The sequence below is a fragment of the Rhodococcus sp. p52 genome, assembly GCF_000763325.2.
Taxonomy (GTDB): domain Bacteria; phylum Actinomycetota; class Actinomycetes; order Mycobacteriales; family Mycobacteriaceae; genus Rhodococcus; species Rhodococcus pyridinivorans.
This window is the reverse complement of sequence record NZ_CP016819.1, coordinates 2,342,692-2,398,167: the sequence shown is the minus strand read 5'-3', so window position 1 is coordinate 2,398,167 and position 55,476 is coordinate 2,342,692. Positions and strand designations below refer to the sequence as shown.

At 68.8% G+C, this 55,476-nt stretch carries 59 protein-coding genes and 1 tRNA gene (2 of these 60 cut by a window edge); 23 read left to right on the top strand and 37 right to left on the bottom strand.

Features of this window, described 5'->3' with window-relative positions; translation table 11 throughout:
• From IM25_RS11235 to IM25_RS11220, 4 genes are all read right to left on the bottom strand, one after another.
• On the bottom strand, positions 1 to 234 hold the beginning of the coding sequence (locus IM25_RS11235; protein ID WP_033098246.1) for a sulfatase-like hydrolase/transferase. The gene continues 1,446 nt to the left of window position 1, outside the view; 234 of the gene's 1,680 nt are visible here — the first part of the coding sequence; its start codon is at positions 232 to 234; the stop codon falls past the left edge of the window.
• Between the two features lie 141 nt (positions 235 to 375).
• The gene (locus IM25_RS11230) at positions 376 to 804 is read right to left on the bottom strand and encodes a DoxX family protein (protein ID WP_019288774.1); all 429 of its coding nucleotides are present in this window, start codon (positions 802 to 804) and stop codon (positions 376 to 378) included.
• Positions 805 to 883: 79 nt separating this feature from the next.
• The gene (locus IM25_RS11225) at positions 884 to 1,960 is read right to left on the bottom strand and encodes a maleylacetate reductase (protein ID WP_065996041.1); all 1,077 of its coding nucleotides are present in this window, start codon (positions 1,958 to 1,960) and stop codon (positions 884 to 886) included.
• 40 nt (positions 1,961 to 2,000) lie between these two features.
• Positions 2,001 to 2,831 (bottom strand): TatD family hydrolase, encoded by an 831-nt coding sequence (locus tag IM25_RS11220; protein ID WP_033098244.1) that lies wholly within the window; start codon positions 2,829 to 2,831, stop codon positions 2,001 to 2,003.
• 22 nt (positions 2,832 to 2,853) lie between these two features.
• Here IM25_RS11220 and metG point away from each other — a divergent pair, with 22 nt between their 5' ends.
• The 5 genes from metG (at position 2,854) to IM25_RS11195 (ending at position 9,244) form a co-directional block, all read left to right on the top strand.
• A complete protein-coding gene (gene metG / locus IM25_RS11215) occupies positions 2,854 to 4,434 on the top strand; it encodes a methionine--tRNA ligase (protein ID WP_033098243.1) in 1,581 nt (526 codons plus the stop codon).
• Between the two features lie 87 nt (positions 4,435 to 4,521).
• Positions 4,522 to 5,661, top strand: coding sequence for a DUF2786 domain-containing protein (locus tag IM25_RS11210; protein WP_019288778.1), 1,140 nt, complete (start codon positions 4,522 to 4,524; stop codon positions 5,659 to 5,661).
• A 134-nt stretch (positions 5,662 to 5,795) separates the two neighbouring features.
• Positions 5,796 to 7,001, top strand: a complete 1,206-nt coding sequence (locus IM25_RS11205; RefSeq protein ID WP_084294996.1) for an NAD(P)/FAD-dependent oxidoreductase — start codon at positions 5,796 to 5,798, stop codon at positions 6,999 to 7,001.
• Positions 6,998 to 7,879 (top strand): RNA polymerase sigma-70 factor, encoded by an 882-nt coding sequence (locus IM25_RS11200; RefSeq protein WP_006553810.1) that lies wholly within the window; start codon positions 6,998 to 7,000, stop codon positions 7,877 to 7,879. Before IM25_RS11205 ends, IM25_RS11200 begins: the two co-directional genes overlap by 4 nt.
• Positions 7,880 to 7,891: 12 nt before the next feature.
• Complete coding sequence (locus tag IM25_RS11195; protein WP_006553809.1) at positions 7,892 to 9,244, top strand: aminodeoxychorismate synthase component I; 1,353 nt, start codon at positions 7,892 to 7,894, stop codon at positions 9,242 to 9,244.
• On the opposite strand, the gene IM25_RS11190 is transcribed toward IM25_RS11195, so the two are convergent.
• The 3 genes from IM25_RS11190 to rsmI form a co-directional block, all read right to left on the bottom strand.
• Positions 9,208 to 13,182, bottom strand: a complete 3,975-nt coding sequence (locus IM25_RS11190) for an nSTAND1 domain-containing NTPase (protein ID WP_065996040.1) — start codon at positions 13,180 to 13,182, stop codon at positions 9,208 to 9,210. The two genes, IM25_RS11195 and IM25_RS11190, sit on opposite strands and share 37 nt — an antisense overlap.
• Before the next feature lie 286 nt (positions 13,183 to 13,468).
• Entirely contained in the window at positions 13,469 to 14,872 is a 1,404-nt protein-coding gene (locus IM25_RS11185) for an alanine/glycine:cation symporter family protein (protein ID WP_065996039.1), read from the bottom strand.
• 252 nt (positions 14,873 to 15,124) lie between these two features.
• Positions 15,125 to 16,012 carry a 16S rRNA (cytidine(1402)-2'-O)-methyltransferase gene (gene rsmI / locus IM25_RS11180; protein WP_052040135.1) on the bottom strand — a complete coding sequence of 296 codons (888 nt, stop codon included), beginning with the start codon at positions 16,010 to 16,012 and terminating at the stop codon, positions 15,125 to 15,127.
• A gap of 23 nt (positions 16,013 to 16,035) precedes the next feature.
• On the opposite strand from rsmI, the gene IM25_RS11175 reads away from it, so the two are divergent.
• The gene (locus IM25_RS11175; protein ID WP_033098241.1) at positions 16,036 to 17,613 is read left to right on the top strand and encodes a dolichyl-phosphate-mannose--protein mannosyltransferase; all 1,578 of its coding nucleotides are present in this window, start codon (positions 16,036 to 16,038) and stop codon (positions 17,611 to 17,613) included.
• 31 nt (positions 17,614 to 17,644) lie between these two features.
• Here IM25_RS11175 and IM25_RS11170 read toward each other — a convergent pair whose 3' ends face one another.
• The 5 genes from IM25_RS11170 to mscL (IM25_RS11150) all read right to left on the bottom strand — a co-directional run bounded on the left by IM25_RS11170 (position 17,645) and on the right by mscL (IM25_RS11150) (position 21,526).
• Positions 17,645 to 18,445: a T3SS (YopN, CesT) and YbjN peptide-binding chaperone 1 gene (locus tag IM25_RS11170; RefSeq protein WP_006553805.1), complete on the bottom strand. Its 801-nt coding sequence runs from the start codon at positions 18,443 to 18,445 to the stop codon at positions 17,645 to 17,647.
• Positions 18,446 to 18,533: 88 nt separating this feature from the next.
• Complete coding sequence (locus IM25_RS11165; protein ID WP_019288786.1) at positions 18,534 to 18,980, bottom strand: hypothetical protein; 447 nt, start codon at positions 18,978 to 18,980, stop codon at positions 18,534 to 18,536.
• Complete coding sequence (locus IM25_RS11160; protein WP_065996038.1) at positions 18,977 to 20,587, bottom strand: BCCT family transporter; 1,611 nt, start codon at positions 20,585 to 20,587, stop codon at positions 18,977 to 18,979. Before IM25_RS11160 ends, IM25_RS11165 begins: the two co-directional genes overlap by 4 nt.
• Before the next feature lie 114 nt (positions 20,588 to 20,701).
• Positions 20,702 to 21,064 carry a GntR family transcriptional regulator gene (locus IM25_RS11155; protein WP_006553802.1) on the bottom strand — a complete coding sequence of 121 codons (363 nt, stop codon included), beginning with the start codon at positions 21,062 to 21,064 and terminating at the stop codon, positions 20,702 to 20,704.
• A 12-nt stretch (positions 21,065 to 21,076) separates the two neighbouring features.
• Positions 21,077 to 21,526, bottom strand: coding sequence for a large conductance mechanosensitive channel protein MscL (gene mscL, locus IM25_RS11150; protein WP_006553801.1), 450 nt, complete (start codon positions 21,524 to 21,526; stop codon positions 21,077 to 21,079).
• 150 nt (positions 21,527 to 21,676) lie between these two features.
• Between mscL (IM25_RS11150) and arsC the strand changes: the two genes are divergently transcribed.
• Positions 21,677 to 22,024 carry an arsenate reductase (glutaredoxin) gene (gene arsC / locus IM25_RS11145; RefSeq protein WP_006553800.1) on the top strand — a complete coding sequence of 116 codons (348 nt, stop codon included), beginning with the start codon at positions 21,677 to 21,679 and terminating at the stop codon, positions 22,022 to 22,024.
• A 7-nt stretch (positions 22,025 to 22,031) separates the two neighbouring features.
• Here the strand turns inward: arsC and arcA are convergent, their stop codons facing one another.
• Positions 22,032 to 23,243 (bottom strand): arginine deiminase, encoded by a 1,212-nt coding sequence (arcA, locus tag IM25_RS11140; RefSeq protein WP_006553799.1) that lies wholly within the window; start codon positions 23,241 to 23,243, stop codon positions 22,032 to 22,034.
• Positions 23,244 to 23,343: 100 nt separating this feature from the next.
• On the opposite strand from arcA, the gene IM25_RS11135 reads away from it, so the two are divergent.
• Entirely contained in the window at positions 23,344 to 23,811 is a 468-nt protein-coding gene (locus IM25_RS11135) for an FABP family protein (protein WP_033098239.1), read from the top strand.
• 61 nt (positions 23,812 to 23,872) lie between these two features.
• On the opposite strand, the gene IM25_RS11130 is transcribed toward IM25_RS11135, so the two are convergent.
• The 7 genes from IM25_RS11130 to IM25_RS11105 all read right to left on the bottom strand — a co-directional run bounded on the left by IM25_RS11130 (position 23,873) and on the right by IM25_RS11105 (position 29,247).
• On the bottom strand, positions 23,873 to 24,721 hold the full coding sequence (locus IM25_RS11130) for an SDR family oxidoreductase (protein WP_065996037.1): 849 nt from the start codon (positions 24,719 to 24,721) through the stop codon (positions 23,873 to 23,875).
• A 138-nt stretch (positions 24,722 to 24,859) separates the two neighbouring features.
• Positions 24,860 to 25,003 carry a hypothetical protein gene (locus tag IM25_RS26060; protein WP_153811617.1) on the bottom strand — a complete coding sequence of 48 codons (144 nt, stop codon included), beginning with the start codon at positions 25,001 to 25,003 and terminating at the stop codon, positions 24,860 to 24,862.
• A 101-nt stretch (positions 25,004 to 25,104) separates the two neighbouring features.
• A tRNA-Ala gene (locus IM25_RS11125) sits at positions 25,105 to 25,177 on the bottom strand.
• 163 nt (positions 25,178 to 25,340) lie between these two features.
• Positions 25,341 to 26,159 (bottom strand): divisome protein SepX/GlpR, encoded by an 819-nt coding sequence (sepX, locus tag IM25_RS11120; protein ID WP_024103194.1) that lies wholly within the window; start codon positions 26,157 to 26,159, stop codon positions 25,341 to 25,343.
• A gap of 256 nt (positions 26,160 to 26,415) precedes the next feature.
• Positions 26,416 to 27,051 (bottom strand): GNAT family N-acetyltransferase, encoded by a 636-nt coding sequence (locus tag IM25_RS11115; RefSeq protein WP_019288787.1) that lies wholly within the window; start codon positions 27,049 to 27,051, stop codon positions 26,416 to 26,418.
• A complete protein-coding gene (gene glp, locus IM25_RS11110; RefSeq protein WP_019288788.1) occupies positions 27,051 to 28,304 on the bottom strand; it encodes a molybdotransferase-like divisome protein Glp in 1,254 nt (417 codons plus the stop codon). Before glp ends, IM25_RS11115 begins: the two co-directional genes overlap by 1 nt.
• 31 nt (positions 28,305 to 28,335) lie before the next feature.
• Positions 28,336 to 29,247: a UTP--glucose-1-phosphate uridylyltransferase gene (locus tag IM25_RS11105; protein WP_033098238.1), complete on the bottom strand. Its 912-nt coding sequence runs from the start codon at positions 29,245 to 29,247 to the stop codon at positions 28,336 to 28,338.
• A 61-nt stretch (positions 29,248 to 29,308) separates the two neighbouring features.
• Here IM25_RS11105 and IM25_RS11100 point away from each other — a divergent pair, with 61 nt between their 5' ends.
• From IM25_RS11100 to mscL (IM25_RS11085), 4 genes are all read left to right on the top strand, one after another.
• The gene (locus IM25_RS11100) at positions 29,309 to 29,911 is read left to right on the top strand and encodes a 5-formyltetrahydrofolate cyclo-ligase (RefSeq protein WP_024103191.1); all 603 of its coding nucleotides are present in this window, start codon (positions 29,309 to 29,311) and stop codon (positions 29,909 to 29,911) included.
• 84 nt (positions 29,912 to 29,995) lie between these two features.
• The gene (locus tag IM25_RS11095; protein WP_006553792.1) at positions 29,996 to 30,283 is read left to right on the top strand and encodes an FmdB family zinc ribbon protein; all 288 of its coding nucleotides are present in this window, start codon (positions 29,996 to 29,998) and stop codon (positions 30,281 to 30,283) included.
• A gap of 103 nt (positions 30,284 to 30,386) precedes the next feature.
• Positions 30,387 to 31,112, top strand: a complete 726-nt coding sequence (locus IM25_RS11090; protein WP_006553791.1) for an SAF domain-containing protein — start codon at positions 30,387 to 30,389, stop codon at positions 31,110 to 31,112.
• Between the two features lie 125 nt (positions 31,113 to 31,237).
• Positions 31,238 to 31,669: a large-conductance mechanosensitive channel protein MscL gene (gene mscL / locus IM25_RS11085; protein WP_006553790.1), complete on the top strand. Its 432-nt coding sequence runs from the start codon at positions 31,238 to 31,240 to the stop codon at positions 31,667 to 31,669.
• Positions 31,670 to 31,757: 88 nt separating this feature from the next.
• On the opposite strand, the gene IM25_RS11080 is transcribed toward mscL (IM25_RS11085), so the two are convergent.
• The 10 genes from IM25_RS11080 to mrf form a co-directional block, all read right to left on the bottom strand.
• On the bottom strand, positions 31,758 to 32,396 hold the full coding sequence (locus IM25_RS11080) for an MspA family porin (RefSeq protein WP_033098237.1): 639 nt from the start codon (positions 32,394 to 32,396) through the stop codon (positions 31,758 to 31,760).
• A 52-nt stretch (positions 32,397 to 32,448) separates the two neighbouring features.
• Positions 32,449 to 33,249: an MspA family porin gene (locus IM25_RS11075; RefSeq protein ID WP_019288792.1), complete on the bottom strand. Its 801-nt coding sequence runs from the start codon at positions 33,247 to 33,249 to the stop codon at positions 32,449 to 32,451.
• 574 nt (positions 33,250 to 33,823) lie between these two features.
• A complete protein-coding gene (locus IM25_RS11070) occupies positions 33,824 to 34,033 on the bottom strand; it encodes a hypothetical protein (protein ID WP_006553787.1) in 210 nt (69 codons plus the stop codon).
• A gap of 7 nt (positions 34,034 to 34,040) precedes the next feature.
• Entirely contained in the window at positions 34,041 to 34,538 is a 498-nt protein-coding gene (locus IM25_RS11065; protein ID WP_006553786.1) for a MogA/MoaB family molybdenum cofactor biosynthesis protein, read from the bottom strand.
• A 74-nt stretch (positions 34,539 to 34,612) separates the two neighbouring features.
• Positions 34,613 to 35,827 (bottom strand): S1C family serine protease, encoded by a 1,215-nt coding sequence (locus IM25_RS11060; protein ID WP_024103185.1) that lies wholly within the window; start codon positions 35,825 to 35,827, stop codon positions 34,613 to 34,615.
• Positions 35,828 to 35,994: 167 nt separating this feature from the next.
• Positions 35,995 to 37,398: a HAMP domain-containing sensor histidine kinase gene (locus IM25_RS11055; RefSeq protein ID WP_065996515.1), complete on the bottom strand. Its 1,404-nt coding sequence runs from the start codon at positions 37,396 to 37,398 to the stop codon at positions 35,995 to 35,997.
• 8 nt (positions 37,399 to 37,406) lie between these two features.
• A complete protein-coding gene (locus IM25_RS11050; protein WP_006553783.1) occupies positions 37,407 to 38,096 on the bottom strand; it encodes a response regulator transcription factor in 690 nt (229 codons plus the stop codon).
• A gap of 69 nt (positions 38,097 to 38,165) precedes the next feature.
• On the bottom strand, positions 38,166 to 38,339 hold the full coding sequence (rpmF, locus tag IM25_RS11045) for a 50S ribosomal protein L32 (RefSeq protein WP_006553782.1): 174 nt from the start codon (positions 38,337 to 38,339) through the stop codon (positions 38,166 to 38,168).
• A gap of 32 nt (positions 38,340 to 38,371) precedes the next feature.
• Positions 38,372 to 38,623 (bottom strand): type B 50S ribosomal protein L31, encoded by a 252-nt coding sequence (locus IM25_RS11040; protein WP_006553781.1) that lies wholly within the window; start codon positions 38,621 to 38,623, stop codon positions 38,372 to 38,374.
• Positions 38,620 to 39,837 (bottom strand): ribosome hibernation factor-recruiting GTPase MRF, encoded by a 1,218-nt coding sequence (mrf, locus tag IM25_RS11035; RefSeq protein WP_033098236.1) that lies wholly within the window; start codon positions 39,835 to 39,837, stop codon positions 38,620 to 38,622. The genes IM25_RS11040 and mrf overlap by 4 nt, the downstream gene beginning before the upstream one ends.
• Positions 39,838 to 39,938: 101 nt before the next feature.
• Between mrf and rpmB the strand changes: the two genes are divergently transcribed.
• The 7 genes from rpmB to IM25_RS11000 all read left to right on the top strand — a co-directional run bounded on the left by rpmB (position 39,939) and on the right by IM25_RS11000 (position 43,649).
• Complete coding sequence (rpmB, locus tag IM25_RS11030) at positions 39,939 to 40,175, top strand: 50S ribosomal protein L28 (RefSeq protein WP_033098235.1); 237 nt, start codon at positions 39,939 to 39,941, stop codon at positions 40,173 to 40,175.
• A complete protein-coding gene (gene rpmG, locus IM25_RS11025) occupies positions 40,175 to 40,342 on the top strand; it encodes a 50S ribosomal protein L33 (protein WP_006553778.1) in 168 nt (55 codons plus the stop codon). The genes rpmB and rpmG overlap by 1 nt, the downstream gene beginning before the upstream one ends.
• Before the next feature lie 2 nt (positions 40,343 to 40,344).
• Entirely contained in the window at positions 40,345 to 40,650 is a 306-nt protein-coding gene (gene rpsN / locus IM25_RS11020; protein WP_006553777.1) for a 30S ribosomal protein S14, read from the top strand.
• A gap of 10 nt (positions 40,651 to 40,660) precedes the next feature.
• Complete coding sequence (gene rpsR / locus IM25_RS11015) at positions 40,661 to 40,918, top strand: 30S ribosomal protein S18 (protein WP_006553776.1); 258 nt, start codon at positions 40,661 to 40,663, stop codon at positions 40,916 to 40,918.
• 173 nt (positions 40,919 to 41,091) lie between these two features.
• A complete protein-coding gene (locus IM25_RS11010) occupies positions 41,092 to 42,018 on the top strand; it encodes an AEC family transporter (protein ID WP_019288796.1) in 927 nt (308 codons plus the stop codon).
• Between the two features lie 32 nt (positions 42,019 to 42,050).
• Entirely contained in the window at positions 42,051 to 42,473 is a 423-nt protein-coding gene (locus IM25_RS11005) for a hypothetical protein (protein ID WP_019288797.1), read from the top strand.
• A 3-nt stretch (positions 42,474 to 42,476) separates the two neighbouring features.
• Complete coding sequence (locus tag IM25_RS11000) at positions 42,477 to 43,649, top strand: MFS transporter (protein ID WP_033098234.1); 1,173 nt, start codon at positions 42,477 to 42,479, stop codon at positions 43,647 to 43,649.
• A 27-nt stretch (positions 43,650 to 43,676) separates the two neighbouring features.
• Here the strand turns inward: IM25_RS11000 and IM25_RS10995 are convergent, their stop codons facing one another.
• Positions 43,677 to 45,614, bottom strand: a complete 1,938-nt coding sequence (locus IM25_RS10995) for a vWA domain-containing protein (RefSeq protein ID WP_033098233.1) — start codon at positions 45,612 to 45,614, stop codon at positions 43,677 to 43,679.
• On the bottom strand, positions 45,611 to 46,999 hold the full coding sequence (locus IM25_RS10990) for a sigma 54-interacting transcriptional regulator (RefSeq protein ID WP_065996514.1): 1,389 nt from the start codon (positions 46,997 to 46,999) through the stop codon (positions 45,611 to 45,613). The genes IM25_RS10995 and IM25_RS10990 overlap by 4 nt, the downstream gene beginning before the upstream one ends.
• A 72-nt stretch (positions 47,000 to 47,071) precedes the next feature.
• Here IM25_RS10990 and IM25_RS10985 point away from each other — a divergent pair, with 72 nt between their 5' ends.
• The 3 genes from IM25_RS10985 to IM25_RS10975 all read left to right on the top strand — a co-directional run bounded on the left by IM25_RS10985 (position 47,072) and on the right by IM25_RS10975 (position 49,231).
• Positions 47,072 to 47,701, top strand: a complete 630-nt coding sequence (locus IM25_RS10985) for a DUF4126 domain-containing protein (protein WP_065996036.1) — start codon at positions 47,072 to 47,074, stop codon at positions 47,699 to 47,701.
• 12 nt (positions 47,702 to 47,713) lie between these two features.
• Positions 47,714 to 48,679 (top strand): alpha/beta hydrolase, encoded by a 966-nt coding sequence (locus tag IM25_RS10980; RefSeq protein ID WP_024103174.1) that lies wholly within the window; start codon positions 47,714 to 47,716, stop codon positions 48,677 to 48,679.
• A 309-nt stretch (positions 48,680 to 48,988) separates the two neighbouring features.
• The gene (locus tag IM25_RS10975) at positions 48,989 to 49,231 is read left to right on the top strand and encodes a hypothetical protein (RefSeq protein ID WP_006553768.1); all 243 of its coding nucleotides are present in this window, start codon (positions 48,989 to 48,991) and stop codon (positions 49,229 to 49,231) included.
• Positions 49,232 to 49,270: 39 nt separating this feature from the next.
• On the opposite strand, the gene purH is transcribed toward IM25_RS10975, so the two are convergent.
• Genes purH through IM25_RS10955 form a run of 4 tightly spaced genes read right to left on the bottom strand, consistent with a single transcriptional unit; the run spans position 49,271 to position 54,268 of the window.
• A complete protein-coding gene (purH, locus tag IM25_RS10970; protein WP_006553767.1) occupies positions 49,271 to 50,833 on the bottom strand; it encodes a bifunctional phosphoribosylaminoimidazolecarboxamide formyltransferase/IMP cyclohydrolase in 1,563 nt (520 codons plus the stop codon).
• Entirely contained in the window at positions 50,820 to 51,467 is a 648-nt protein-coding gene (gene purN, locus IM25_RS10965) for a phosphoribosylglycinamide formyltransferase (RefSeq protein ID WP_024103172.1), read from the bottom strand. The genes purH and purN overlap by 14 nt, the downstream gene beginning before the upstream one ends.
• Positions 51,468 to 51,522: 55 nt before the next feature.
• The gene (locus IM25_RS10960; protein ID WP_065996035.1) at positions 51,523 to 53,124 is read right to left on the bottom strand and encodes a cell division protein PerM; all 1,602 of its coding nucleotides are present in this window, start codon (positions 53,122 to 53,124) and stop codon (positions 51,523 to 51,525) included.
• Between the two features lie 49 nt (positions 53,125 to 53,173).
• Positions 53,174 to 54,268, bottom strand: a complete 1,095-nt coding sequence (locus tag IM25_RS10955; RefSeq protein WP_033098231.1) for a DUF5336 domain-containing protein — start codon at positions 54,266 to 54,268, stop codon at positions 53,174 to 53,176.
• An 83-nt stretch (positions 54,269 to 54,351) separates the two neighbouring features.
• Here IM25_RS10955 and IM25_RS10950 point away from each other — a divergent pair, with 83 nt between their 5' ends.
• Positions 54,352 to 54,975, top strand: coding sequence for an IMPACT family protein (locus tag IM25_RS10950; protein ID WP_033098230.1), 624 nt, complete (start codon positions 54,352 to 54,354; stop codon positions 54,973 to 54,975).
• Positions 54,976 to 55,043: 68 nt separating this feature from the next.
• Here IM25_RS10950 and sucD read toward each other — a convergent pair whose 3' ends face one another.
• Positions 55,044 to 55,476, bottom strand: partial view of a succinate--CoA ligase subunit alpha gene (gene sucD, locus IM25_RS10945; RefSeq protein ID WP_006553762.1) — the 3' portion only. The gene runs 470 nt beyond the window's last position; only the last 433 of its 903 coding nucleotides appear in the window; the start codon falls outside the window, past its right edge — the gene reads right to left on this strand; the stop codon is at positions 55,044 to 55,046.

Below are 55,476 nucleotides of genomic sequence, written 5' to 3'. Positions count from 1 at the left end.
CTGCCGGTTGGGCAGGTTGTTGCGCGCCCAGTCGGCCGGCCAGTGCATCGGCTGGCGCTCCTGGTCGGTCATGATGATGAGGATGTTGGGACGCTGCGGTGTCCGAGGCTGTGCCGCAGATGATCCGGCGCCCACGAGGCCGGCAGCGAGGAGCGCACCCGCGCCCACGAGGAAGGTCCGTCGATTGACATTCCACGTGGTGTCGCGACGCGGAACAGCCTGCTGCACGGTCATATCGGTCCTGTCGGAGAGATCCGTGAACGCGTATGTCGTACAGGAGAATAACAAGACATATGCGTTGAGCGCGCGTCATCGGACGGAAGAGGCGCTGAGGACGATCGGGGGAAATCGTCCACAGCGCCGCGGAACCGCAGGTCAGGCCGTGCGCAGGAGCGGAACCTTCCGCGCGAGGAATCGGTCGACGCTGAACGCTCCCGCACCGACCGCGGCGAGTAGGAGGGCCCCTGCGCCGAGCGCGGCCACGAGCTCGAAACCACCGTCGCCGACGTAGATTCCGTTCTCCACGTGCACGATGAAGAACGCGCCGAGCATGAGCAGGAACAGCAGGACGCCGAAGACGGGGACGAGCACACCGAGGATGAGCGCGAGACCGCCGAGGATCTCGATCCAGGTGGCGACGAACGCCGAGACGGCCGGGGCGGGCACGCCCATTCCTTCGAAGCCGGCCTTGGTGCCTTCGTATCCCCACGAATTGAACTTCTGCAGTCCGTGCGCGAGGAAGATGACGCCGAGTACGAGTCGGGCCACGAGGATGCCGAGGTCGCGGACGAGAGGGGTCTTCATGTCGAGCCTTTCGGGTAGGAGGCCGGAGAGCCCCACTTAGTTGAAGCGACAACTAAGGTAGCAACCCTTGGTTGTAGCTTCAACCAGACTTCTGCGCCGGTTCCGGACGGGTACCGGCGAACGCCTCCCCCAGCAACCGTCGCACGCCCACCTCCGTGACCTCCCGGGGATTCGGATACGGCTTCGCCGTCGCCAGTCGTGCCGTCTCGTCCAGATCGGACTCCCGGACCCCCAGTTCCTCGAGACTCGTCGGCCCACCGGCCGCCGCCACGAGGTCGTAGACGCCCGCGGACGCCGAATCCGTGCCGAGCGCCTGCGCGACCCGCACCATGACGTGCGGTACCGACGGTTCGTTGTAGGCGAGCGCGTGGGGCAGCACGACGGTGTGCGTGGCGGCATGCGGCAGGTCGAACGAGCCGCCCAGCACGTGACAGAGCTTGTGGTGCAGCCCCATTCCTGCCGAGGCGAGACAGGTTCCGGAGAGCCACGCCGCGAGCAGCAGATCCGAACGCCCCTCGGGATCGGCCGAATCCGCACCGAGCGCCGGGATACCCCGGGCGATCGCGGCCACGGCCTCGAGCGCGAGGGCGTCGACGATCGGATTGGCCTGTTCGGAGTAGAGGGCCTCGACCGCGTGGGCCATCGCGTTGATCGCGCTGGTCACCGCCAACGGAATGGGCATCGAGGTGGTGAACTCGACGTCGTAGATCACGGTCTCGGGAAGGATGTCGGGCGACGAACGCGTGGTCTTCACCCCGTCGGCGGTCTCACCGAGAACGGGCGTCACCTCCGACCCGGCGTAGGTCGTCGGCAGGATCACCTGATCGATCCCCGTGCGGAGTGCCAGTGCCTTGGCCAGTCCTGTGGTCGAGCCGCCACCCACCGCGACGACCGCATCGACGTCGTGCTCGGTGACCCGGCCGAGGACCCGTTCGGTCACCTCGACCGGCGTGTGCATCACCGCGCCGTCGAAACGCGCGACCTGCAGATCGCCGAGATACTTCTCGACCAGTTCCGCCTGGTGCCGCACGTGCTCGCCGGCGAGCAGCAAAACGCGGGAACGATCGAGTCGACGTACTTCGTCCGCGACCCGCGAGGCGGTACCGGGGCCGAAGATCACACGTACCGGATGAGAGTTGTAGACGAAGGAGCGCATGCCCGTATTCTCACGACGGGAGTGGGGACGCGCGTGCCCTTTACGAAAGTCCGTACACCCGCTCGGCGTTCGCGGTGGTGGCCGCCGCCAGTTCCTCGGCGTCCTCGCCCCGCACCTCGGCGAGCGCGCGCACGGTGTACGGCAGGCAGTACGACTCGTTCGGCGCGCCCCGGAAGGGATGCGGGGTCAGGAACGGCGCGTCGGTCTCCACCAGCACCAGCTCGCGGGGCACGAGCGGCGCCGCTTCACGCAGGGCCTTCGCGTTCTTGAAACTCACGGTGCCCGAGAAGCTCAGCAGGTATCCGGCGTCGACGCAGCGGCGGGCCATGTCGGCATCCGACGAGAAGCAGTGGAAGATCACCTTCTCGGGTGCGCCCTCGTCGTGCAGGACACGCAGCAGGTCGGCGTCGGCCTCGCGGTTGTGGATCATCAGCGGCTTGCCGAGTCGCTTCGCGAGGTCGATGTGCCAGCGGAAGCCCTCCTCCTGCTCGGCCGGTTCGGCGCACCCGTCGAGCTTGCCGGGCCAGTAGAGGTCGAGGCCGGTCTCCCCCACCGCGACGCAGCGCGGGTCGGCGGCGAGTTTCTCGATCTCGGCGCGGGTAGCGTCGTCGAGACTGTTCGCGCGGGTGGGATGGATGGCGACGGCCGCGTGGACGCGGTCGTCCCAGTGCGCGGCCCGCACGGCGAAACGCGCCGCCTCGAGATCGTCGGCGACGGTGACGATGCGTCCGACCCCCACCACGGCGGCACGATCGACGATCGCGGAGGTCGTCGCGGCGTCCTCGGCACCGCACGCGTCGAGGTGCGTGTGGGCGTCGACGAGGGGACTCAACGGCTGCGGGGCTTCGGGGGCGGGACGGGCTGCGCTCACGCCCTATAAACTACTGGCCACCATGACTGCGTCTGATTCCTCCCGCCCGGCTGCCGGCGATCCCACCCGCCCGCCGTTCTACGTCACGACCGCGATCGCGTACCCGAACGGCGCCCCGCACATCGGGCACGCCTACGAGTACATCTCGACCGACGCGATCGCGCGGTTCAAGCGTCTCGACGGCTTCGACGTGCGCTTCCTGACCGGCACCGACGAGCACGGCCTGAAGATGCAGCAGACCGCCGCGAAGGAAGGCATCCCGGTCACCGAACTCGCGTCCCGCAACTCGGACGTGTTCGAGGCCATGGACAAGCGGCTGAACATCTCGTACGACCGGTTCATCCGCACCACGGACGCCGATCACCTCGAGGCGAGCAAGGCGATCTGGCAGCGCATGGTCGACTCGGGCGACATCTACCTCGACACCTACGCGGGGTGGTACTCGGTCCGCGACGAGGCGTTCTACACCGACGGCGAGACCACCCTGCTCGAAGACGGCTCGCGGATCTCCACCGACACCGGCACCCCCGTGGAGTGGACCGAGGAGTCCACCTACTTCTTCCGGCTGTCGGCTTATCAGGACAAGCTGCTCGAGCTCTACGAGAAGCAGCCCGACTTCATCGCCCCGGCCACCCGCCGCAACGAGATCGTCAGCTTCGTCTCCGGCGGCCTGAAGGACCTGTCGATCTCCCGCACCACCTTCGACTGGGGTGTGCCGGTCCCCGATCACCCCGATCACGTCATGTACGTGTGGGTCGACGCGCTGACCAACTACCTCACCGGCGCCGGCTTCCCCGACACCGAATCGGAGTCCTACCGCCGCTACTGGCCCGCCGACCTGCACATCATCGGCAAGGACATCACGCGGTTCCACACCGTCTACTGGCCGGCCTTCCTCATGTCGGCGGGGCTCGAACTGCCGAAGCGGGTCTTCGTCCACGGCTTCCTGTTCAACAAGGGCGAGAAGATGTCGAAGTCGGTCGGCAACGTCGTCGACCCGCTCGAGATGGTCGACCGGTACGGCCTCGACCAGCTGCGCTTCTTCCTGCTCCGCGAGATCTCCTACGGCCAGGACGGCAGCTACAGCCACGAGGCGATCGTCACCCGCATCAACGCCGATCTCGCCAACGACCTCGGCAACCTCGCGCAGCGCTCCCTGACGATGGTCGCGAAGAATCTCGAGGGCACCGTGCCCACGCCGGGCGAGTTCACCGCCGACGACGAGGCGATGCTCGCCCAGGCCGACGCGCTGCTCGCGAAGGTGCGCGCCGAGTTCGACGCGCAGGCCCTGCACCTCGGTCTCGAAGCGATCTGGCACGTCCTCGGCGAGACCAACCGTTACTTCTCGGCGCAGCAGCCGTGGGTGCTGCGCAAGACCGATCCCGAGCGGATGGCGACGGTCCTGTACGTCACGCTCGAGGTCGTTCGGATCGTGGGTCTGCTCGTCCAGCCGGTGATGCCCGATGCCGCCGCGAACATCCTCGATCTCCTCGGTCAGACACCCGAGGCACGGCAGTTCGACGCCGTCGCGACCCGCCTGGCTCCGGGCACGACCCTGCCCGCCCCGGCACCGGTGTTCCCGCGCTACGTCGACGAGGACTGAGCGTCCGATCCGGCGACGGAGAGCTTTCACCTGCGTGTTCTCCGTCGCCGCGCAAACCTGTCGGTGCCGTGCGCCACACTGCGGCGCATGCGCAGCGATAGAACACATGTTCGATCCGATGGCCTGAACGAGCACTCCCTGCTCGCCGAGCTGGGCGGTGCCTACGAGCGGGGATGGCAGCCCGCCGACGTGCTCCACGTGACGGCCCGCTCGGGTGGTCCCTCCGATGTCGCACTGACGGCGGCCACGATGCTGTTCGACGCGCAGATCCGGCGCGCGGCCGAACGCGCCCCCGTCGAGTGGGTACGGCAGCTCGACGAGATCCCCCGCCGGCACCCGCGTCCGGCCCACGCCGCCGGAGCCCCGACCCTGGCCGACGGTCTGTTCCGCGCGTTCCCCGACGTCACCCGCTTCGAGATCGAAGGGCTCGCCTTCACCTGGAAGTACCTGCCGTCCTTCGCGATCCTCACCCCCCCGCCGTCGCGATGGCCGTCCGTCCGGTCCGGCGACCCGTCTGCGCCCGCCCCGCCCGACACCCGGATCCTCGAACGCATCCGGGCACTGCTGTCGAAGGCCGAGTCCACCGACTTCCCCGACGAGGCCGAAGCGCTCACCGCGAAGGCGCAGGAACTCGTCTCGCGTCACGCCGTGGGTGCGGCGCTGCTGGCCGGACCCGACTCCGGCACAGACCCGGTCGTCGGCCGGCGCATCCACCTCGACAGCCCGTACATCCGCGAGAAGGTCCTGCTCCTCACCGCCATCGGCGACGCGAACCGCGTGCGCACGGTGTGGTTCACCCGGGTGCAGATCGCGACGATCGTCGGTACCGCCACCGACCTGCAGCAGGCCGAGATGCTGTACACCTCGCTGCTCGTGCAGGCCGGACGGGCCGTGCAGGCGGCCGGAACGGCGGGGCGGCGCGGATCGTCCGCGACCTCCTTCCGCCGCGCCTTCCTCACCGGCTACGCGCACCGGATCGGCGAACGTCTCCGCGAGGCGGACGTCCGGGCCACCGCCCACGCCGCCGCCGACGCGCAGATGCCCATCACGAAACTCGCACCCATCCTCGCCAGACGCTCCGACGCCGTCGACACCGAGTTCCGGCGGTTGTTCCCCGTCACCCGCGACTCGCGTAGCCGCGGGGTCGACGCCGACGGCTTCCACGCCGGTCGGGATGCGGCCGAGACCGCCTCGCTGACAACGGAATTCCGCACGGTCGGTCGCTGACCGGATCGATCACCGACGAGGTCGACAGCAGGAGACGGGCGTCACAGGAATTCGCGGTGGCGCCGTGTCACATCCCTGCCACGAGCGGTGTCCTATCGGTGACACCACTTCCGACAAGCGAAGGGAACAGAGCGATGACGACGCAATTCCATGTGGTGGTCGTAGGGGCGGGCTACGCCGGAGTGATGGCTGCGAACCGCTTGCTCGCCGAACACCCCGAGGTGGCGGTCACCGTCGTGAACCCGCGACCGGTCTTCGTCGAACGCGTCCGGCTCCACCAGGTGGCGGCCGGATCCGGAACCGCCACACACGAACTGTCCGATCTCCTGCACCCGCGGGTGACGCTGCACGTCGGCACGGCCGTACGGATCGAGCCCTACGCGGTGTCCCTCGCCGACGGCACGGTCCTGCCATGCGACGCGGTGGTCTACGCCGTCGGCAGCACCACGGGCTCCGGCGCGATCCCCGGTGCGGAGAAGGCGTTCTCCGTCGCCGACCTCGACTCCGCCACTGCCCTGCGCGACGCGCTCCTCGAGGCGGACGATCACGCCTCCGTCGTCGTGATCGGTGGCGGGCTCACCGGTCTCGAGACCGTCACCGAACTCGCACAGTCGCATCCGCGGCACACCCTCGTCCTCGTCGGCGATCCGGGAGCGGCCCTTCCTGTGAACACGCAGCGTTACATCCGCCACCGGCTCGACGAACTGGGCGTTCAGGTCCGGTCGGGAACGCGGGTCGCCCACATCGACGACGGCTCGGTCGTCCTCGACGACGGCTCCGAGATCCCCGCGACCCTCGTGGTCCGCACGGCCGGTTTCTCCGTGCCCGACCTGGCCCGTCGCAGCGGCCTGCCGGTCGACGACGACGGTCGTCTCCGGGTGCGCGACACCCTGCAGGCGGTCGACGGCTCGCCGATCGTCGGCGTGGGCGACGGCATGCCGGTCGTCGGCGTGGGCGACGTCATGCCGGTCGTCGGCGTGGGCGACGCAGTGGTGGTGGACGGCAACGACCACCTGCGCATGAGCTGCCAGGCGGCGATGCCGCTCGGCATCCACGGCGCCGACACGGTGTGGCAGTTGTTGCAGGGACGCGAGCCGGCACCGCTCTCGCTCGGTTTCGTCACGACCTGCATCTCTCTCGGCCGCGATCGCGGCGTCGTGCAGTTGTCGGCACGCGACGACACCCCGTCGAGGTGGGCCCTGCGCGGTCGGCTCGCAGCACCGGTTAAGGAAGCCGTCGTTCGTGGGACCATCCACACCATGCAACTCCAGGCGCGCGGACGTGCCCTGCCGTCCCGACGCGGACCGGACACCGCCGCACGCGAGAAGGCTCACGTATGACCGGCGACGACGTCTTCACCGAGCATCGGGGACTGCTGTTCTCGATCGCCTACGAGATCACCGGCAGTGTCGCCGACAGCGAGGACGTCCTGCAGGAGAGTTACATCCGCTGGGCCCGCACCGACACCGGCAGCGTCGACAATCCGCGGGCCTACGCGGCGCAGATCGTGACGCGTCAGGCGCTGAACTCGCTGCGCTCGGCGCAACGCCGCCGGGAGGACTACGTCGGGCCGTGGTTGCCCGAGCCGATGCTCACCGCCCCCGACGCAGCCGCCGAGGTCGAACTCGCCGAGTCGGTGTCGACCGCGATGCTGTTGGTGCTCGAGACATTGACGCCCGTCGAACGCGCGGTTTTCGTGATGCGCGAGGTGTTCGGTTTCGAGTACTGGCGCATCGCCGAGACGGTCGACCGTACCGAGAGTGCCGTCCGGCAGATCGCGCACCGCGCCCGCGAGCACGTCCATGCCCGGCAGCGACGCTTCACTCCCGCGGGCGACGAGACCGACCGGGTGGTCGCGGCGTTCCTCACCGCGGCCACCACCGGCGACCTCGACGGACTGCTGTCGCTGCTGGCTCCCGACGTGCGGTACCTCGCCGACGGTGGCGGCAAGGTCACTGCGGCCCGAGTTCCGATCTTCGGCTCCGCGAAGGTCGCCGGCCTGTTCCTCGGGCTGGTCCGGCATCCGCTGCCCGACATGACCATCGAGCCGGCCGTGGTGAACTCGATGCCCGGTTTCCTCGTCTACTCGGCAGGTGTCCTCGACATGGTGCTGCACCTCGAGATCGACGACCACCTGATCACCGGCGTCTACGTGGTCCGCAATCCCGACAAGCTCACGCATCTCCGGGCTCGTCCCGATGCTTCCGACCAGACATGACAAGCTGACGCCATGCGGATGGAACGACTCGGCCGCGGCGGCACCGTCGATCGCGTGCTCGGTGCACTCGCGGAACGCGCCAGGATCCTCGCGATCCCCGCCCCGGCGGCACTGTCGGGTGAATGGTTCGGGGCGGCGGCCGTGCTCGTCCCGTCCGTGTCCGTCGAATCCGTCCCACCGGCAGAGGTCTTCTCCCTCCCCGCGGACGCTCCCGGGCCCGGCGGTGCCGATCGGCGCTTCCAGCGCAGTGACGACCGGCCGCTCATCGGAGGCGGGCGCATCGGTTATCTCGCCTATCCGGATCGCATCCCGGACCGACCCGCGCTGCCCCTCGCCGCGAGCGGGTGGACCGACACTGTCCTGCGTCTCGAGGCCGACGGGTGCTGGTGGTACGAGACCCTCGGTACCGCACCCTGCCCCGACGATCTCGCCGCGGCAGTCCTCGATTCACCGTCGACCGCCGCCCCGCCGACGAACGCCACAGAGTCGACGAACGCCACGGACTGGCACATCGACTGGACACCACCGCCTCGCGACGAGCACCGCCGCGGCGTCGAACACTGTCTCGACGCGATCCGCGCCGGCGAGGTGTACCAGGCGTGCGTGTGCACGCGGTTCACGGGCAGATGGGACGGCGATCCGCTGGCGTTCTTCGCCGACGGGATCTCCCGGACTGACCCTCCGCGCGCCGCCTACCTGCAGGGATCGTGGGGTGCGGTCGCGTCGCTCTCGCCCGAACTGTTCGTCTCCCTCCACGGCGACACGCTGCGGTCGAGTCCGATCAAGGGCACCCTCCCCCTCTCCGCCGACCCCGCCGGGCTACGGGCATCGGTCAAGGACGTCGCCGAGAACGTGATGATCGTCGATCTCGTCCGCAACGATCTCGGCCGCGTCGCCGAGACCGGTTCGGTGCGGGTCGAGGATCTTCTGACCGTGCGTCCCGCACCCGGCGTGTGGCATCTGGTGTCCACCGTCGCGGCGGAGCGGCGACCGGGTGTGACGGTCGCCGATGTGCTCGACGCGGCGTTCCCGCCCGCATCGGTGACGGGCTGCCCGAAACTCCGCGCCCGGACGCTGCTCACCAGGTGGGAGGGTTCCGCGCGAGGTGTCTACTGCGGCACCGTCGGCATGTCGAGTCCGATCGCCGGCACCGAACTGAACGTCGCGATCCGCACCGTCGAGTTCGGGCACGACGACAGCGGCAACGGCGTGTGCGCGCTCGGTGTGGGAGGCGGCATCACCATCGACTCCGATCCCGACGCGGAATGGCAGGAATGCCTCGACAAGGCCGCCAGCATCCTCGCGCTCGGCGACGCGCGGGCAGCCGTTCAGCACACCTCGTCGGGAGGCGACGGCAACTCGTAACGTTCGAGGACCTCCTCGAGTCGCACCGAGGTGGAACGGCAGATGCGGGCTACGACGGCATCGGCGTCGAGCCCCCATGTGCGGAGCAGACCGTCGCCACCGGCGGCGACGATGGTGCTGTCGGGCGCGAAGGTCACCTGCCATCGTCCCGTTCCCATGTCGGTGACCGGGCCACCGATCTCGTGCATGCCGCCCGGGTCGGCGACGTCCCACAGACGGACAGTGCCGTCGTCGCTGCCGCTGACCGCGCGGGTGCCGTCGAGGGTGATGGAGACGGAGTAGACCGTGCCGGTGTGGCCGCTCAACCGGGTCTCGCGGGCGACGAAGTCACCGGACTCGGTGCGGTCCCAGACCACCACGTCGTGGTCGTCCCCGCCGGTCACCAGCACGTCGCTCGACCCGCCGAAGGCCACGGTGTTCACGCCGGTTGCGTGCCCGTCCGAGACGTTCACCCGTGTCGGGGAGCGCGGATCGGTCACGTTCCAGGCGTAGATCTCGCTGTCGGCGCTCGTGACCACGAGACTTCGACCGTCGGGGCTGATGGCAGCACTGCGCACGAGATTCTTCGGTCCCGTCAGCGGCTGGCCCCACGGCACCGGTTCGGCGGGATCCGCGATGTCCCACAACTGCACCGTGGAGTCGTCGGCGCCGGTCACGAGGGTCGTGCCGTCGGGTCCGAACGCCAGGGCGGAGGTGAACCTCGTGTCGAGCGGCACCGGATCGCCGAACGGCTTCGGTGTTGCCGGATCGCGCACGTCCCACAATTGCACGCTGCCGCCGGAGGTCGGTGCCGTGGCCAGGATCGTGCCCGAGGGCGAGAGCGCGCACACGTACGCACCGCCGAGCGGGCGCGGCAACGCGATCCCACCGGCGCGGTTCCAGTCGCCGCCCTGATCGACCCGCCAGAGCGTGACATCCGGTCCGTAGCTGCCGGTCGCGACGAGGGCTCCGGCACGATCGATCGCCGGCCTGGTCAGCGCTCCGTCGGCGACCGCCATCCGGGTCTGCGGCATCGTCCACACCCGGACGTTGGAATCCTGTCCGCCGGTGACGACGGTGGTCCCGGTCGGGCTCACCGCGAGCGTCGGGACACCGCCTCCGTGCCCGGTCAGCGGCGGGCCGATCTCGTCGAGGGTTCGTGTCGACGGGTCGACGTCCCACAGTTTCGCGGTGCCGTCCCAGGACGCGCTCGCCAGTGTGCGTCCGTCGGGGAGGAAGGCGATGTTCCAGACACCGCCGGTGTGGGCGTTCGTCGGCACCCCCAGCGGGCGGGCCGCGCGCGGATCGGTGGTGTCGAACAGGTGCAGCACACCGTCGTCGCTGCTCGCCGCGAGGATCGTGCCGTCGCCGTTGAAGCTCACCGAATGGGCCACGTCGCCGAAACCGGTGAGCGGCTCACCGAGCGGCACCGGCCGCGAGGGCGTGCTCACGTCCCATAGCCGGACGGTGCGGTCGTCGCTCGACGTGGCGAGGACCTGCCCACCGGGACGGAAGGCCACCGTCCGCACACCACCGTCGTGCTCGTCGACCAAGGTGACGGGGAACCGGCCCGATCCGGGATCCGAGGTGTCGACGAGTGCGACGTGCCCGTCGTCGTAGGGCACGGCGAGCACCCGCCCGTTGGGTGAGTACCGCACGTTGTGCACGGCGCCGTCGGCGTAGCCCTGCCGGTCGAGCACCACGCGCGGCGCGGCACGATCGGACGCGTCGTAGATCCACACACCGCCGTCACCTGCCCCGATCGCGAGGAAACGGCCGTCGGGGCTGAACGAGACGGACGCCATGTACTTCGACGACAACCGCAACGGCTCGCCCACGGCGGACGGTTCGTCGCCGTCGAGTGCCCACAGGCGGACGGTGCCGTCATCGCTCGCCGACGCGAGGGTGGCCCCGTCGGGGGAGACGACGACGCCGTAGACCGGCCCGGTGTGTCCACTCAGTGTGTACGCGAGGGGCACGGCCTGGCTGGCGATGAGCCTCGAGTACGCGACCGGGCTGTCGGGCTGGAGTTCGGCCGCGACGAGCGCCAGGTTCGCCGAGATCGTGGAGTCCTTGTCCTGCAGGGAGTCGGACAGCGCGACGATCTGCTGGAACTGCGCGGTGCTCCGTGCCGTCTCGGCCCGGCTCTTCGCGTCCCAGGCCAGTCCGGTCATGACGAACGCGATGATCGTGGACAGCGCCATCGCGGTGATGCCCACCCGCCGGGTCCGGGTCTCGCGGGCGATCTGCCGGCGGGAGGCGTCGAGGAAGGCCACCGCGGTGGGGCTGAGCGCGACCGGCCCGCGCCGGCCCTCGGGAGTGCCCGCCATGGCGAGGTGCGGATTCTGCTCGGACACGACGTCCATGCGTCCGCGCTGGTATAGCAGCTCGCGGTTGCGTCCGGAGCCGAGCCAGGTCGACGCGTCGGCCTCGATCTGCTGTCGCAGGGCGGCACCGGCGCGGTCCTGCTGGATCCAGGACTTGAGTCGGGGCCACGCGTCGATCACCGCATCGTGGATGAGTTCGACATAGTCGGCGTCGACGACGAGCACACGTGCCGACACGAAATGGTCGAGGACGCGCTTCGACGCGTCGCGATCCTCCCCGCCGACCGCGAGCAGTTCGTTCAGCGACCGCGCGATCTTGACGTCCGTGCCGGTCGTGGTGACGTACACCAGGTGGACGAGCATCGAGCGGGCACGGGCACGGTCGGAATCGTCGGCGAGACTCTCCCACGCTCGTTCGGCGCCGGCGGCGACGGATCCGCGGCCCCCGCCGGTCGCGCGGTAGGCGGCGACGGTGAGCGTGCCCCCGCTGCGCTTGTCCCACAGGGAGTCGAGCAGGTGGGACAGCAGGGGAAGCTCGGTGCCGCTGATCTCACCGTCGGCCAGTCCGGTGAGGTCGTGGAGGATGAGGTCGACGAGACCTGGTTCGAGGCGGACACCCACGAGTTTGGCGGGCGCGGTGATGACCTCGACGAGATCGTCGCGGTCGAGGGGCTGGACGGTCTTGGTCCGCCGTTCGAGGGCCCGGGCGAGCACGGGAGTGGCCACTGCCTGGTCGTAGAAGTCCGACCTCATCGTCGCGACGACGAGTGCGGGCGCGTCGCCGTCCGAACCGGTCGACGCCGTCTCGATGAGGGTGAGGAACTCGGTGCGCAGAGCGACGTCGCTGCACTGGGTGAACAGTTCCTCGATCTGGTCGACGACGATCAGCAGCAAGGACGACGACGTACGGGAGGTCGCGGCAAGCAGGGCCGCGTGGACGGCGGTGTGGTCGGCGGGGTCGCCGACGTCGGTCAGTTCGGGGAGCGCGTCGACGAGTCGTGCCACCGGGTCGGTGCCAGGGGTGAGGACCACCGGGTGGCAGTCCGGCGCGGAACACAGCTGGGGAATGAGACCGGCCTGTACGAGCGAGGACTTGCCGACGCCGGAGGCACCGGTCACCACGACCGGGCCCTGCCCGTGGGAGGCCGTCACCACGTCGGCGAGGGTCCGCACACTCTGGGCGCGCCCGAAGAACAACCGGGCGTCGTTCTGACGGTAGGAGGCGAGTCCCTTGTAAGGGCGGATCCCGGGCGGCACCGATACCGATGCCGATTCCTTGGTGCGCGGAGCGTTCGCCTGGCCGCGCGCGGCCTTCCACCAGTTCTCCCACTGCTTCAGGGAGTACAGACCGGGGGCCGGCGGTTCGGCGTTGAGCTCCCGCGCCGCGCGGATGAGGACCACGAGCACCGGATGCACCGACTCGAAGTTGGCCGGCATCCGGTTGCCGCTGCGCCAGTCGCTGACCCGCTGTACGGAGACGGTCCGGTCGCTGCCCACCGCCCGGGCGACGGTCGCGGCATCCGAGACGACCTTCTTGAGGGCGGGACGACCGGCTGCGGCGAACAGCATGCGCAACTGGTCGGCGAAGAACTGACGCTGCGCCGAACCAGGCTTTCCGCCGGTCTCTGACATCCGTTCCGCGCCCTTCGTGCTCCCGTTCCCCGCCTGCAAACATCCGCTGCGGAAAAATTCCTCACCACGTCTGAGCAGGGATGATACCGGTTCCGCGCCGGTCGGTATTCTCCGTCCCCATCAAAGACGAGGAAGAGTGGTGACCACGCAAGGTTCGGCCTTGCAGTGTGGGGCGGGGGCCTCCACGCCGATAGGGACTGACGAGGGGTAGTTCCGGGTCGGCGTGGAGGCATGCTCCACATACGTTCGGCCCCGCATCACGCGGGGCCCTTCGCGTATCCCCGGCCTACTTCACGACGTCGGGATCGTCCGTCGCGACGGGGCTGTTCAACAGATACGGATCGCGATCCAGGTAGGCCTTCGTCTCCCGCGCGATCAGACCCGACAGCACCAGCAGACCGATCAGGTTCGGCAGCGCCATGAGGCCGTTCATCACGTCCGAGAAGTTCCAGACCACCTCGAGCTGGGTGGTGGCACCGATGAACACCACGATCACGAAGATCGCGCGGTAGGGCACCACGCCGCGGCGACCGACGAGACGCTCGACGCACCGCTCGCCGTAGTACGACCAGCCGAGGATCGTCGAGAAGGCGAAGAAGACGACCGAGATGGCAACGATCCAGTGACCCCAGTCCCCACCGAGTCCGTCGGCGAAGCCGGCCGATGTCATCGCGGCGCCCTGCTCGCCGGACTCCCAGGCTCCGGTCGTGACGATGACCAGACCGGTGAAGGTGACGACGATGATCGTGTCGATGAACGTCTGGGTCATCGACACCAGGCCCTGACGCACCGGGTGGGTGGTCTGGGCGGCCGCGGCGGCGATCGCCGCGCTGCCCATGCCCGACTCGTTCGAGAAGATGCCGCGCGCCACGCCGTAACGCAGAGCGATCATGAAGACCGATCCGATGAAGCCACCGGTGGCCGCCGTGCCGGTGAAGGCATCGGTGAAGATGAGCGCGAAGGCATCGGGGATCTGCGTGAAGTTGACCGCGAGGACGATGATGCCGGCGCCGACGTAGAGGAGGATCATCGCGGGCACGAAGCCGGCGGTGCCCCTGCCGATGGACTTGATGCCGCCGAGCAGGACTGCCGCGGCGAGCACGGTCATCACGATGCCACTGAGCCAGGTCGGCACACCGAAGGTGCCGTCGAGCTGGGTGGCGACGGTGTTGGCCTGGGTCATGTTGCCGATGCCGAAGCTGGCGAGCACGGCGAAGACCGCGAACAGCAGGCTCAGGACGAGACCGGCCTTGTTGGGGATGGCGCGGGCGAGATAGTACTGCGGACCACCGCTCTGCTCACCCTTGGCGTCGGTCGTGCGGTACTTCACGCCGAGGAACGCCTCGGAGTACTTGCTGGCCATGCCGACCAGGCCGGTGACCCACATCCAGAACAGCGCGCCGGGCCCACCGAAGTAGATTGCGGTGCCGACACCAGCGATGTTGCCCACGCCCACCGTCGCGGCGAGCGCGGTGGTCAGTGCCTGGTACTGGGAGATGTCGCCTTCGGTGGCGCCTTCGTCGTGGCGAGTGATCAGACCCAGCCGCAGTGCGGGCCACAGCTTGCGGAACTGGATGCCCTTCAGCCGAATCGTGAGCACGAGGCCCGTGCCCAACAGCAGCGGGATGAGCAGGTACGGCCCCCACACCACCCCGCCCACCTCGACGAGGAAATCGTTCACCGAATCCATCCGCGTCCTCCTGATCGTCCGAAGCCCCCGACAGCGTCCGACCGGCCGGTGCCGGTGACGTCTGCGCTCGGGACCCGGCAGAGTCTAGGCTTCCGTGGCACGCAATGTCCCCGGACCCCGCGGCGCGTCCGATATGCGTTCTTCTCGATCGGTGGGCGGCAGGCCGCGTCAGTCGCGACGCGCTTCCAGCACCGCGTCAGTCGCGACGCGCTTCCAGCACCGCGTCAGTCGCGACGCGCTTCCAGCACCGCGTCAGTCGCGACGCGCTTCCAGCACCGCGTCGTACAGTTCGCGCTTCGAGACCGTCGCACCGGACGACGTCGACGCCGCTTCGGCGACGACGGCGCAGGCGTCCTTCAGCCGCATCCCGTCCTCGACCTTCCGTTCCACCTCGTCGACGAGGTCGACGGGGTCGGTGGCCACGGCAACCGCCCCTTCGAGCACCACGGTGATCTCACCGCGCGCGCCCTCGACGGCCCACTCGGCGAGTTCGGCGAGCGTGCCGCGGCGCACTTCCTCGTAGGTCTTGGTGAGTTCGCGGCAGACGGCGGCGCGACGGTCACCGCCGAGCACGTCGACGGCGTCGGCCAGACAGGCCGCGAGCCGGTGCGGTGCCTCGAAGAACACCACGGCGCGAGGCTCCTGGACGAGCGTGCCGAAATACGCGCGTCGCTGGCCCGGCTTGCGGGGTGGGAACCCGTCGAAGCAGAACCGCTCGACCGGCAGGCCCGACAGGGCGAGGGCGGTGGTCACGGCGGACGGACCGGGCAGGCAGGTCACCGGCAGACCGGCCTCGACGCACGCCGCGACGAGCCGATAGCCGGGATCGCTCACCGACGGCATGCCCGCGTCGGTGACGAGCAGGACGGTGCGGCCCTCCTCGATGTCGGTGACCAGGCCCGGCAGTCGCGACACCTCGACCTGATCGTAGAAGCTCACGACCCGCCCGGTGATGGTGACGCCGAGCGCCGCGGCGAGTGCCTTGGTGCGCCGGGTGTCCTCGGCGGCGATGACGTCGGCGGTGCCGAGAGCATCGCGGAGACGCGCCGAGGCGTCACCGATATCTCCCATCGGAGTGGCGGCCAGCACGAGCCGGCCCTCTCCCGGATTCGCGCCCTGGACCGGTTTGGCTGCCTGCATACGGCTCAGCCTACGATCGGAACGTGACCGTGACGGACCGCAGCCCTTCACAGGCCCCCGGCCGTGGTCCGTCGGCAGCGCAGGATCGTCGCCTCATCGGTCCAGGCCCGTTGGTGCCCGGACCCGAGCCCCTTCCGGGAGATCGGGCGCGGGGCTGGATCGTCACCGCCTTCGTCACGGCGCTCGCCGCGATCACGCGGTTCACGATGCTCAACTACCCCACCGATGCGAAGACGCCGGTGTTCGACGAGAAGCACTACGCACCGCAGGGCTGGCAGGTGCTCACCGGCGGCTGGATCGAGGACAATCCCGGCTACGGGCTCGTCGTGCATCCGCCCGTCGGCAAACAGATGATCGCGCTCGGCGAGGCACTGTTCGGATACACCGCGTGGGGTTGGCGTTTCTCGGCCGCTGCGGCCGGCGTCGTGCTCGTCCTGCTGGTCGTGCGGATCGTGCGGCGGCTGACCCGCTCGACGATGCTCGGCGCGATCGCCGGTCTGCTGCTCGTCGTCGACGGGGTGACCTTCGTGTCGTCCCGCCTCGGCATGCTCGACATCTTCCAGGCGGTCTTCGTCGTCGGCGCCTTCGGATGCCTGATCGTCGACCGCGACGACGTGCGCGCCCGGATGGCCCGGGTCCATGCCGAGGGCCGTGTTCTCGACAGTGTGTGGGGTCCGCGCTTCGGTGTGCGCTGGTGGCGCTTCGGCGCGGGCATTCTGCTCGGCCTGGCGGTCGGCACCAAGTGGTCGGGTCTGTACTTCATCGCGTTCTTCGGCCTGATGTCCGTGGCCTTCGACCTCGCGGCGCGCCGCGCGTACCGGGTGCAGCGCCCCTGGGTGGGGACGGCGCTGCGCGACATCGGTCCGGCGCTGTATGCCCTCGTGCTCGTCCCGCTCGGGGTGTACCTGTCGACCTACTGGGCGTGGTTCGCGAGCGAGACCGGCGTCTACCGTCACGCGGTCGGCTCGCGGATCGGCCACGACGGGATGTTCTCGTTCGTGCCCGACGCGCTGCGGTCACTCTGGTACTACAGCGCGAGCGTCCTGGAGTTCCACTCCGGCCTGACGAACTCGGCCGGCAACCAGCATCCCTGGGAGTCGAAGCCGTGGACGTGGCCGATGGGCCTGCGTCCGATGCTGTACTACTTCGCCGACGGCGAGCGGATCAGCGGATGCGACGCCGAGCAGTGCGTCAAGGCCGTGATGCTGATCGGAACGCCGGCGCTGTGGTGGGTGTCGGTGCCGGTGCTCGGATGGGGACTGTGGCAGCTGCTCGTCCGCCGCGACTGGCGGTGGGCCGCGATGCTCACCGGATACGGCGCGGGGATCCTCCCGTGGTTCGCGAGCCTCGACCGGCAGATGTACTACTTCTACGCGGTGCCGATGGCGCCGTTCCTGGTGATGGGTGTCGCGCTGGTGCTCGGCGACATCCTCGGGTCGCCGCACGCCTCGACGGAACGACGGACGACCGGGCTGCTCGTGGTGTGCCTGTATGTCGGGCTCGTCATCGCGAACTTCGTGTGGTTGTGGCCGATTCTCACGGCGCTGCCGATCACCCCGGAGCACTGGAACGACCAGCTGTGGCTCCCCAGCTGGCGCTGAGCGGAGCGCAGTCGCTCGTCCCGAGGACAGCTCAGTTGGGTTCGTCGAGCACGCTGCCCTCGGCCAGCTCGACGTCGCGGTCCCTGTCGGAGCCGTAGCGGATGCCGTCGAAGCGGCGCTCGAATCGCTCGTCGACGACCGTGAGGAAGCCCTTGAGTCGTTGGAGCAGCTCGGACAGGTGGCGGGGCACGAACGGATCGCCGAGCAGGTCGACGGTGGCGACAAGCCGGTCCTCGACGAGCACCACCTTGATGTGCGGCCACGTCCGGTTCAGTTCGGTGAGCTCGGCGAGCGCGTGGGTGCGACCGCCGGTGGGCGCGGCTCCCGGGGTGTCGTCCTCGGGGATGGCGTGCAGCAGCGGTGCCCACAGCCGGATGCTGCCGTCGTCGTCGATCACGACGAAGACCACATGGGAGTCGAGGACGACGACGAAGTCGCCGTCGGCGTCGACCGGCACAGGGCGGCCGAGGGCGTGCGCGAGCGCATCGCTCACGCGTTCGCGGAGGTCGCCGAGGGCTGAGGGCGGGTGTGCCTGCAAGAAGGCCGGATGCGGCACCTTCCCGCGACCGCGCAGCACCGACACGATGTGCCGGGCGAGCGTGTCGGCCTCGGACACGGGCCTGGTGACCGGCTCGGATCCGGTGACCTCGATCGTGGCGTGTCCCCCGGCGCTCGCGAGCACCCGCACGCAGGCCGCGGGCCCCGAGGCGGTCTCGGCGTGCAGTTCGAAGGCGTCGGGTCCGGCGAGTTCGGAGATGCGCCGGGCCAGTTGCGAGGCGTAACGGGACCAATCGCGGTCGAGGGCCTCGTCGAATCGGTCGGTGTCGGTCACGCGCACTCCTCTCGAAGAGCAACTGCCGGGCAGGCGACACCGTACTCGGGGTGGGCGACAACTCACCGCAGGCACGCGGCGTCGTGTGTCACCCGTGATGCCGTCGTCCGGCCGCCGCCCACACCGCGACTCGCGATCCGCGTTCGAGGATGTCGACGATCGCGAATCCTGCCCGTGCGAGAACGGTACTCACGGTCATCGAGACGGTTCCGGTGTCCTCCCCCGGTCCTGCCCCGTCGATCACCCACAGTTGTCCGTCGTCGGTCAGCAGCGGCGCGAGGGCGGCCGCGGCGGCGGTGTCCTCGCGGAGGTCGGGGATGTCGAGTGCATAGATGCGGTCGAACTTCTCCCGCTGCGCGAACTCGTGGGCGCGGGTCACCGAGGGTGCCACGCGCACGCGGCCGTGGGGACCGACGTTCTCGGCGACCACGGCGGAGGCGGGCCCGGCGTCGATCGCGAGGACGGACGTGCCCGGACGCGCATCGAGGACGTCGAGCAGGAACTCGACGTCCTCGATGTGGGACCGCTCGGTCATTCGACCTTGCGCAGTGTCCGTTTCCTGCGCCCGCCCGTGATCAGGGGGTCGCGCTGCAGATCCCGGTACAGCGACACGCACAGACCGATCATCACGAGGAGGAAGGGAGCTGCCGCGATGATCGTCATCGTCTGCAGGGCGTTGAGGGCTTCCTCGCCGCCGCTCCACAGCAGCAGGGCCGCGACACCGCCGGTGAGTCCGCCCCAGAAGACCACGACGCCGCGATTCGGCGCGAGGGTGCCGCGTTGACTGAGGCTGCCCATCACCATCGACGCGGAGTCCGCTCCGGAGATGAAGAAGATGGCGATGAGGAGCATCGCGACGACCGTGGCGATGCCGGTGAGCGGGAGGTTGCCGAGCACCCCGAACAGCTGTCCTTCGACGCTGTCGGCACCCGCGATGTCCAGGCCGTCCAGCTGCTGTCCGATACCGGCGCCGCCGAACACCGAGAACCAGATGAGGCTGACGAGGCTCGGGACGAGGATGACACCGACGATGAACTCGCGGATGGTGCGGCCGCGGCTGATGCGGGCGAGGAACATGCCGACGAAGGGCGCCCACGAGACCCACCACGCCCAGTAGAAGATCGTCCAGCTCGACAGCCACTCACCTGCGGCCTCGTTGGAGGCGGCCGTGCGCGCCGACATGCGGGCGAACTCCGCGGCGTAGGCACCGAGGGTGGTGGGCACGAGGTTGAGGATGAAGACGGTGGGTCCGAGCACGAACACGAAGATCGCCAGGATCGCGGCGAGCACCATGTTGATGTTCGACAGATATTGGATGCCCTTGGCGACACCCGTGACCGCGGAGGCGATGAACGCGAGCGTGAGCAGTGCGACGATCGCGACGAGCAGCATCCCCCCGGCCGTCTCGAGCCAGCCGGTGACCTCGAAGCCCGAGCCGATCTGCAGCGCGCCCAGGCCGAGCGACGCCGCGGTGCCGAACAGGGTCGCGAACAGGGCGAGGATGTCGATGACCTTGCCGAGCGGACCTTCGGCCCGGCGTCCCCGCAGCGGGATGAACGCCGAGCTGATGAGCTGCTTGCGACCCCTGCGGAAGGTGCCGTAGGCGATGGCCAGACCCACCACGGCGTAGATCGCCCAGGGATGCAGGCTCCAGTGGAACATCGAGGTCGCCATCGCGACGCCGGTGCCGCCGGTGCTGCCCGGTGGCGGCTCGACGAAGTGCGAGAGCGGTTCGGCGACACCGAAGAACATCAAGCCGATGCCCATGCCGGCGGCGAACATCATCGAGATCCAGCTGACGGTGCGGAACTCCGGCTTCTCGTCGTCCTTGCCGAGCGGAATGCGGCCGTATCGGCTCACCGCCAGCCAGAGCGCGAAGAACACGAATCCGCTCGCCGTGAGCACGAACAACCAACCGAACTCGACGACGATCCAGTCGAGGATGTTCCCGGTAACGGTCCCGAAATTGTCGGTGGCGGCCAGGCCCCACACCACGATCGCCGCGACCAGCGCGGCAGCGACTCCGAAGACCACTTTGTCGGTCTGCGGCGGATGCGCCGCGGACGCGGCTACTTCAGAAGCACGGGCGCCCGAGACCTCGTCGATCTCCTCGGACCCGGGCCGATCACCAGGGACATTCATGCGAACAAACCTTGCAAGTTTCGGGCGCCTGCGGAGCGGAATCGTCGAACCCGAGAAAATCATCACATTCCGGACGCGCCGTGCATTCTCTGCACGAACCGGAAGATCGGCAGGTCAACCCGCGCGCAGGGCGGCCGAGACGAACTCGAGGATCTCCTCGTCGGACATCCCGAGTGCCCTCACCTCGGTGACGTACTCGTTGGTGGATCGCTGGGCCCGCGTGCGGGTGGGATCGCCCGTGTCGGCGACGAACGTCCCCGCCCGCCCCCGGGCCTCGAGCACACCCACCTTCTCGAGTTCCCGGTAGGTCTTGGCGACCGTGTTCGGAGCGATGCCGAGGGTGTCGGCGAGGCCCCGGACGGTGGGCAGCTTGGTACCAGCGATCAGCTCACCATCGTGGACCAGGTCGACGATGCGTCGCCGCAGTTGCTCGAACGGCGGGACAGGCGAGTCTGGATCGATGGCGAGGTCGAACATTCTCGCAGGTTATCAGCGCTCGGTGACCTTGACGGGCGCTTCGGCCGAGGGCACCTCGGCAGGGGCGTGGTTGTAACTCCCGGTCTCGAGCAGGTCGCGGATCTGGATGAGCAGATCGGTCTCGCTCAGCGGCTCGTCCTCGGGCTCCTTCTCCGGCGCGAAGCGGGCCTTGGCCGCGTTGACCGGCACGATGAGCACGAAGTAGACGACGGCCGCGATGATCAAGAAGTTGATCGCCGCGGAGATGACGGCGCCCAGGTTGACGAAGGTCGCGTCGTTCGACGAGAGCAGGCGGAAGCCGAAGCCCATCTCATTGTCGCCACCCACAGCAGCGACCAGCGGGTTCACGATGTGATCGGTGAACGCCGTGACGATGGACGTGAACGCCGCGCCGACGACCACTGCGACGGCGAGTTCGACGACATTTCCGCGCAGCAGGAAATCCTTGAAACCTTTGAGCATCGTGCTCCGTACCTTTTCTGGTGAGAATTCGAAAAACTTCAGTGCGCGGAGATCGTAGTAACGCTGCCCACCGGCTTCAACAGGGACGAATCGGGCAACACGGCGGCGGGTGGCAGCGGGTTACGGATTGCGCCGGGGCAGAATCGGGCCATGGCAACCACGGCGACGATCTATCACAACCCGCGCTGCAGCACGTCACGCAACACTCTGGCGTTGCTGAAGGAGAACGGACTCGAACCCACGGTCATCAAATATCTCGAGACTCCGCCCTCCCGAGACGAACTGCAGGCGCTGCTCGATGCGGCAGGGCTCACACCGAGTCGAGCGATCCGGAAGAAGGAATCGCTCTACAAGGAGCTGAACCTGGCCGAGGCGTCCGAGGACGAACTGCTCGATGCGATGGTCGCGAATCCGATCCTCATCGAGCGTCCGCTGGTCGTCACCGACAAGGGCACCGTGCTCGCGCGTCCGGTCGACAAGGTGCGCGAGATCCTCTGACGAGGAGTTACAGGACCGCCCGCGAGAGCGGGCACGACATGCATCGTGGACCGCCGCGGCCGGAACCGAGTTCCGACCCGGCGATCCGCAGTACCTCGATCCCCGAATCCTCGAGGCGCGTGTTCGTCTCGACATTGCGTTCGTAGGCGACGACGACGCCGGGCGCCACGGCCAGCGTGTTGTTCCCGTCGTCCCACTGCTCACGCTCGGCGACAACGGAATCCAGACCGGTGTCGATGACACGCAGTTTCTCGATCCCCATCGCGTCGGCGGCGGCCTCGAGGAAGGGGCGCGGCCCCGAGATCTGCACCGCGCCGTTCTCGCGGTGGATGGCGAACGCCTGGAGGCTGTCCCGGATCGCCGGGTACATCACCACCGCGTCGACGTCGACCATCGTGCACACGGTGTCGAGGTGCATCGACGCCCGGCGCTGCTCGATCGGGACCGCCAACACGGTGTGCGCGAGCTCGTCGTCGAAGACACTGCGCGCCAACGCTTCCGCACCGGCCGGACTCGTCCTCTCCCCCACCCCCACGGCGACGACGCCGGGCGCGAGGAGCAACACGTCGCCACCCTCGACGGGCGCGGTGTGCGATTCGTACGCGCGTCGCACGTGGAGGAATTGCGGGTGAAAGGCGTAGATGAGGTCGGTGAGGCTGGTCTCGCGCCGGCGCGCGGGCAGCGCAAGATTGGGGATCGCCACGCGCGAGCCGATCCAGAAGGACGAATCGCGCGTGAAGAGCAGGTTCGGCAGCGGTGCGATCGCGAAATCGGAACCGTGGTGCATCAGCCGCACGAGGGACGGGGCAGCGCCGTTGCCCACCGCGGGCAGTTCGTCGAAGGTCATGCCCGCGATGAGGATCCGGGCGAGCTCGGCAGCGGGCAGGGCACGCAGATGGCCCGTCAACTCCTCCGCGAGGGCATAACCGAGACGCTGTGCGTCGACGGCCGACGACACGCTTTGCACCCGCGCGGCGCCACTGGCCTCGAGTGTCTCGGTGAGCAGGTCGGCCAGCAGGAACACCTCCACCCCGCGGCTGCGCAGCAGCTCGACGAAGGCGTCGTGTTCCTCCTGGGCGCGCGCCACCCACGGCAGGGCGTCGAAGAGCAGCTGGTCGTTGTTGCGGGGCGTGAGGCGTTCGAGTTCGGCACCGGGCCGGTGCAGCATCACGGCGCGGAGTTCACCGACTTCGGACTCGACACCCCAGCGATGACTCATATGCTCACGGTATCGCGCAGGACGGCGGCATCCGGGTCAGGCGCGTCGAGTACGGCGGCAACGATTGCGAAGAACACACCGAGAACACGAGGGAGATTTCATGGCCGACGACCCGCTCGGGTGCCTGGCACCGTTCGCCGGGCGCTGGACCGGAGGTGGCGACGGCCACTACCGCACCATCGACGACTTCGCGTACGACGAGACGATCGAGTTCGCCACCATGCCCGGAAAGCCCTTCCTGATGTACGTCAGCCGTACGCGGCACCGCACGGAGGGACGCCCGTTGCACACCGAGAACGGCTACCTGCGCCGCACCGGCGACGACGTCGAACTGCTCGTCTCGCAGCCCACCGGGTTCGTCGAGATCCAGCGGGCCCGGCCGGAGGGCGGCGTGCTGGACTTCACCACCCTCACCCTGGAGCGCTCACCCGACGCCAAGCCCGTGCACGAGGTCCGGCGGCGTTTCGAGGTCGACGGCGACGTGCTGGTCTACGACTTCTGGATGGCCCACGCCGACACCCCTCTGACGCATCATTTGCACGCCGAGCTGCACCGCGCGCCGGAATGATTCAGGTGCTTCCGGCCCCGCCGAGCGGTGTCGGATCCACTGAATCATGTCGCGCCGAATTTCATTTGGTGCCGACGACGCGACGGAAGTAGTCGTTGGCGGCCTGCATGACGAGGTTGTAGGGCGGCGCGAACTTACGCGCCCACCAGTAACCGAACCGGGTGTCGAAGGACGTGTAGACCATGAAGCGGTTCTTCAGGATGCCGGTGACGATGCGCTCGGCCACCTTCTCGGGAGTCGCGGCGTGGCGGACGAACCGTTGGGGGAGTTTGCGGACCTCGGGACGATCACGGTCGACGCCGACGATCTGCACGGTGTCGACGAGCGGTGTACGCACGGCCCCCGGGACGACCAGCGAGACACCGATGCCGTCGCGCTTGAGGTCGAACCGCAGCACCTCCGACACTCCCCGCAGACCGAACTTGCTTGCGCTGTAGGCGGCGTGCCACGGCAGGGCGAGCAGCCCGGCGGCCGAGGAGACGTTGACGATGTGCCCGCCGCGACCGGCCTCGATCATGGCCGGCACGAAGTTCTCGATGACGTGGATGGGCCCCATGAGGTTGACGTCCACCATGAGCTTCCAGTGCTCGTGCTGCAGCCGGTCGACGGTGCCCCACACCGACACTCCGGCGACGTTGGCGACGATGTCGAGCGACCCGCACGCCTCGTGCACGTCGCGGGCGAAGGCGGTGACGGCCTCGTAGTCGGAGATGTCGAGGGCGGCCGAGTGCAGCACGGTGCCGCCGCGTTCACGAACGCTGCGGACGACCTCGTCGAGGGCCTCCTCCTGCAGGTCGGTGAGCACCAGCCGGGCCCCGCGATCGGAGGCCGCATGGGCCAGGGCGCGGCCGATTCCGCTGGCCGCGCCGGTCACAAGGAATTTGGTTCCGCGCAGGTCGGTGATCGCCATGGCGACACCCTAGCCTCGCCGTGACGACTCGACGCTCCGGCGCGCCACGGACGAACCGGATGCGCCGGAGCGAAGCGACTTGTGTGTCCGAGCGAAGCGACCTGGGAGCCGGAGTGTTGGGCTCCGGCGGATGGAAACTCAGAGCCGCTGGGCCATCTCCTCCTGGTATTGCCGAATCGTGCGCTCGATCATCTCGACATCGTCGTGGCGATTCTCGCTGCGCGCGAGGTCGGCGCGCTCGCGCAGTACCCGGATCGCCCGACGCAACTCGTCGTCACTCATCCTGTGGTCCATGCCACACAGTCTGCCGGGTTCGGCGTGGCCCCGCCAGCGAATGGCCCTGCATACGACGAAAGCCCCGCCGAGGGCGGGGCTTTCAGGGGTGGAGCTGAGGGGAATCGAACCCCTGACCTCTTCGATGCGAACGAAGCGCGCTACCAACTGCGCCACAGCCCCGTAGGTTCCGAGGGAACCGACTCGCAAACTCTAGCAAACCACCCCGTCCATCACGAAATCGGAGTGTCGGCGCAGGTGACGGGCGATTTCACGGCCTGCTCCGAAGCCGGGTCGGGGCCCGCACAGATTCGATGCGGGCCCCGCCGTAAGCGTCGCAGGACGATCATTCCCCCACTGCGCGGGGAACGACGTAGTCGCCGGACTCGTCGTCGCCGTCGCTCGCTCGGACGTCGTAGCCGTGGTCGATGCCGTAGTCGTCCTCGTAGCGATCGAGGTGCTCGAACTCCGGATCCTCGTCGTCGACCTCGAGGACCACGGCCCCCGGGCGACGCAGGCGCTGTGGAACGTCGTCGTGGCCGCCGCGGGCCCCCGCGCGGGAGCGTTGCAGTCGCGCGAGGCGACGCCGCCGGATCTCCTGCTCGAGATGCACCTGGCGCCGCAGGTAGAACAGATAGGCGACGAGGGCCACGGCCGCGAGACCGGCGAGCCACCACATGACCGACGAGACGATCAGGGCGAGCGCCGAGGTCATGATCGCGGCGATCAGCAGGCCGAGGACGGCCCGCTGCCGGAATTCGTATCGTGCGGCGCTGGCGACCGCATCGGCGTGCGGGTCGAATCCGCCGCGGCCCCGGCGTTGCGGTGCGTGTGCGCGCACGGGCTCACGATCGGGTGCTGCTTCGTGGTGGACGTCGGCCTCGTCGGAATCGATCTCCGGCCTGTCGTCGAGTTCAGTGTTCATGCGGTCCTCCGCGGGGGTGCGGTGCGTGCGGTCACGACTCGGACGCCAATGAGGATCGCTGCGGTGCCCGGCGGCCGGCCCTCGAGGGGTGATCGGCTCGTCGTCTCCGCGGTGCAGAACTCGAGTTGCGAGCGCGGCGTCGGTCGTCTGCCGGATTCGAGGACGCTTCGTGACCAGCATGGGAACCAGAACGAACAACCACACGGCAACGAGCCCGATCCACAGAAGCGAGTTCGGCATCCGGTGGTCCTCCCTCCAGTCGTCGCCCTACCAGCCCGTCGACGCCACCGACCTACATGAGGCTAACGGCATCACCGCGTTCACCTGTACAGAAACGCCGACTCGATCGACAACAGACGTCACTCGAGTCACGCGAAACCAATTGACACTTTCTTCACTCTAATCACAGAGATCCCACACGCGCTGGGGATTGTTACTCGAGTTGCGAGTAACCTGCGTTACATAGCGGACGAACCCGACTCGAGACGGAAAGCGATCAGGACCAGGTCGCGCGACCGGCACGGACGAGGCGATCCGAGACCGAGCCCGGCACCTCCTCGACCGTCATCGCGACCAGCAGATGGTCGCGGAACCGGCCCTGGACGTCGAGGTAGCGCTTCAGCAGACCTTCCTCGCGGAAGCCGACCTTGCGCAGCACCGCGCGACTGGCCTCGTTCTCCGGGCGCACGGTGGCCTCGACGCGGTGCAGCCCGACCGGGCCGAAGCAGTGGTCGAGGCCCAGGGCGACGGCGGCGGTCGCGACACCGAGGCCGTTGACCTCCTTCTCCACCCAATAGCCGATCCAGGCCGAGCGCAACGCTCCGCGCACGATGTTGCCCACCGTCAGCTGCCCGCAGAATCTGCCGTCCAGCTCGATGGCCATCGGCAGCATCAGGCCCTTGTGGGCCTCCGAGCGCAGACTCCGGTAGAGCCCGGGCCACACCGAGATGTGGTGCCGCATGTCCCACGGCGCCTCACCGGTCGGCTCCCACGGCTCGAGATGCGCGCGATCACGCAGACGCAGACGGCTCCACGCCGCGGCGTCGCGCAGTCGGATCGATCGGACGGTCACCACGCCCCCTGCCACCCGCAGCGGCCCGAGCTCCGCCGGCCAGCCGGGATGACGGGACATCAACCACGCTGCCCGAGGAACGCCACGTCCACCGGGTCTCCCGTGCGGATTTCGGAGACCTCGGGATCGACGATGACGAGACAGTTCGCCTCGGCGAGGGTGGCGAGCAGATGCGACGACGAACCCGCGGCGCCGCCGAGCGCCTGCACGAGATAGTCGCCCGTCGTTTCGTCGCGCATGAGCCGGCCGCGCAGGAAACCCTTGCGATCGGGGATCGAAGTGATGGGGGCGACCGTGCGTGCCGAGACCACGCGGCGCATCGGCTGGCGACGGCCGAGCGCGATGCGGATCAGCGGCCGGACCATCACCTCGAAGACGACGAGCGCGCTCACCGGATTGGCGGGCAGCAGGAAGGTCGGCACCTCGTCGCGGCCGAGACGTCCGAAGCCCTGGACCGAGCCCGGATGCATCGCGATCCGCTCGACGCCCATCTCGCCGAGATCGGACAGCGCCTCGCGGACCTCCTCGAGCGCGCCGCCGCCCACGGCCCCGGCGATCACGACGATCTCGGCGCGGATCAGCTGACCCTCGACGACCTCGCGCAGCCGCTTCGGGTCGGTACTGGCGATCCCGACCCGGTTGACGTCGGCTCCGGCGTCACGCGCGGCCGCGGCCAGCGCGTAGGAGTTGACGTCGTAGACCTGTCCCGGCCCCGGGGTGCGGTCGACGTCGACGAGTTCGCCGCCGACGGAGATGACCGACAGTCGCGGGCGCGGATGGACGAGCACCTTGTCGCGGCCGACCGCGGCGAGCAGACCTACCTGGGCGGCCCCGATGATCGTCCCGGCCCGCACTGCGATGTCGCCGGGCTGGACGTCGTCGCCGGTGCGGCGCACGTAGTCGCCGGACCGCACCGGTTCGAGCACCTTGATGCGCGCGGCACCGCCGTCGGTGTTGTCGAGCGGCAGCACCGCGTCGGCGAGCGTCGGCAGCGGCGCACCGGTGTCGACGCGCACCGCCTGACGGGGCTGGAGACGGATCGGCTGACGCGAACCGGCACGCACCTCGCCCACGACCGGCAGCGTCACCTCGGCGGGCGCGGACCCGCCGTCGGTCTCGGCCGGGGCTTGGAGGTCGACGCTGCGCACGGCGTAGCCATCGATCGCCGCCTGGTCGAATCCGGGTAGGGGTCGCTCGGTGACCACTTCCTCCGCGCACAGCAGACCCTGCGCCTCGGAAATGGCCACCCGGACCGGCCGGGGTGCGACTGCCGCCGCCGTGACCCTGGCCTGCTGATCCTCAACCGACCGCATACCGCTTCTCGTCCTCCAGCCCGTCCTGCAGTCAGCGCTTCAAGCGCTCGATGAGCCACTCGCGCAGCGAGGGCCCGTACTCTTCCGTGTTCAACGCCGAGTCAACCGCAGCGCGCAGATAGCCCCCGGGATTTCCGAGGTCGTGTCGGGTGCCGCGGTGCACCACCACGTGAACGGGGTGGCCCTCGGAGATGAGCAGGGCGATCGCGTCGGTGAGCTGCAACTCTCCCCCGGCTCCGGGCTCGATGCGACGCAGTGCGTCGAAGATCGCCCGGTCGAGCAGGTATCGGCCGGCGGCGGCGAAGGTCGACGGTGCGTCCTCTACGGCCGGCTTCTCGACCATGCCGAGTACCTTGAGCACGTCGGGGTTGGCGGCGTCCGGCACGACCTCGACGTCGAAGACGCCGTACGCGCTGACCTGTTCCTTGGGCACGTCGATCGCGCACAGCACAGAACCGCCACGCTTGGCGCGGACGCGCTGCATCGTCTCGAGCACGCCGACCGGCAGCACGAGGTCGTCGGGCAGCAGCACGGCGATCGCGTCCTCGTCGGGATCGAGCGCCCCTTCGGCGCACGCCACGGCGTGACCGAGGCCGAGCGGCTTCTCCTGGACCACGGACTCGACCTCGAGCAGCCCCTGGGCCTTGCGGACCTTGGCGAGGAGCTCGTACTTGCCCTTCTCCTCGAGCTTGGACTCGAGGACGAGGTCCTCGACGAAGTGCGCGACCACGCCGTCCTTACCCGGCGCCGTCACGATGAGAAGGCGTTCGGCGCCCGACTCCGCGGCTTCCCCCGCCACGAGCTCGATGCCGGGCGTGTCGACCACCGGCAGGAGCTCCTTCGGAACCGTCTTGGTTGCGGGAAGGAACCGCGTCCCCATACCTGCTGCGGGGACAACCGCGGTCTTGAAATGCCGCGTGCCTCCGGTCGTACTGTTCGTCATAGACTCCCACCCTAAACTTCGGCCACCGAGGACGGTGGTTCGGCGATCGTAAGGCGCAGACATGCCCCCACCCCCGAAAGCGGTCTGGCGTGACCGCATTCTTACAGCTCGGCGCGAGCTGAGTGCTGCGAGGCGCAGAATCGAGGACACCGCGCTCGCCACGGTGGCCTCGACGCTGGCCCCGGCGGGGTCGATGGTGTGCGCATATGTGCCCGTGGGTTCGGAGCCCGGATCGATCGCGCTCCTCGACGCTCTGACCGAGGCCGGAACGACGGTGCTCGTCCCGGTGACCCGCACCGGCGAACCGTTGTCGTGGGCCCGCTACATGGGCGAGAAGACGCTGATGGCGGCCGATTTCGGGCTGCGCGAGCCGGGTGGTGAGATCTTCCCGCCCGAGGCGGTGGCGAAGGCTCACACGGTGCTCGTCCCGGCCCTGGCGGTGGACGCGCGGGGCGTGCGGCTCGGCCGCGGCGCCGGCTTCTACGACCGCACCTTGCACCTCGCCTCACCCGAGGCCGTGATCATCGCGGTGGTCCGCGATGAAGAGCTCGTCGACGAACTCCCCGAGGACCCCCACGACATCCGTATGGGATGGGCGCTGACACCCGGGAAAGGGCTGGTCCGGCTCGGTAGCGGCGACCGTGCGGAACAACACACTCCCTAGCGCTGTTGGCACTGTCGGCGGTAGAGTGCCAAAACTGCAGTACGACGAATACTGCGGTTCGACGAACTGGCGGAGGATCAACCGGTGCCCACCTACTCATATGCCTGCACGGCCTGCGACAACAAGTTCGACATCGTGCAGTCCTTCAGTGACGACTCCCTGACCGAATGCCCGCAGTGCGAGGGCAAGCTGCGCAAGCTCTTCAACTCGGTCGGCATCGTGTTCAAGGGCAGCGGCTTCTACCGCACCGACTCCCGCAGCGGCAGCACCGCGAGCGAATCCGCGTCGACGAGCTCGACCAGCTCCTCGTCGAGCGACAGCAGCTCGTCGTCGAGCAGCACGTCCTCGGCTCCGGCGGCCGCCGCGAGCTGACCTCCGGACTCCTTTGTCCACAGGCGGTCGAGTCATCCACAGACCGCCGTCTCCGAGGGTTCATCGGGGCCGACAGAGCATCCCCACCTTCTAGGTTCGGGGCATGCCCGTCGGCCCTTTCTCGTTCCTCCAGCGTGCGCGCGCGCATCCGCACCACTCGCGCTCCTCTGCGGGTGCCTCGCTGCAGCCCACCCTCCCCGACCGGTTCGTCGAACTCCTCCGCCCCGGCTGGTCGCGCATCGTCCGGGCCCGACGGATCGCGGCCGGACTCCTCGCCGTCCTCGCGGTGATCCTCGCGCTGCGCGGCGACCCCGACACCGATCGTGTGGGTGTCGTCGTCGCGGCTCACGATCTCGCGCCCGGGCACACCCTCACGGCCGACGATGTCGCGCACGTGGAGCGCGATCGGTCCACTGTGGTCGCCGGGACCCTGCACGACGTCGACGACGCCGTGGGCCACACTCTCGCCGGCCCTGTGCCGGCCGGTGAACCCCTCGTGGACACCCGCCTTCTCGGTCCTCGTCTCGCCGCAGTCGCCACCGGCTCCACCGAGGCCCGCGTAGTGCCCATCCGGCTCGCCGATGCCGGGGTGAGCGAACTGCTCCGTGAGGGCGACCGCGTCGATGTCCTGACGGTGACGGAGACCGAAGAGGGACCCCTGCCCGGCGCCCACGTCCTCGCTCGGGGTGCAGTGGTGGTGCTGGCCGAATCCGGCGGTTCGACGAGGGATCGGAACGAGCGGGTCGTGCTGGTCGCGCTGGAGCCCGAACCTGCCACGGCGGTCGCGGCGGCGTCACTCGTCAGCGCTCTGACCGTCACACTGCACTGAGCATCCGCTCGTTTCCCCAGCGCAATCGCCACCCGTAACCGACCTCGCGGTTTATCGTGTGAACGTCCGTGTGACCTACCTCATGTGAGCGGCTCCGGCGGACAGGCCGCGACAAGGAGCACACCATGCTGAAGGGCTTCAAGGACTTCATACTCAGGGGCAACGTCCTCGATCTCGCCGTCGCGGTCGTGGTCGGTGCGGCATTCACCGCTATCGTCACCGCCTTCACCGCGAACATCATCGAGCCGCTCATCAGCGCGGTGGGCGGCGACAACGAGATGGGCTGGGGCTTCGAGATCGTGAGCGGCAACCCGGAGACCTTCGTGAACATCGGCGCGGTGATCTCCGCGATCATCAACTTCATCATCATCGCCGCGGTCGTGTACTTCGTGCTCATCGTCCCCGCCAACGCGGCGAAGAAGAAGTTCGTCACCGAACCGGAGGACAAGCAGGCCAGCGCCGAGGACCTGCTCATCCAGATCCGCGACATCCTCGAGGCACAGGCCGGCCAGGCTACTCAGGGCGCTCACGCCAAACCCAACCCGGGCATCGAGTAGGTGGTCGACGACGAAAAAGACCGGGCCCGCTCGAGATTCGAGCGAGCCCGGTCTTGTCGTGCTGTGTTCGGCTGAGCCGGACGTCTACTTAGACGGTCCAGGGAGCGCCGTAGGTGGTGACGTTGTCGCCGTTGGCCGTGATGGCGCGAACGAACGGACGGACCTGGACGGCGCCGAGGACGCCGGAGGCCGTGCCGTGGACGTTGGAGAACTGAACGGTCTTGAAATCACCGTCGAACTCGCCCTCGGCGACGACGAGCTCCTCGATGCCCGGAGCCGGGGTCAGCTCGAGCTCGGCGTAGGCCTGCGGAAGGATGTCGGTGACCGTGGCGGATGCGCCGTCCTTGTCACTCAGTCCGACCTCGAGCTGCGGGGTGGAGTAGGTGACACCGATGGCACCGTCGATGCTGCCTGCCCAGGCGAACTGGTAACCGAACTGGAAGGTGGTGCCCTCGGCGTCGGCAGCGCCCTCACCGAGAAGGTTGGCGGTGCCGCGGCCGTTGTGGAAGAACTCGCGGTTGAACGGGCTGCCACCGAGGGCCGGAACACCCTGGATGAAGGTGTCCTCCTGGGTCACGACGACCTCGAGGCCGTCGGAGACGATGCGGTTCTGGTCGTTGACCTCGGCCGAAGCGGCGCCCGAGGCACCGAGCACCAGACCGAGGACGGCGGCACCGGCGACGGCGGCGTTACGAGCGGCCTTGAAGCCACGCGACTTGATTCCCATGATTACTCCGTTTGTGATGGTGGGGATTTCTTGCGGATGGCGCGGAGCAGGACTAGAGGGTCCAGACCTGGCCGTAGGTGGTGACGTTGTCGCCGTTCTCGGTGATCACACGGACGAACGGACGGAGGGAGACCGGGCCGATAACGCCCGTCGCGGCACCGTGGATGTTGGCGATCTGGACTTCCTTGTAATCGCCGTCGAACTCACCCTCGGCAACCACGATTTCCTCGATACCCGGAGCGGGAGTCAGCTCGATGCCTGCGGTCGCCTGCGGGAGAATCCCGGACACGGTCGACTCGGTGTTGACGACGGTCTCGCCGCCACCCTCGATCTTCTGGTACGCCTTCTCGGTCACGAGGATTGCGCCTTCGGCGTCGGCGCCAACCGGCTCGCCCTTTTCGTTGACGTACTGCGCCTGACCGTCCTTGAGGACTGGAACATCGATCTCTTCGTAGGACGGCGTCGTCGTGGGGAAGAGACCCAACTCGACATCGGGACTGGTCCAGCTGAAACCGATTGCGCCGTCGACGGACGCGGTCCACGCGACCTGGTAGCCGAACTGGAAGGTCGAGCCTTCGAAGTCCGCCGCCTCGGGGCCGACGATGTTGGCGATGCCGCGGCCGTTGTGGAACCACTCACGGCTCAGCGGGCTGCCGCCGATCGGAGGCACACCGTTGATGAAGGTGTCCTCCTGCGTGACGATGACCTCGTGGCCGTTGGAGACGATCCGGTTCTGGTCGTTGACCTCGGCACCTGCGGCGCCGGCCGATCCGAGAACCAGACCGGCCACAGCAGCTGCTGCCACCGTGGCGTTGCGGGTGGCCCGGAAGCCACGTCGCGTCTGAATCTTCATGAATGCCTCATCCGTTCTCTGCGTGCCGGGTTGCGCACCGCGTCCGACAACAAGTGGTCGCCCTGTCGCCCGCGGGCCGCTGTCCACAGCGAACACACCGGCGGATCACCCGTCGGTGTGTCGGTACGTCCATCGTCCGCACGGTTTTGCTTTACCGATTCGTGACCGAGCCCAGGCCGTGAAGCCTGGGCTCGACCGGTTTGAACCTGAGAGGGAGATTAGACCGTGACCATTCCTGGAGCAACGCCTAGCTTTCGTAACGCTCCGGTATAGGCGCGGTGCAGGCCACACGCCCAGCGATTCACCGAAGCGGGCAAATCGGACACTTTTCGGGGTGGAATATGTAACCCGGGATTACACGTACATGACCCGCCCACCGCCACATCGGCGCAGGTAGAAGCCACATATTCAGTGCACCCGGAGTGCAGGACGAAATGCCTTCTGTGACTGGAAACACAGATTCAAAAGATCGCGCGGACCAGATGGAGATGAACGGACCGTTGCGGCGACGTTTCGTTGCGGTCGACAACGGGTTGGAATCCGGTTGAGCGCAACACGACATCAGTGATACAGATCACCCACCGGAATGGTGCGGAGGCACCTGCCTGCGCAGCCATTCATCCGAGTCGCCACCGCCGGAGTCGTTCTCGCCGCGTTCGTCGCGTGTCGTCTCGGGAAGTACATCCCCGAAGATGCGCGCCAGCCGTGCCCGGTCGATCCGGGCACGGCTCTGCTGCTGCTCGCCGGTCACCTCGTCGTGCGAGGGATCACGGTCGTCGGACACGGCGTCGTCACTCCTCCATCCAGGACAACTCTTCGATGACGTGTGCGGCGAGAGGCAACAACGTCGCCATCCCGTCGCGGATGGCGGGACGCGACGACGCGAGGTTCACCACGAGCGTCGATCCGGAGACTCCCACGAGACCACGGGAGAGGCCGGCGTCGACGGCGCCCGACGCCAGGCCCGACGAACGCAGCGCCTCGGCGATGCCGCGGATCTCGTGATCGAGTACGTCCTCGGTCGCGTCGGGAGTCACATCGCGCGGGGTGACACCGGTGCCACCGACGGAGATCACCAGGTCGACGCCGCCGATCACTGCAGTATTGAGTGCATTTCGGATCTCGACCTCGTCGGCAGCGACCGTGACGACACCGTCGACGGCGAAGCCACCTTCGACGAGAAGCTCCGTGACGAGCGGACCCGCGGAGTCCGGACTGTCGCCGTGGGAGACGCGATCGTCGACGACGACGACGAGTGCGCGGCCTTTTCTGGGAGCTTCGAGTTCCATGAGGTCCACGGTAGTTTGCGGCTCGAAAGCATGCGGCTCTTGTACCGGAATGTGAGCTATGTCCATGTCGTTCCTCATCGTCCGGCCGAATCCGACGCAGTCACCACGTCGACTGTGGTCTCGTTGCCGTCGGGCGTCTTGTAGGTGATCTTCACGGTGTCCCCCGGCGCGCGGGAGCGGATCGCGGCGATGAGCGAGTCGCCGTCGGTCACGACCCGATCGTCGACCCGGACGATGATCGCGTTGTCGGGGATTCCGGCTCGGTCGGCCGGCCCGTCGGGCACGACCTCCACGACGCGCGCACCGTAGGCGTCGTCCCGGGACGGAACCTGGACACCGATGATCGCGTGCGTCGCCTTACCCGTGTCGACGAGTTCCTGCGCGACACGCCGGGCCTGTTCGACGGGGATCGCGAAACCGAGGCCGATCGAACCCGACTGTCCGCCGGCCGTGGCGATCGCGGTGTTGATGCCGACGAGGCGGCCTTCCATGTCGACCAGCGCACCGCCGGAGTTGCCGGGGTTGATCGCCGCGTCGGTCTGGATCGCGTCGATGACCGACGCCTGATTGGCGTTGTCCCCGCTCGTGGACACGGGCCGGTTGAGTGCGGACACGATGCCCGCCGTCACGGTGCTCTGCAGTCCGAGCGGTGATCCGACGGCCACGACCTCCTGGCCTACCGCGAGATTCTCCGAACTACCGAGTTCGATGGGAGTGAGATCGGTGCGCCCTTCGGTCCGGATGACAGCGATGTCCGACACCGCATCCGCACCGACGACCGTCGCCGGCGCGGTGGACCCGTCCGAGAAGAAGACCGTCAGTTGCGCCCCCTGACCTCCACCCGCCACGACGTGGTTGTTGGTGAGGATCAATCCGTCCGACGACAGGACCACGCCCGACCCTTCACCCGCGCCGGTGCGTCCTGCGACCTCGATCCGCACGACGCTCGGCACAACCTTGTCGGCGACGGCCTGCACGCTGCCCTCGGGGGCAGCGGCGACCGACTGGGTATCGGGCTTCGGAGCGTCGAGGGAGTTGACGACCGGTCCGGACGAATCGCGCACCGACCACGCGCCGACCGCGCCACCGATGCCGCCGCTCACCAGCGCGAGCGCGATGGCCCCCACGGCGAGGGCGGAGCGACCCGGCATCCGGCCGGATCCTGCGGTCGGTGGCGGAGGTGCCGACTGCTGGGGTGTCTGCGGGTAGGGGCCGGTGTATCCGCCGGGGCCGTACGGATGGGGTTGCGGTTGCGGTGCTCCCGCGCCGCGGGTGGGGTCCTCACTCATTCGTCACTTCACCTTCGTCCGCCGGGGCCACCGGACGCATACGGGTCGACGTCGGCGTGCGGTGGCCGATGATGCGGGGTGCGTCGAGCACCTCCGCGCTTCTTCGTCCAGCATGGACCGGGCAGCTGAGAGTCGCATCAGAAGTACCCGCGATTCTGCTGTCGAATTCATTCGATCTCGGTGGGGTGTGTCTCTCCGTCGAGGGCCGGTGTGCCGGGCAGCACGATGCGGATCAGCGCGCCGCCCCGATTCGACCGTTCGACGGCGATCGTCCCGCCGTGCTTCGTGACCATCTGTCGCACGATGGCCAGTCCCAGACCGGATCCCGGCATCGACCGCGCGGTCGTCGCCCGGTAGAACCGTTCGAACACCAGTTCGCGTTCCTCCTCCGGGATCCCCGGGCCGGCGTCGTCGACGGTCAGCTCCATCAGACCGCTGGCGATCTGCCGCATGTTCACGACGACGTCTTCCCCCGCCGGGCTCCACTTGGCCGCGTTGTCGAGGACGTTGACCACGGCGCGGGTGAGTCCGGCCTGGTCGCCGAAGACGAACCACTGCTCGGTGGTGGCCCGGAACTCGATGTCGGTACGCCGTCGACGCGCACGTTCGAGACTGCGGTCCACCACCTCGGCGACGTCGACGACCTCGAAGACCGTCTCCGGCGCATCCTCACGAGCGAGGTCGACGAGATCGCCGACGAGCGTCGACAACTCCTCGATCTGGCCGATGACGTCGGCCCGCAGCTCGGCCATGTCCTCGTCGGGCAGGCTCGGTGCACCGGGACGGCTCGCGGCGATGAGCAGTTCCATGTTGGTGCGCAGCGAGGTCAGGGGTGTCTTCAGTTCGTGGCCGGCGTCGGCGACCAGCCGGCTCTGCCGTTCTCGCGACTCGGCGAGCGCACGCAGCATCATGTTGAAGCTCTCGGTGAGGCGGGCGAGCTCGTCGTGGCCGGTCACCCGGATGGGCCGCAGGTCGTCGGTGCGCGCGACCCGCTCGGCGGCGGCGGGGAGCCGGGCGACGGGACGCAGACCGGTGCGGCCGACGGTCGCGCCGACGGCGGCGGCGAGCACCACCCCGCACCCGCCGACGATGAACAGCACACTCGCCAGGCGGTTGAGGATCTCGACGGTGGGACGCAGTCGCTGCGCGATCACGACCGTGCTGCCGTCGGGCATGCGCTGGGCCAGTACGCGCTGCTGGGCGACGGTGCGCAGCGACGACTCCCGGTCGCCCTCGGCCACCGCCAGTTCGGGTTCGCCGATGGGCACCGACGAGCCCGGCGGCACGTACCTGCCGAGATCCGGGTAGATCAGGGCAACGCTGATGTCGGAGCTGTAGAGCTGGGCCCCACCGATGTAGCGCGGGTCGTAGGTGATGAGGGTGCTCGACTCGACGAGCGCGGCGGCCCGCGCCCGCAACTGGGTGTCGACCTCCGAGTACAACGCCCGCGAGACCACGGCGTAGGCCGCGATGGAGGTGACGGCGACGGCGAGCGCCACTGCGCCGGCCGCGAGAAGCGTGACGCGGATGCGCAGCGGCACCGAGCGGGTCAGGAGAAGAGGTGGTCGCATCAGGTCGCTCACGGCGGGGTCTCGCGCAGCACGTACCCGACGCCGCGCACCGTGTGGATCAGGCGCGGTTCCCCACCGGCCTCGGTCTTGCGTCGCAGATACCCCACGTAGACCTCGAGGGCGTTGCCGGAGGTCGGGAAGTCGTAACCCCACACCTCCTCGAGGATGCGGCTGCGCGTGAGGACCCTCCTCGGGTTTGCCATGAGCATCTCCATCAGGGAGAACTCGGTGCGGGTGAGGCTGATCGGCCGGTCGCCGCGAGTGACCTCGCGGGTCGCAGGGTCGAGGCTGAGGTCGGCGAACCGCAGCACCTCGTCGGCGGACGAGTCCGGGTCGGGCGCGGCACGACGCAGCAGCGCCCGCAGTCGCGCGAGCAGTTCCTCGAGCGCGAACGGTTTCGGCAGGTAGTCGTCGGCCCCCGCGTCGAGACCCGCGACCCGCTCCGAGACGGAGTCGCGCGCCGTGAGGACGAGGATCGGCAGGTCGTCGCCGGTGCTGCGGAGCCGGCGGCACACTTCGAGACCGTCGACGCGCGGCATCATGACGTCGAGCACCATCGCATCCGGACGCGACGTCGCGACCTGTTCGAGGGCGTCCTGCCCGTCCGTCGCGAGGTCGACCGTGTATCCGTTGAAGCTCAGTGACCGGCGCAGCGACTCCCGCACTGCACGGTCGTCGTCGACCACCAGAATGCGCATGATCACCATTGTGGCCTGCGCCTACTGAGAGCGCGCTGAGAACCCGCGGTGGCCGGCGGGCTCTACGACTCAGTCGGTCCGCGGGTCGACCTCACCCCTGTGCACGGCCTCGACGAGCCTGCGGGGCACCTTCACGGTCGTTCCGTCGACCGTGATCGGCACGAGATCGGGGACCTTCGCCGTCCACTGCGACCGGCGGTGACGGGTGTTGGAGCGGGACTTCCTGCGTTTGGGGACTGCCATGTGGTTCTCCTTCGATGTCGGGACGTGCGGGATCAGGGTCGGCGCCGGCCGTACTTGCGTTCGAACTTCTCGACGCGACCGGCGGTGTCGAGCAGGCGGGCGGCGCCCGTCCAGAACGGATGCGAGTCGCTTGTGACGTCGACGACGATCAGCGGGTAGGTAAGGCCGTCCGACCAGACGGTCGTGCGTTCGGATGTCGCGGTGGAGCGGGTCAGGAAGGTGGCGCCGGTGTTGGCGTCCTGGAAGACCACGGGGTGGTAGTCGGGATGCAGGCCTGATTTCATCGGTGTCCTTCTCTCTCGTTGTCGCGGCGGTCTGCCGGGAGGTCGTCACAAGGGTCTTCGTGGAATCGGCCGAAGGGGTCGCGCCAGGTCGGCCACAGATCGGGGCGGGCGAACTCGTCGTCTGTCACGACCGCCGCGCGCAGCGTGCGGTCGATGAGTTCCGAGTCGGCGTCGTGGACGAGGACGACGATGCTCGTGTCCCGGTCGCCGTAGCGTTCGTCCCAGCGCAGCGACGCCATCGCGCGGCGTTCCGCCGGGATCTCGCGCTGCTGATCGGGAGTCATCGACGCGAGCCATGGCCCCGCGTGAGCGACCCGCAGTCCTCCACCGGCTGATTCGACGAGCAGCGCATTGTCGGGTTGGGTGGCGACCCACAGTCGCCCGCGGGCGCGCACGACGCCGTCGAGCAGCACGTCGATCGCGTGGTGGAGACGTTCCGGATGGAACGGCCGGTCGGCGGAGAACTCGACGAGGCGGATTCCGCAGTCGTCGTCGAGAGGCGGTTGACCTCGCAGGAGAGGCGAGTGCGCCCCGTCGATCGCCCCCCGACGAGCGGTGGCGGGTATCTCCCGGAGGAGCCGCTCGACGTCCGGTTCCCCCGCCCACGCGATCGGCGCGTCCGGGGCGAGTCGGGTGAGCACCGCGTGCAGGCGCGCCTGCTGCCAGCCGTCCGCTCCGGGGAGCACCACCAGCGCATCGGCGAACTCGACCTGGCCGACGACGACCTGCGCCAGGGTGCGGTCGTCGTCGACACGCTCGTTCAGTTCGTCGTCGCCCGTCGCGTCCTCGAGCCAGGTTGCGGCGTCGAGGCAGGTCACGACGCCGTCCACCCGGACATCGAGGGACGCGGGTCCGTCGACACGACCGACGATCCCGCTCACCACGACATGTTCGACTGCCCAGCACAATGCCTCGGGTTCGAGTTGCGGGTCGAGGTGCAGCACGATCCGGTCGACGCTGCTGTAGTCGCGCATGCGGCGCAGAAGCGGCAGCAGATCCTCGCGCAGTGTGCAGGAGACGCACCCGTGCGCGAGTTCGAGGATCTCGGTGCGTTCATCCTCGACGGTGAGCACGGAGCGGCGGAGTACGCCCTGGTCGAGACCGGACAGGTCATGGTGGACGACCGCGGTGCCCGGACGCAGTAGTGACCGCGCGGCCTGCGCAGTCCGTCCGCGCCATCCGCAGACGATGACGAGCGGCGTCCTGATGTCCACAGCATCCCTTTCGATAACGATTGTCATTAACGATGTCGAAGCGTACAGTTGGCGGCGCACTTTGTCGAAAATGATTGTCGTTACCTACGAAAGGAGCCGACGTGTCGGCCACGTGCCAACTCACCGGGCGGCGACCCGGTTTCGGGAGATCCGTATCGCACTCCCATGTCCGCACCAACCGGCGGTGGAACCCGAACATCCAGCGCAGAACCTATTTCGTACCCTCGCTCGGACGCCGGGTCGCGCTGAACCTGTCCACCAAGGGCATCAAGATCGTCGACCGCGACGGCATCGAGAGCGTTGTCGCACGTCTGCGTGCCCGCGGGGAGAAGTTCTGATGGCAGCACGCAGCGAGATCCGGCCCGTCGTCAAGCTTCGCTCGACCGCCGGGACCGGCTACACCTACGTCACCCGGAAGAACCGCCGGAACGATCCCGACCGTCTCGTCCTGCGCAAGTACGACCCCGTGCTGCGCAGACACGTCGACTTCCGCGAGGAGAAGTAGTCGTGGCGAAGAAATCGAAGATCGCACGCAACGAGCAACGGAAGGCGATCGTGGCCCGGTACGCCGAGCGCCGCGCGGAACTGAAGGAGGTCGTGCGCCGACCGTCGTCCTCGCCCGAAGAGCGCAGCGAAGCCCAGCGGGCACTGCAGCGTCTACCCCGCGACGCCAGTCCGGTACGATTGCGCAATCGAGACGCTGCGGACGGCCGCCCGCGCGGCCACCTGCGAAAGTTCGGGCTCTCACGAGTGCGTGTGCGTGAACTCGCCCACCGCGGGGAACTACCCGGCGTCCACAAGTCGAGCTGGTGAGGAGCGAGATATGGCAGTCAAGCGAGGACCGTCGAAGAAGTCGCGTGCCGTAGAGGGACGCAAGCCCAAGAAGAACCCCCTCTTCGCGGCGAAGATCGAGTACGTCGACTACAAGGACGTCAATCTGCTCCGCACCTTCATCTCCGACCGCGGCAAGATCCGCAGCCGTCGCGTCACGGGCCTGACCCCGCAGCAGCAGCGTCAGGTGGCCGTCGCGGTGAAGAACGCCCGTGAGATGGCCTTGCTCCCCTACGTCAGCAGCAAGTAGGTCGTAGCTTCCGACGCCGCCTCTCCCCATCGGGAGGGGCGGCGTCGTCGTATGTGCACCCGAGACCGGTGTTGTTTTCGAAGATCGGCCGAGAATCACAAACAACACCGGTCTCGACGCTCGCTGCGGTCCGATGGCGGGACGACACTCCGGGGTCCTTAGACTAGGCAACCGTGTCGGGTGTGATCGCGGGGTTCAGTGTCATCTTCGTGATCATCGCCATCGGCTTCACGCTGGGGCGCCTGGGCACCCTCGGGCACGAGGCGCAGACGGTGCTCAGCCGGCTCGTCTTCTTCGTCGCCACCCCCGCGCTGCTGTTCGACGTGCTCGCGACGTCCGACCTGTCGGTGATCTTCTCGCCCAATCTCTACATCGCAGCGGCCACGGCGTTCGCCGTCGCGATCGTGCACTTCGTCGTCGCGAAGCTCTGGCTGCGACGTGCGGTTCCCGAGGCGACCATCGGCGCGCTGTGCGCCGGCTACGTCAACTCCGCGAACCTCGGCATCCCCATTGCGGTCTTCGTGCTCGGCGACGCGTCGTTCGTCGCGCCCCTGTTGTTGTTCCAGATCGTCGTGCTCTCCCCCATCGCGCTGACGATGCTCGACCTGTCGACGATGCGCGCCGGGGTCTCGCTCCTCGACACCCTGCTCGCGCCGTTCAAGAACCCCATCGTCCTGGCCGCCGCGGCCGGACTCGCCATCGCGATCAGCGAGTGGACGCCTCCCGAGGCGTTGCTGCAGCCGTTCCATCTGCTCGGCGGCGCGTCGGTGCCCGGTGCGCTGCTCGCGTTCGGATTGTCGCTGCAGGGCGTCCGGGTGCTCGAGAAGGGGACGAGCCCGCGCCGCGACATCGCGCTCGCCTCGGTGCTCAAGATCCTCGCCCAGCCGGTGCTCGCGTATCTGATGGGGCGTTTCGTGTTCGGCCTCGACGGCCATGCGCTGTTCGCCGTCGTGGTGGTCGCCGCGCTTCCCACCGCGCAGAACGTGTTCGTCTACGCGAGCGCATACGGTCGCGGCACGGTGCTCGCCCGCGACGCCGCCCTCGTCACCACCATCGCCTCCATCCCTGCGATCGGCGTGACCGCCGCCCTGCTGGCGTGATGAACACGCGACACGGGAATACCGTGGGAACCATGCGTTCCGTCGTCCGTGCTTGCCGGGGAATCACCGTCCTCGCGATGTGCCTGCTCATCGCGGCCTGCGGATCGAGTTCGGGTACACCGGACGTCCCCGCGCTGCCCGAGGAACCGGTTCCGGCAGGGGCGACGGCGTTCTCGGCGCGACCCGACATCGTCGATGCGCATCCGCTGACGATCCTGTCGTGGTCGCGGGTGAGCGACGACCGGATCGCCCTGCACTTCGAGACGGGCACCCCCGAGTGCTTCGGCGTCGACGCGACCGTCACCGAAACGGACGACACGGTGACGGTGACGCTCCTCGGCGGCACGCTGCCGGAGATGCAGGACCGCATGTGCATCATGGTCGCCGTCGTCGGCGCCCTCGAGGTCTCCTTGCAGTCGCCGCTCGGCGACCGGGTCGTGACCGCCGGCGCCTGACATATGCCGCATCCTCCGCGTCACTGGCTGCTGTACCTGTGCTTGTCCACGGCCCTGCTGCACGCGGCCTTCCAGTCGATCCGCGTCCTGGTCTCCTACCGGATCCTCGCGCTCGGCGGTGACGCGACGACCATCGGTGCCGTCACCGCGCTCTACGCCATCGTCCCGCTGATCGCGGCGGTGCGGATGGGACGCGCCGTGGACCGCGGGCACACGACCGCCATTCTGCGTTCGGGCATCGTCGTCACCACGGTCGGTGCCGGGTTGATCGCTCTCAGTTCGGGATTGTTCGTGCTCGCCGCCGGCAACGTCGTGCTCGGTCTCGGACAGTTGCTCGTCACGGTGTCGGGGCAGGCATTCGTGTCGATCCTGTCGCCGCCGGGGCAACTGGATCGCGGGTTCGCCGGTCTCACGCTGGGTGTGTCGGTCGGTCAGGCCGTCGGTGTGCCCGTCGCCGGCGTGATCGCCGCGACCACCGGCGACGGCAACGGCTCCGTCGAGACCACTGGAGCGTTGCTGGTCATGACGGTGTTTTCGCTGCTCTCCCTGCCGCTGGTGCTGGGGCTCCGCGAGCCGCCCGGCTCCGGTCGCACCGCGGAGGACGGCGCGCCGCAGTCGATCCTGTCGATGCTCGCGACGAAGGGCATGAAGCCCGCAATGCTGTCGAGCCTGGTGGTCCTCGCCTCGGTCGACCTGGTCGTGGCCTACCTGCCGTTGCTCGGTGAGCAGTTCGGGTTCGGTGTGCTCCTGGTGTCGATCCTGCTCACCGCCCGCACCATGGCGTCGATCGTCTCGCGTGCTCTGCTGCCGTGGGCGTTGCGCCGGATTCCGCGCAGGTGGCTGCTCGTCTCCGCGACCGCCGGGACCATCGTGCCGGTCGCGCTGCTGCCGCTCGTGCCGAATCCCTGGGTCATCGGCGCGTTGCTCGCCGTGTGCGGAATGTTCTGGGGCGTCGGCCAACCCCTGACGATGACGTGGGTGGTCGAACTCGTCGCACCGGCCGACCGCGCGTCGGCGCTGGCGGTGCGATTGACCGGCAACCGTCTCGGGCAGGTCGCGGTACCCATGGTGGCCGGCGCGATCGCCGGGGTCGCCGGTGTCGCGTCGATCTTCTGGGTGACCGCCGCCCTGCTGTCCGCCGCCGCGACGACCACGTGGCGGTCGGTGCGCCACTGAGTTCCCGGGGCGCCTCGCGCCGAGTTCCTACGACCGCCGACGGGCCCGCACGTAGTCGGCGACGACCGCCGCCCCGAGACCGTCGACATCGGGCGCGACCACTCGTCCCCCGACGCGACGCGCCAGCACGTCGACGACCCGCGCGAGCCCAGGATCGCTGCCGAGCCGGAAGATCGTGACCTGGGCGCCGAGCCGCGCGATGTGGTCGAGTTCGCGCACCGTCAGCCCCAGAGTGCGTGCGCTCGGCGGGTAGTCGAAGGCCGCGAAGCCGTCCGGTTCGAGGTGAGCGGTGGGTTCACCATCGGTGACGACGAAGACCACCGGCTGCGCGTTGGGATGTCGACGCAGGTGACGACCCGCGAGCATCAGGGCGTGGTGCAGATTGGTGCCCTGCTCGTAGACGCCGTCGAGCCCGGCGAGTTCGGGCGCCGACACCACACGGGCGTGCCGGCCGAACGCGATGAGCTGCAGCGCATCCCCGCGGAAGCGCGTGGACACGAGATGCTCGAGCGCGAGGGCCGTGCGTTTCATCGGCACCCAGCGACCGTCCATGACCATCGAGAACGACGTGTCGACGAGCAGCGCGACCGCCGCCTGCGTCCGCTGCTCGGTCTCGATCACCTCGACGTCCTGCACCGACATCCGCACCGGCAGACCGGGACTGCGCAGGGTCGCGTTGGTGAGGGTCCGTACGACGTCCCACGGTTCGGTGTCGCCGAACTCCCATGCCTTCGACGCGCCGGTCGGTTCGCCGAGCACCCCCGCCCGCCGCGACTCGCGTTGCCCGGTGCGCGACGAGATGCGGTTGACGACGTCGCGCAGCGCCGCTTCGCCGAGCCGGCGCATGGCCTTGGGCGACAGTCGCCACTGCCCGTCGGCACCGCGGTCGAAGAAGCCCTGTCGCTGCAGTTCTTTCTCGAGCTCGGCGAGGGTGCGTGCATCGGCCGCGGCCTCGGGTCCGAGATGACGGGCGAGCGCGTCGAGGTCGATGTCGTCGAGGGACGCCCCGGCGTACTGCTGCGACAGCTGCTCGGCGAGCTGGTCGAGTTCGGACAACTCCTGCAGCGCCGAGGTGGCCTCGCCGAGACCCATGCCCTGTTCGCCGCGCACCTGCTCGGAGCCGGTCCAGTCCTCGCCGGGACGCGCGGCCCGCAGGTGGCCGTCGAGACGGTCGAGCTGGCTCATCAGATCCGGGGATCCGAACGCCTGCTGTGCGAGAGCGTCGAGTTCGTCGCGCTGCTCGGGGGTGAGGGAGTTGCGCAGCCGCTGCGCCGCCGCGGCCCGCTGTGCGAGGGAGTCGAGCAGTTCCTCGACGTTCTGCGGGTTCTCCGGGAAGAACTCGCCGTGCTGGGCCATGAACTGCTCGAAGTCCTCCTCGGTGTCCTCACCGCGGGAGTGCTTGTCGAGCAGGTCGTTGAGGTCCTCGAGCATCTCCGAGATGCGTTGCCGGTCCTCGTCGGTGGCCCCCTCGAGCGCCTGCTTCATCCCGGAGAAGCGCTGGTCGAGCATCTCCCGGCCGAGCAGGTCGCGGATCTTCTCGTAATCCTGTCGGGCCTGCGCGCTGCGCCAGTCGTAGTCGGCGAGTTCCTGCACGGCCTGCGCCGTCGACGGCGGCAGTTCCTCGATCCGCATCTCGGCGAACCGCGCGTCGTCGTCGAGGGCCCTGGCCAGTTCTTTGCGTTCCTCGAGCACGGCGCGATCGAGAAGCTCGCGCACCTCCTGGAGGGTGCCGTCGAGGTTGGTGCGGTCGAGCAGCTGCCGTCGACGCCGATTCGCCTGCGCGGCAAGCTTGTCGAGGCCACGCATACCGTCGTGACCGCGGCGCAGCAACTCCCGCAGGGCGCGCTTGGGTGAGGCGCCGGCCATGACGTCGTCGCCGATCGCGGCGAGCGCGTCGCGCAGGTCCACCGGTGGGGCGAGCGGATCGCCCCCGGTATACGGACCGTAGCGGGCGGACCTGCTCATCGGGAGTACACCGCCGAGCCGTCGTCGCCGGTGTCCTTGGCGATGCGCCGTGCCAGATACAGACCTTCGAGGGCGAGTTCCACTGCCGCAGCGCGACTTCCGGTGTCGGTGGCACCGAGCCGTTCGGCGACGGCATCGAGCACAGGCAGTTCGGGGAGTTCGTCGAGCAGCACCTTCGCGGTGATCCGCTCACCGGTGACCACCGGCTCGCCCTGCTCGACGGCGGAGACGAGCGGCCCGAGATCGACGCCCGCGAGTCGCGAGCGGGCCGTTTCGGCCGTCGCGCGCCGGAGGAGATGATCGAGGATCTCGAATTCCCTTCCTTCCTCGCCGGATTCGAACTCGACCTTGCCTCGGAGCACCTCCACGACGGTGCCGAGATCGACGGGACGCGCGACCGGATCGTCCTCGCCGAGGACCGCACCGCGATGCAGGGCCGCGGCCGAGACGGTCTCGGCGCCGGCGACGGCGAACCGTGCAGAGACACCCGAACGCTGGTCGACGGACGTCGATTCGCGCAGCAGCCGGGTGAACCGTGCCAGGATCTCGAGCAGATAGTCGGGGACGCGGGCCTGCAGATGCGCCTCCTGCTCGATGACGGCGATCTCGTCCTCGAGTCGCGTCGGGTAGTGCGTGCGGATCTCCGCTCCGAAGCGGTCCTTGAGCGGAGTGATGATGCGGCCGCGATTCGTGTAGTCCTCGGGGTTCGCACTCGCCACGAGCAACACGTCGAGGGGCAGGCGCAACGTGTAACCGCGCACCTGGGTGTCGCGTTCCTCCATGACGTTGAGCAGCGACACCTGGATGCGTTCGGCCAGGTCGGGCAGTTCGTTGACGGCGACGATGCCGCGGTGCGCGCGGGGCACGAGACCGAAGTGGATCGTCTCCGGATCACCGAGGCTGCGGCCCTCGGCGACCTTCACGGGGTCGACGTCGCCGACGAGGTCGGCGACCGAAGTGTCGGGCGTCGCGAGCTTCTCGGCGTACCGCTCGCTGCGGTGCCGCCACGCGACGGGCAGGTCGTCGCCGAGTTCGGCGGCCCGGCGGATCGACGCCGGGGGGATGGGCTCGTAGGGATGCTCGCCGAGCTCCGAACCGGCGATGACCGGGGTCCATTCGTCGAGCAGCAGCGGCAGGGGACGTAGCAGGCGGGTCTTGCCCTGACCGCGTTCGCCGAGCAGGACCACGTCGTGACCGGCGATGAGGGCGCGTTCGAGCTGCGGGACGACGGTGTCCTCGAAACCGAGGATGCCGGGCCACGGACCGGTACCGTCGCGCAGCGCAGCGAGCAGGTTGTGCCGGATCTCGTCCTTGACGGACCGTTGCACGTGGCCGGAGGCGCGGAGCTCGCCGACCGTGGAGGGGCGCGGTGTGGGTGACGTCACCTCACCCAAGGTACGACCGAACCGCCGTTTCGGCATCCGCGATCCCGCGACCGGTCCGCCTACACTCGCCGCATGGACACCTGGATCCTGGCGGCCCTGCTCGGGCTGGGGCTCGCGGCCGCCACCGGGCTGCGCACCTTCCTGCCGCTGCTGCTCCTGTCGGCCGCGGTCCACTTCGAACTCTTCGGGGTCGTCCTCAACGAATCGATGCAGTGGCTCGGGTCCACCTCGGCGCTCGTCGCCCTGACGATCGCCACCGCCGTGGAGGTCGTCGCCGACCTCGTGCCGCTCGTGGACAACGCACTGTCCGCCCTCGGCACGGTGACCCGGCCGGTCGCGGGTGCGCTTGCGGCGTGGGCGGCCTTCGCGAGTCTCGATCCCGCGATGGCGGCACTCGCGGGCATCGTCATCGGCGCCCCGACCGCCCTGGCGGTGAGCACGGCGCAGACGGGCACGCGGGTCGCGAGTACCGCGACCACCGCCGGTTTCGGCAACCCGGTGCTGTCGATCGTCGAGAGCGTCGCCTCGTTCGTCACGTCGCTGATCGCGCTGCTCGCTCCCCTGCTCGTCGTCCCGCTGCTGGCGCTGTTCGGATGGCTCGGCGTACGGGGCTACCGTCGGGGACGCCGGGCCCGTTCGTCACGCACGAAACCGACGCCACACCGCGGCGCCCTCGACACGGGCCGGTCCGGCGACTTCTGATAGACACATGACATGTCGGACACCGAGATCACCTTTTCCAGCGGCGACGTGACCCTGCACGGCAGCCTGCGGGTACCCGTCTCCATGAGGGGTCCGGTGCCCGCCGTGCTGCTGCTCGCCGGCAGCGGTCCCACCGACCGCAACGGCGACAGCGCACTGCTCCCCGGATCGATCGGCACCCTGCGGCATCTCGCCGACGTGCTCGAACGCAAGGGATTCGCGAGTCTGCGCTACGACAAGCTCGGCAGCGGTGTGACCGCGCTCGGCCCGTACAGCGTCGAGGACGTCGCCGATCTCGGTTTCTCGACATTCATCGACGGCGCCGCCGATGCGCTCGCCTTCCTCGGTTCGCAGCGCGGGGTCGACCCGGAGCGGCTCTACGTCGTCGGGCACAGCGAGGGCGCGCTGATCGCGCTGTCGCTCGCCCAGGACAACGACTCGATCGCCGGACTCGGCCTGCTCGAACCGCTCGCCGTGCGCCTGCTCGACCTGCTGACCGCCCAGATCGACGCACAGCTCGACGCCGTCGTCGCCGCGGGACAACTTCCCGTCCAGATCGCCGATGAACTGCGGGTCGCGCTCACCGGCGCGGTCGAGTCGCTCCGCGCCGACGGCACCCTCAGCGACACTCTCCCCGAGCCGCTGCGCAACGCCGGGCTCGTCCCCACCAACGCGAAGGCACTCGCCGAGGAGGACGCGCTCGATCCGCGGATGCTCGCCGCACAGGTCGCCGGCGACCTGCCGGTGCTCACCGCGGTCTCGTCCAAGGACATCCAGGTGCGGGTCGAGGACGTCGACGCGCTCGACGCGGCACTCGTCCACACCCGTCTGACGTCGCTGCGCATGACGCGCACCAACCACGTGCTCAAGGACATCGGCGACCAGCAGTCGACGGGCGCCGACTACGTCGCCGACCTGCCCTTCTCCGACGAGTTCACGTCCGGTTTCGAGGCGTGGCTCGACAAGCTGAGGGGCTGATCGGCCCACCCCCACGCACGGACGACGCGGAAATAACAAATGTCCTTTCCGCGTTGTTCGTGTATGGTCATCCGTTAACCAACTGGTTCACATGAGAAAGGTACGGTCCGATGCGATACAAGCACATGTACGTAGCCGGTTGTTCCGTACCGTTTTCTCACTTCTTCTTCCACTTCGCGGCGGAGCGATCCCGAGAATAGAAGTCACACGACGACTCGTTCTCGGGCACTCGGGGCACATACGCCCCGGGTGCCCTTTCTCTATCCCCGACCGCGACCCGTACAAGATCACCTCGACAGGAGAAACACCATGAAACTGAGAATCGAATCCGGCGGCACCGTGTCGACCGAACTGCCCGACGACCTCACCGGTCACGCCATCACCATCGACCTGAGCCGGGTCGGCGGTACCGAGAGCGGCGCCGCCTCCGCGGATCTCATCCGCGAGCTGCTCGACCGCGGCGCTGCCAAGCTCGTCATCTCCGAGGGGCGCGGCAAGCGCACCGTCGAACCCACCGCGCACGACAACGGCACCCACGCGCACGCCGCCTGAGCGACGATGCGCGTGGGTGCCGCGCGTGTGTGTTCGTGACTAGTGCGCGAAGTGCCGCGCGCCGGTGAGGTACAGCGTCACGCCGGCCTCGCGAGCGGCCTCGATGACCTCGTTGTCGCGCACCGAGCCACCCGGCTGCACGATCGCCTTCACGCCGGCCTCGGTCAGCACCTGTAGACCGTCGGCGAACGGGAAGAAGGCATCCGACGCGGCCACCGACCCGGCGACACGATCACCCGCACGGGTGACGGCGAGTCGCGCCGAGTCGACGCGGTTGACCTGACCCATGCCGACACCGACGGTCGCGCCGCCCGAGGCCAGCAGGATCGCGTTGGACTTCACTGCACGGCATGCGCGCCAGGCGAATTCGAGATCGCGCAGCGTGGCCTCGTCGGCTGCCTCGCCGCACGCGAGCTGCCAGTTGGTGGTGGAGTCGCCGTCCGCGGTGAGCACGTCGCGCTCCTGCAGGAGCAGCCCGCCGGAGATCTGACGGATCTCGACCGGAGCCGACTTCGGCGAATCGGCGCGCAGGATGCGGATGTTCTTCTTGCGGGAGAGCACGTCGACAGCCCCGTCGGCGTACGACGGGGCGATGATCACCTCGGTGAAGATCTCGGCGACCTGCTCCGCCATCTCGACGCTCACCTCACGGTTGGCGGCGATGACGCCACCGAAGGCCGAGACCGGATCGCACTCGTGCGCGTTGCGGTGCGCGGTGGCGATGTCGTCGGCGATCGCGATGCCACACGGATTGGCGTGCTTGATGATCGCGACGCACGGCTCGCTGTGGTCGTGCGCGGCGCGCCAGGCGGCGTCGGCGTCCTGGTAGTTGTTGTAGGACATCTCCTTGCCGTGGAACTGCTCGGCCTGCGCGAGCCCCGGCTCACCGGCCTCGTTCACGTACAGGGCCGCGGCCTGGTGCGGGTTCTCGCCGTAGCGAAGGACATTCGCGCGGGTCCAGGTAGCGCCGGTCCACGCCGGGAACTGCGACTCGTCGCCCTCGGGCGCCGCGTAATCGCTGTTCATCCAGCTCGCCACCGCGACGTCGTAGGCGGCGGTGTGCTGGAACGCCTGCGCGGCAAGACGCTTTCGCTGCTCGAGGGTGAAACCGCCACCCTCGACGGCGGCGAGCACGTCACCGTAGGCGGCCGGGTCGACGACGACCGCGACCGACGGGTGGTTCTTCGCCGCGGCACGCACCATCGACGGGCCACCGATGTCGATCTGCTCGACGCACTCGTCGGGGCTCGCACCCGAGGCGACCGTCTGCGTGAACGGGTAGAGGTTCACGACGACGAGTTCGAACGCCTCGATGCCCAGATCGGCGATCTGATCGAGGTGGTCCTGCTTGCGGGTGTCGGCGAGGATGCCGGCGTGCACGCGCGGGTGCAGGGTCTTCACCCGGCCCTCGAGGCACTCGGGGAAGCCGGTCAGTTCCTCGACCTTCGTCACCGGCACACCTGCGTCGGCGATGGTCTTGGCCGTGGAGCCGGTCGAGACCAGCTCGACACCTGCCGCGTGGAGCCCTGTCGCCAGCTCCACCAGCCCGCTCTTGTCGTACACGCTGACCAGCGCGCGGCGCACAGTCTTACGTTCGGTCACCGGGGATCACGGCCTTTCGTCCATCGGAAACAACTCCACGGGTGGCGACGGCGGCGACCATCTCGGCCAGCAGCCGCCGCTCCACAACCTTGATGCGCTCGTGCAGGGTGTCCTCGTCGTCGTCGTCGAGCACCTGCACGGCTTCCTGCGCGAGGATCGGTCCGGTGTCGACTCCCCCGTCGACGAGATGCACCGTCGAACCGGTGACCTTGACGCCGTAGGCCAGGGCGTCGGCGACGGCGTGCGCGCCGGGGAACGACGGCAGCAGCGCGGGATGAGTGTTGATGATGCGGCCGGCGAACCGTTCCAGGAACGCCGAACCCAGGATCTTCATGAAGCCTGCGGACACCACGAGGTCGGGTTCGTGGGCGGCGACCGCGTCGGTCAGCGCGCGGTCCCACGCGGTGCGGTCCTCGAAGTCGCGCAACGCGACGCGGAACGAGGGGATCCCTTCGTCGGCGGCGTGCCCTTCGGCGGGGCATTCGCGGTCGACACCGACAGCGACGACTGTCGCGGGATATCCGTCGGTCCGGGTGGCGTCGAGCAGCGAACGCAAGAGGCTGCCCGTGCCCGAAGCGAGGACGACGAGCCGCGCCGGCGCGGTGGGCGGCAGCTGGTCACGCGAGGCAGTCAGGGTCCACTCCTGTGAAGTCGAGGTGGGTCGGCCGATCGACCGGCCGTAGGAGAGCCTAGTCGGCACCCTTTTCGGCCTTGTTCGCGACCTCCTCGGCGGGCTCGTCGTCGTCCTCGGCGTCATCCTCGTCGACGACCTCGACCACCTCGGCGTCGATGACGTCGTCGGCGTCCGCATCCTCTTCGAGGCTCTCCGCGTCGTCCTCGGCAGCCTCGTCCTCGTCGACTGCGGCGGCTTCGTCCTCGTCGACTTCTGCCACCTCGCGCTCGGCGGCGGTGGTGTCCTCTGCCACAGGAGCTTCGAGTGCCGAGGTCTCGTTCTCGGCCGCCTCGAGTTCTCCGTCGGCTCCTGCATCAGCGGCGTCGTCGGCCTCGGCCGCGTCCGTCGCATCCTCCGAGGTCTCCTCGTCCACCTCGGTGTCGGCGCGCAGTGCCACCGCGGCCAATCGTCCTTCGCGCCACACGAGCAGCTGCGCCGTGATGATGCCGAGCAGGCCCGACCAGGCGAAGACGAGGATGCCGGCGAGCCACCAGTTGGCGCCGACCGTGCCGAAGACGCCGAGCGGGCCGCCCGCAACCCAGGTCGCCAGCGCCGTGACGAGTCCGGCGCCCGCTGCGGCAGCGAGCACCGTCCATGAAGCGTCGGCGCTGCCCACCGGGGCACCGTCGGCCTTCGCCTGCAGGGTTCGCTGCGCGGCGAAACGTCCGAGCAGCGCACCGACCGTCGCCGGAACGGCCAGCAGCACCGGCCAGAACGCTGCGGCCGGACCCGAGGGGACCGCCGCGAGCACCGGCAGCGCCGGGAGGTCACCGCCCGTCGCCTCGAACAGGCTCAGGTGGATGTCGCCGACGTGCACGGTGCTGCCCGCCAGAACGGCCGCGGCACCGATGATGACGTTGGGCAGGTACAGGATCGACATCACCGTCAGCCCCAGCACGCCGGTCCAGTGATCCCCGCGCGCGAGCAGTTCACCGACGACGTTCCACGACCACAACAGTCCGGCGACGACCGCCACCCCACCGAGGGCGAACATCCCCAGCAGCACCCGCAGTGCCGGACGGAAGGCGAGCAGGAGCCAATCGGGAGCCGAGTAGTAGCGCACCAGCGGCTTCCACACACGGGAGCCGATACCGATGAGAGCCGCGGCCAGGTAGATGGCGGTGACCCACGCGAGCGCGGCAGCTGCATTCGGAGGCGTCACCGGCAGCACGCTCGCCGCATCCTGCAGCACGATCAGCGACGCCGCGGTCACCAGTAGCGGGCCGGCGAGGACGGCGACGGTGATGCGCGAGACATCCTGACGGTCGAGGGCGTACCCACTGTTCTCGACGAGCGCGTCGGCCGCGGACGCGCACCCGCGCGCCGCCTGCCATACCAGGACCGCGGTGGGCAGCAGCGGCAGCACACCGAGCGACGTGCCGTCGATCGTGAGCGTCACCTGGTGCAGTGCGAGCCACGTGCCGGCGATCGCAGCGTAGATGCCGGTGAGGTCGCTGTTGGCGACGACCATCGTCGTCACCACGATGGTGGCCACGACGGCGAGCGTCACCGCCGGAACGCGGGCGGCGGTGCCGAGCAGGATGCGAAACCGCTCCGGGTCCAGGCTGTCGTCGTCGGTTGGAACGTGCCGGGTAGACCGGCCGAGCGTCGAAGTCATCGGTTCGAGAGTGTCACCGACACGGCGATCGTGGTGTCAGGCGCGCCGATCACCGCTGGTCGTCCGGTGCGCGGAAGGCCTGCGTGGCGTCCTGGTCGCCGGTCGCAGTGGTCCCGGTCTCCTCGCGACGTTCCGTGCCCGTCGTGTCGTCATCGGACACTGTGCCGTCCGCCCGGGTGGCTGGGCCGTCCGCCCGGGTGTCGGTGTGGTCCGTCGAGTCCTGAGCGCCGTGCGGTTCCTGGATCGGGTACTGCTGGGTCGGCTGCGCACCCGTGTACTGCTGGCCGGCGCCGTACTGCTGGGCACCGGAATACTGTGCTCCCCCGCCGTACTGCTGAGCGCCCGGGAACTGCTGAGCGCCCGGGAACTGCTGGGAACCGGGGAACTGCTGGGCTCCGCTGTACTGCTGCCCGCCGTACTGCTGGGCGCCCGGATACTGCTGGGACCCGCCGTACTGCTGCGACCCCGAATACTGCTGCGCGCCGGAGTACTCCCCCGACGTCTGCTGTCCGGGATACGCCTGGTGTCCGGGATGCGGCGCACCGAACTGGGACTGCCCGCCGACGGCTCCCTGCTGCGAGCCGTAGGGCTGGCCGTATCCCTGCGGGCCGTAACCCTGCGGCGAACCGGAGCCCTGGGGCTCACCTGTTCCCGCACCGGGCCCGAATCCCTGGTACTGCCCGGCGCTCTGCGGCGACCCGAAGGAACTCCGCTCACCCGACCGGCCGGACACGAGGATGCCGAGGCCGAACAGCAATGCGACGAGCGCCAGCGCGAACTGCAGGAAACCGAGGACGAGGATCGTCACGCCGCCCCACGCGATCCCGGTGTCCTCGGGCAGATGGAAGAGCTGGAACAGGGATGTCACGAAACCGACGCCCGACGCCGCGACGACCACCGCACGCAGGTCCTGGCCGGGGAGCAGCGACAGCGCCGCGCTCACACCGCCGAAGAGCAGGAAGGCCAGCGGCACGACGGCGAAGCCGAAATCGAAGGACGTGAGCGCCACCTGCGAGCCGAAGGTGATGTTCACGAAGGGCGTGAGGCCGAGGAGGAAGTTCACGGCACCGAGCACGGCCACCGCGAGTGGCAGCAACAACGGCACCACCTTGCTCTGGGCGGATGCGCCTGCGGGGAATGTCATCGATTCTCCTGCCGTCGATCGGTGTGTGTCGGTCACTCGTCCTGCAGTCAACAGCCTAGGGACTACCCGAGAGAATGGGGTCCATGCCGCACACTCTCGCCCCGGGCCCCGACGTCGTGGTCGAGACGGAGGTGAAGCACTCGCGTTTCCTCGCCGCGGTTCGTCGTGTCGACACGGCCGACGCCGCGCTCGCCTTCGTCGACGAACAACGCCGACTGTATCCCGATGCCCGACATCACTGCTGGGCGTTCGTGGTGGGTGACGACCCGTCGGCGCGTGCCGAGCGGTCGAGCGACGACGGGGAGCCGGGCGGCACGGCCGGCATCCCGATGCTGCAGGTCCTGCACCACCGGGATCTGGTGAACGTCGCGGTGGTGGTAACCCGATGGTTCGGAGGGATCAAGCTCGGCGCGGGCGGGCTGGTGCGCGCGTACTCGGGTGCGGTCGCGACGGCCTTGGACGAGGCGCCCCTCGTCGAGCGCAGGCAGCAGGAGAAGTTCACCCTCGCGATCGATCACGGCGAAGCGGGTCGCGTGGAGGCGGAACTGCGCGGCCGCGGGGTCGCAGTGCTCGACGTGACCTATGCGGACCGGGTGGTCCTCACCGTCGCGGGGCGCGAGCGGAGCGAACTGGAGGGCTGGGTGGCGTCACTGACGTCCGGGGCGGGCGAACTCGAACCCGCGGGAGTCGACTGGATCGACTCCTGAAACGGCGCGTGCGCGCCTCCCGATGGCGGAACGCCACCGGAAGGCGCGCACGGAAGGCGACGCTGCTGTCAGAGCGACTGCAGGATCTCGCGAGCGAGCGCAGCGGTCTCGGACGGCGTCTTGCCGACCTTCACGCCGGCCGCCTCGAGAGCGTCCTTCTTGGCCTGAGCGGTGCCCGAGGAGCCCGAGACGATGGCGCCGGCGTGGCCCATGGTCTTGCCCTCGGGAGCGGTGAAGCCTGCGACGTAGCCGACGACGGGCTTGGTCACGTTGGCCTTGATGTAATCGGCCGCGCGCTCCTCGGCGTCGCCGCCGATCTCGCCGATCATGACGATGACCTTGGTCTCCGGGTCCTTCTCGAACGCCTCGATGGCATCGATGTGGGTGGTGCCGATGACCGGGTCGCCGCCGATGCCGATGGCGGTCGAGAAGCCGTACTCGCGCAGCTCGAACATCATCTGGTAGGTCAGGGTGCCCGACTTCGAGACGAGGCCGACCGGA

Coding starts and splice junctions, on each gene's coding strand:
- IM25_RS11230 (WP_019288774.1), bottom strand. CDS start 804: ATGAAGACCCCTCTCGTCCGCGACCTCGGCATCCTCGTGGCCCGACTC.
- IM25_RS11225 (WP_065996041.1), bottom strand. CDS start 1,960: ATGCGCTCCTTCGTCTACAACTCTCATCCGGTACGTGTGATCTTCGGC.
- metG (WP_033098243.1), top strand. CDS start 2,854: ATGACTGCGTCTGATTCCTCCCGCCCGGCTGCCGGCGATCCCACCCGC.
- IM25_RS11210 (WP_019288778.1), top strand. CDS start 4,522: ATGCGCAGCGATAGAACACATGTTCGATCCGATGGCCTGAACGAGCAC.
- IM25_RS11205 (WP_084294996.1), top strand. CDS start 5,796: ATGACGACGCAATTCCATGTGGTGGTCGTAGGGGCGGGCTACGCCGGA.
- IM25_RS11200 (WP_006553810.1), top strand. CDS start 6,998: ATGACCGGCGACGACGTCTTCACCGAGCATCGGGGACTGCTGTTCTCG.
- IM25_RS11195 (WP_006553809.1), top strand. CDS start 7,892: ATGCGGATGGAACGACTCGGCCGCGGCGGCACCGTCGATCGCGTGCTC.
- IM25_RS11190 (WP_065996040.1), bottom strand. CDS start 13,182: ATGTCAGAGACCGGCGGAAAGCCTGGTTCGGCGCAGCGTCAGTTCTTC.
- IM25_RS11185 (WP_065996039.1), bottom strand. CDS start 14,872: ATGGATTCGGTGAACGATTTCCTCGTCGAGGTGGGCGGGGTGGTGTGG.
- rsmI (WP_052040135.1), bottom strand. CDS start 16,012: ATGCAGGCAGCCAAACCGGTCCAGGGCGCGAATCCGGGAGAGGGCCGG.
- IM25_RS11165 (WP_019288786.1), bottom strand. CDS start 18,980: ATGACCGAGCGGTCCCACATCGAGGACGTCGAGTTCCTGCTCGACGTC.
- IM25_RS11160 (WP_065996038.1), bottom strand. CDS start 20,587: ATGAATGTCCCTGGTGATCGGCCCGGGTCCGAGGAGATCGACGAGGTC.
- IM25_RS11155 (WP_006553802.1), bottom strand. CDS start 21,064: ATGTTCGACCTCGCCATCGATCCAGACTCGCCTGTCCCGCCGTTCGAG.
- mscL (WP_006553801.1), bottom strand. CDS start 21,526: ATGCTCAAAGGTTTCAAGGATTTCCTGCTGCGCGGAAATGTCGTCGAA.
- arsC (WP_006553800.1), top strand. CDS start 21,677: ATGGCAACCACGGCGACGATCTATCACAACCCGCGCTGCAGCACGTCA.
- arcA (WP_006553799.1), bottom strand. CDS start 23,243: ATGAGTCATCGCTGGGGTGTCGAGTCCGAAGTCGGTGAACTCCGCGCC.
- IM25_RS11135 (WP_033098239.1), top strand. CDS start 23,344: ATGGCCGACGACCCGCTCGGGTGCCTGGCACCGTTCGCCGGGCGCTGG.
- IM25_RS11130 (WP_065996037.1), bottom strand. CDS start 24,721: ATGGCGATCACCGACCTGCGCGGAACCAAATTCCTTGTGACCGGCGCG.
- IM25_RS26060 (WP_153811617.1), bottom strand. CDS start 25,003: ATGAGTGACGACGAGTTGCGTCGGGCGATCCGGGTACTGCGCGAGCGC.
- sepX (WP_024103194.1), bottom strand. CDS start 26,159: ATGCCGAACTCGCTTCTGTGGATCGGGCTCGTTGCCGTGTGGTTGTTC.
- IM25_RS11115 (WP_019288787.1), bottom strand. CDS start 27,051: ATGTCCCGTCATCCCGGCTGGCCGGCGGAGCTCGGGCCGCTGCGGGTG.
- glp (WP_019288788.1), bottom strand. CDS start 28,304: ATGCGGTCGGTTGAGGATCAGCAGGCCAGGGTCACGGCGGCGGCAGTC.
- IM25_RS11105 (WP_033098238.1), bottom strand. CDS start 29,247: ATGACGAACAGTACGACCGGAGGCACGCGGCATTTCAAGACCGCGGTT.
- IM25_RS11100 (WP_024103191.1), top strand. CDS start 29,309: ATGCCCCCACCCCCGAAAGCGGTCTGGCGTGACCGCATTCTTACAGCT.
- IM25_RS11090 (WP_006553791.1), top strand. CDS start 30,387: ATGCCCGTCGGCCCTTTCTCGTTCCTCCAGCGTGCGCGCGCGCATCCG.
- mscL (WP_006553790.1), top strand. CDS start 31,238: ATGCTGAAGGGCTTCAAGGACTTCATACTCAGGGGCAACGTCCTCGAT.
- IM25_RS11080 (WP_033098237.1), bottom strand. CDS start 32,396: ATGGGAATCAAGTCGCGTGGCTTCAAGGCCGCTCGTAACGCCGCCGTC.
- IM25_RS11075 (WP_019288792.1), bottom strand. CDS start 33,249: ATGAAGATTCAGACGCGACGTGGCTTCCGGGCCACCCGCAACGCCACG.
- IM25_RS11065 (WP_006553786.1), bottom strand. CDS start 34,538: ATGGAACTCGAAGCTCCCAGAAAAGGCCGCGCACTCGTCGTCGTCGTC.
- IM25_RS11060 (WP_024103185.1), bottom strand. CDS start 35,827: ATGAGTGAGGACCCCACCCGCGGCGCGGGAGCACCGCAACCGCAACCC.
- IM25_RS11055 (WP_065996515.1), bottom strand. CDS start 37,398: ATGCGACCACCTCTTCTCCTGACCCGCTCGGTGCCGCTGCGCATCCGC.
- IM25_RS11050 (WP_006553783.1), bottom strand. CDS start 38,096: ATGCGCATTCTGGTGGTCGACGACGACCGTGCAGTGCGGGAGTCGCTG.
- rpmF (WP_006553782.1), bottom strand. CDS start 38,339: ATGGCAGTCCCCAAACGCAGGAAGTCCCGCTCCAACACCCGTCACCGC.
- IM25_RS11040 (WP_006553781.1), bottom strand. CDS start 38,623: ATGAAATCAGGCCTGCATCCCGACTACCACCCCGTGGTCTTCCAGGAC.
- rpmG (WP_006553778.1), top strand. CDS start 40,175: ATGGCAGCACGCAGCGAGATCCGGCCCGTCGTCAAGCTTCGCTCGACC.
- rpsR (WP_006553776.1), top strand. CDS start 40,661: ATGGCAGTCAAGCGAGGACCGTCGAAGAAGTCGCGTGCCGTAGAGGGA.
- IM25_RS11005 (WP_019288797.1), top strand. CDS start 42,051: ATGCGTTCCGTCGTCCGTGCTTGCCGGGGAATCACCGTCCTCGCGATG.
- IM25_RS11000 (WP_033098234.1), top strand. CDS start 42,477: ATGCCGCATCCTCCGCGTCACTGGCTGCTGTACCTGTGCTTGTCCACG.
- IM25_RS10995 (WP_033098233.1), bottom strand. CDS start 45,614: ATGAGCAGGTCCGCCCGCTACGGTCCGTATACCGGGGGCGATCCGCTC.
- IM25_RS10985 (WP_065996036.1), top strand. CDS start 47,072: ATGGACACCTGGATCCTGGCGGCCCTGCTCGGGCTGGGGCTCGCGGCC.
- IM25_RS10980 (WP_024103174.1), top strand. CDS start 47,714: ATGTCGGACACCGAGATCACCTTTTCCAGCGGCGACGTGACCCTGCAC.
- IM25_RS10975 (WP_006553768.1), top strand. CDS start 48,989: ATGAAACTGAGAATCGAATCCGGCGGCACCGTGTCGACCGAACTGCCC.
- IM25_RS10960 (WP_065996035.1), bottom strand. CDS start 53,124: ATGACTTCGACGCTCGGCCGGTCTACCCGGCACGTTCCAACCGACGAC.
- IM25_RS10955 (WP_033098231.1), bottom strand. CDS start 54,268: ATGACATTCCCCGCAGGCGCATCCGCCCAGAGCAAGGTGGTGCCGTTG.
- IM25_RS10950 (WP_033098230.1), top strand. CDS start 54,352: ATGCCGCACACTCTCGCCCCGGGCCCCGACGTCGTGGTCGAGACGGAG.